54 protein-coding genes and 1 pseudogene (1 of these 55 only partly in view) are annotated in these 56,143 nt (G+C 71.8%); 16 read left to right on the top strand and 39 right to left on the bottom strand.

Annotation, left to right across the window (positions count from 1 at the left end; translation table 11 throughout):
* On the bottom strand, positions 1–145 hold the beginning of the coding sequence (locus ACFZCY_RS20070; RefSeq protein WP_391174623.1) for a bile acid:sodium symporter. The gene continues 908 nt to the left of window position 1, outside the view; only the first 145 of its 1,053 coding nucleotides appear in the window; its start codon is at positions 143–145; the stop codon falls past the left edge of the window.
* Between the two features lie 145 nt (positions 146–290).
* Between ACFZCY_RS20070 and ACFZCY_RS20065 the strand changes: the two genes are divergently transcribed.
* The 5 genes from ACFZCY_RS20065 (at position 291) to ACFZCY_RS20045 (ending at position 6,191) form a co-directional block, all read left to right on the top strand.
* Entirely contained in the window at positions 291–1,148 is an 858-nt protein-coding gene (locus ACFZCY_RS20065) for a LysR substrate-binding domain-containing protein (protein ID WP_391174619.1), read from the top strand.
* Positions 1,149–1,417: 269 nt separating this feature from the next.
* Positions 1,418–3,244: an AMP-binding protein gene (locus ACFZCY_RS20060; RefSeq protein WP_391174616.1), complete on the top strand. Its 1,827-nt coding sequence runs from the start codon at positions 1,418–1,420 to the stop codon at positions 3,242–3,244.
* Positions 3,245–3,302: 58 nt separating this feature from the next.
* Positions 3,303–3,986, top strand: coding sequence for a hypothetical protein (locus ACFZCY_RS20055; RefSeq protein WP_391174613.1), 684 nt, complete (start codon positions 3,303–3,305; stop codon positions 3,984–3,986).
* A 44-nt stretch (positions 3,987–4,030) separates the two neighbouring features.
* Positions 4,031–4,870, top strand: coding sequence for an aldo/keto reductase (locus tag ACFZCY_RS20050; RefSeq protein WP_391174610.1), 840 nt, complete (start codon positions 4,031–4,033; stop codon positions 4,868–4,870).
* Between the two features lie 145 nt (positions 4,871–5,015).
* Complete coding sequence (locus ACFZCY_RS20045) at positions 5,016–6,191, top strand: alpha-lytic protease prodomain-containing protein (RefSeq protein WP_391174608.1); 1,176 nt, start codon at positions 5,016–5,018, stop codon at positions 6,189–6,191.
* Between the two features lie 9 nt (positions 6,192–6,200).
* Here the strand turns inward: ACFZCY_RS20045 and ACFZCY_RS20040 are convergent, their stop codons facing one another.
* Positions 6,201–7,103: a methyltransferase gene (locus ACFZCY_RS20040; RefSeq protein WP_391174606.1), complete on the bottom strand. Its 903-nt coding sequence runs from the start codon at positions 7,101–7,103 to the stop codon at positions 6,201–6,203.
* Positions 7,104–7,265: 162 nt separating this feature from the next.
* On the opposite strand from ACFZCY_RS20040, the gene ACFZCY_RS20035 reads away from it, so the two are divergent.
* Genes ACFZCY_RS20035 through ACFZCY_RS20025 form a run of 3 tightly spaced genes read left to right on the top strand, consistent with a single transcriptional unit; the run spans position 7,266 to position 10,054 of the window.
* Positions 7,266–7,850 carry an ECF RNA polymerase sigma factor SigK gene (locus tag ACFZCY_RS20035; protein ID WP_391174604.1) on the top strand — a complete coding sequence of 195 codons (585 nt, stop codon included), beginning with the start codon at positions 7,266–7,268 and terminating at the stop codon, positions 7,848–7,850.
* Positions 7,847–8,647 carry an anti-sigma factor domain-containing protein gene (locus ACFZCY_RS20030; RefSeq protein WP_391174602.1) on the top strand — a complete coding sequence of 267 codons (801 nt, stop codon included), beginning with the start codon at positions 7,847–7,849 and terminating at the stop codon, positions 8,645–8,647. The genes ACFZCY_RS20035 and ACFZCY_RS20030 overlap by 4 nt, the downstream gene beginning before the upstream one ends.
* A gap of 24 nt (positions 8,648–8,671) precedes the next feature.
* A complete protein-coding gene (locus ACFZCY_RS20025) occupies positions 8,672–10,054 on the top strand; it encodes an FAD-binding domain-containing protein (protein ID WP_391174600.1) in 1,383 nt (460 codons plus the stop codon).
* Between the two features lie 17 nt (positions 10,055–10,071).
* Here the strand turns inward: ACFZCY_RS20025 and ACFZCY_RS20020 are convergent, their stop codons facing one another.
* The 4 genes from ACFZCY_RS20020 to ACFZCY_RS20005 form a co-directional block, all read right to left on the bottom strand.
* Positions 10,072–11,316 carry a class I SAM-dependent methyltransferase gene (locus tag ACFZCY_RS20020; protein WP_391174599.1) on the bottom strand — a complete coding sequence of 415 codons (1,245 nt, stop codon included), beginning with the start codon at positions 11,314–11,316 and terminating at the stop codon, positions 10,072–10,074.
* The gene (locus ACFZCY_RS20015; RefSeq protein WP_391174597.1) at positions 11,313–12,575 is read right to left on the bottom strand and encodes a class I SAM-dependent methyltransferase; all 1,263 of its coding nucleotides are present in this window, start codon (positions 12,573–12,575) and stop codon (positions 11,313–11,315) included. The genes ACFZCY_RS20020 and ACFZCY_RS20015 overlap by 4 nt, the downstream gene beginning before the upstream one ends.
* Positions 12,572–13,336: a DUF1365 family protein gene (locus tag ACFZCY_RS20010; RefSeq protein WP_391174594.1), complete on the bottom strand. Its 765-nt coding sequence runs from the start codon at positions 13,334–13,336 to the stop codon at positions 12,572–12,574. Before ACFZCY_RS20010 ends, ACFZCY_RS20015 begins: the two co-directional genes overlap by 4 nt.
* Positions 13,337–13,536: 200 nt before the next feature.
* Positions 13,537–13,845, bottom strand: a complete 309-nt coding sequence (locus ACFZCY_RS20005) for a 4a-hydroxytetrahydrobiopterin dehydratase (protein ID WP_391174591.1) — start codon at positions 13,843–13,845, stop codon at positions 13,537–13,539.
* A 78-nt stretch (positions 13,846–13,923) separates the two neighbouring features.
* Between ACFZCY_RS20005 and ACFZCY_RS20000 the strand changes: the two genes are divergently transcribed.
* Complete coding sequence (locus ACFZCY_RS20000; RefSeq protein WP_391174588.1) at positions 13,924–14,721, top strand: helix-turn-helix domain-containing protein; 798 nt, start codon at positions 13,924–13,926, stop codon at positions 14,719–14,721.
* A 6-nt stretch (positions 14,722–14,727) separates the two neighbouring features.
* Here ACFZCY_RS20000 and ACFZCY_RS19995 read toward each other — a convergent pair whose 3' ends face one another.
* Together ACFZCY_RS19995 and proP are read right to left on the bottom strand one after the other, a co-directional pair.
* A complete protein-coding gene (locus tag ACFZCY_RS19995; protein WP_391174584.1) occupies positions 14,728–15,096 on the bottom strand; it encodes a nuclear transport factor 2 family protein in 369 nt (122 codons plus the stop codon).
* Positions 15,097–15,258: 162 nt separating this feature from the next.
* Positions 15,259–16,683: a glycine betaine/L-proline transporter ProP gene (proP, locus tag ACFZCY_RS19990; protein WP_391175904.1), complete on the bottom strand. Its 1,425-nt coding sequence runs from the start codon at positions 16,681–16,683 to the stop codon at positions 15,259–15,261.
* 203 nt (positions 16,684–16,886) lie between these two features.
* Here proP and ACFZCY_RS19985 point away from each other — a divergent pair, with 203 nt between their 5' ends.
* Together ACFZCY_RS19985 and ACFZCY_RS19980 are read left to right on the top strand one after the other, a co-directional pair.
* Positions 16,887–18,212, top strand: a complete 1,326-nt coding sequence (locus tag ACFZCY_RS19985) for an FAD-dependent oxidoreductase (protein WP_391174581.1) — start codon at positions 16,887–16,889, stop codon at positions 18,210–18,212.
* Between the two features lie 5 nt (positions 18,213–18,217).
* The gene (locus tag ACFZCY_RS19980; protein ID WP_391174579.1) at positions 18,218–20,413 is read left to right on the top strand and encodes an MMPL family transporter; all 2,196 of its coding nucleotides are present in this window, start codon (positions 18,218–18,220) and stop codon (positions 20,411–20,413) included.
* A gap of 65 nt (positions 20,414–20,478) precedes the next feature.
* Here ACFZCY_RS19980 and ACFZCY_RS19975 read toward each other — a convergent pair whose 3' ends face one another.
* From ACFZCY_RS19975 to ACFZCY_RS19845, 27 genes are all read right to left on the bottom strand, one after another.
* On the bottom strand, positions 20,479–21,021 hold the full coding sequence (locus ACFZCY_RS19975; protein ID WP_391174576.1) for a PPOX class F420-dependent oxidoreductase: 543 nt from the start codon (positions 21,019–21,021) through the stop codon (positions 20,479–20,481).
* A gap of 23 nt (positions 21,022–21,044) precedes the next feature.
* Positions 21,045–22,031 carry a zinc-binding dehydrogenase gene (locus ACFZCY_RS19970; protein WP_391174573.1) on the bottom strand — a complete coding sequence of 329 codons (987 nt, stop codon included), beginning with the start codon at positions 22,029–22,031 and terminating at the stop codon, positions 21,045–21,047.
* A 37-nt stretch (positions 22,032–22,068) separates the two neighbouring features.
* The gene (locus ACFZCY_RS19965; protein ID WP_391174570.1) at positions 22,069–23,019 is read right to left on the bottom strand and encodes a UbiA family prenyltransferase; all 951 of its coding nucleotides are present in this window, start codon (positions 23,017–23,019) and stop codon (positions 22,069–22,071) included.
* 12 nt (positions 23,020–23,031) lie between these two features.
* On the bottom strand, positions 23,032–24,576 hold the full coding sequence (locus ACFZCY_RS19960) for an AMP-binding protein (RefSeq protein WP_391174567.1): 1,545 nt from the start codon (positions 24,574–24,576) through the stop codon (positions 23,032–23,034).
* Positions 24,577–24,621: 45 nt separating this feature from the next.
* Positions 24,622–25,299 (bottom strand): methyltransferase, encoded by a 678-nt coding sequence (locus tag ACFZCY_RS19955; RefSeq protein WP_391174564.1) that lies wholly within the window; start codon positions 25,297–25,299, stop codon positions 24,622–24,624.
* The gene (locus tag ACFZCY_RS19950; protein WP_391174562.1) at positions 25,300–26,802 is read right to left on the bottom strand and encodes an NAD(P)-binding domain-containing protein; all 1,503 of its coding nucleotides are present in this window, start codon (positions 26,800–26,802) and stop codon (positions 25,300–25,302) included.
* 30 nt (positions 26,803–26,832) lie between these two features.
* The gene (locus ACFZCY_RS19945) at positions 26,833–27,303 is read right to left on the bottom strand and encodes an SRPBCC family protein (protein ID WP_391174559.1); all 471 of its coding nucleotides are present in this window, start codon (positions 27,301–27,303) and stop codon (positions 26,833–26,835) included.
* A gap of 28 nt (positions 27,304–27,331) precedes the next feature.
* Positions 27,332–28,087: a maleylpyruvate isomerase family mycothiol-dependent enzyme gene (locus ACFZCY_RS19940; RefSeq protein WP_391174556.1), complete on the bottom strand. Its 756-nt coding sequence runs from the start codon at positions 28,085–28,087 to the stop codon at positions 27,332–27,334.
* On the bottom strand, positions 28,084–29,169 hold the full coding sequence (locus tag ACFZCY_RS19935) for a PEP-utilizing enzyme (protein WP_391174553.1): 1,086 nt from the start codon (positions 29,167–29,169) through the stop codon (positions 28,084–28,086). The genes ACFZCY_RS19940 and ACFZCY_RS19935 overlap by 4 nt, the downstream gene beginning before the upstream one ends.
* Positions 29,166–29,810, bottom strand: a complete 645-nt coding sequence (locus tag ACFZCY_RS19930) for a transcriptional regulator (protein WP_391174550.1) — start codon at positions 29,808–29,810, stop codon at positions 29,166–29,168. Before ACFZCY_RS19930 ends, ACFZCY_RS19935 begins: the two co-directional genes overlap by 4 nt.
* On the bottom strand, positions 29,807–30,100 hold the full coding sequence (locus tag ACFZCY_RS19925) for a phosphopantetheine-binding protein (RefSeq protein ID WP_391174547.1): 294 nt from the start codon (positions 30,098–30,100) through the stop codon (positions 29,807–29,809). Before ACFZCY_RS19925 ends, ACFZCY_RS19930 begins: the two co-directional genes overlap by 4 nt.
* Entirely contained in the window at positions 30,087–31,619 is a 1,533-nt protein-coding gene (locus tag ACFZCY_RS19920) for a PEP-utilizing enzyme (RefSeq protein WP_391174545.1), read from the bottom strand. The genes ACFZCY_RS19925 and ACFZCY_RS19920 overlap by 14 nt, the downstream gene beginning before the upstream one ends.
* On the bottom strand, positions 31,616–32,602 hold the full coding sequence (locus ACFZCY_RS19915; RefSeq protein ID WP_391174542.1) for an SDR family oxidoreductase: 987 nt from the start codon (positions 32,600–32,602) through the stop codon (positions 31,616–31,618). Before ACFZCY_RS19915 ends, ACFZCY_RS19920 begins: the two co-directional genes overlap by 4 nt.
* 11 nt (positions 32,603–32,613) lie before the next feature.
* A complete protein-coding gene (locus tag ACFZCY_RS19910) occupies positions 32,614–33,732 on the bottom strand; it encodes an SDR family oxidoreductase (RefSeq protein ID WP_391174539.1) in 1,119 nt (372 codons plus the stop codon).
* Positions 33,729–34,976 carry an acyl-CoA dehydrogenase family protein gene (locus ACFZCY_RS19905; RefSeq protein ID WP_391174536.1) on the bottom strand — a complete coding sequence of 416 codons (1,248 nt, stop codon included), beginning with the start codon at positions 34,974–34,976 and terminating at the stop codon, positions 33,729–33,731. Before ACFZCY_RS19905 ends, ACFZCY_RS19910 begins: the two co-directional genes overlap by 4 nt.
* On the bottom strand, positions 34,973–36,664 hold the full coding sequence (locus ACFZCY_RS19900; protein WP_391174533.1) for an AMP-binding protein: 1,692 nt from the start codon (positions 36,662–36,664) through the stop codon (positions 34,973–34,975). Before ACFZCY_RS19900 ends, ACFZCY_RS19905 begins: the two co-directional genes overlap by 4 nt.
* 13 nt (positions 36,665–36,677) lie before the next feature.
* Entirely contained in the window at positions 36,678–38,276 is a 1,599-nt protein-coding gene (locus ACFZCY_RS19895) for an AMP-binding protein (RefSeq protein ID WP_391174530.1), read from the bottom strand.
* 21 nt (positions 38,277–38,297) lie between these two features.
* A complete protein-coding gene (locus tag ACFZCY_RS19890; protein ID WP_391174528.1) occupies positions 38,298–38,828 on the bottom strand; it encodes an SRPBCC family protein in 531 nt (176 codons plus the stop codon).
* Positions 38,829–38,867: 39 nt separating this feature from the next.
* Positions 38,868–39,509 carry an isochorismatase family protein gene (locus tag ACFZCY_RS19885; RefSeq protein ID WP_391174525.1) on the bottom strand — a complete coding sequence of 214 codons (642 nt, stop codon included), beginning with the start codon at positions 39,507–39,509 and terminating at the stop codon, positions 38,868–38,870.
* Positions 39,510–39,512: 3 nt separating this feature from the next.
* Positions 39,513–40,310: a 2,3-dihydro-2,3-dihydroxybenzoate dehydrogenase gene (locus tag ACFZCY_RS19880; protein WP_391174522.1), complete on the bottom strand. Its 798-nt coding sequence runs from the start codon at positions 40,308–40,310 to the stop codon at positions 39,513–39,515.
* 39 nt (positions 40,311–40,349) lie between these two features.
* On the bottom strand, positions 40,350–41,558 hold the full coding sequence (locus ACFZCY_RS19875; protein ID WP_391174519.1) for a 3-deoxy-7-phosphoheptulonate synthase: 1,209 nt from the start codon (positions 41,556–41,558) through the stop codon (positions 40,350–40,352).
* A complete protein-coding gene (locus ACFZCY_RS19870; protein ID WP_391174516.1) occupies positions 41,540–43,531 on the bottom strand; it encodes a chorismate-binding protein in 1,992 nt (663 codons plus the stop codon). Before ACFZCY_RS19870 ends, ACFZCY_RS19875 begins: the two co-directional genes overlap by 19 nt.
* A gap of 103 nt (positions 43,532–43,634) precedes the next feature.
* Entirely contained in the window at positions 43,635–44,633 is a 999-nt protein-coding gene (locus tag ACFZCY_RS19865) for a ParB N-terminal domain-containing protein (RefSeq protein WP_391174513.1), read from the bottom strand.
* Between the two features lie 457 nt (positions 44,634–45,090).
* Positions 45,091–46,350 carry a cytochrome P450 gene (locus ACFZCY_RS19860; protein WP_391174510.1) on the bottom strand — a complete coding sequence of 420 codons (1,260 nt, stop codon included), beginning with the start codon at positions 46,348–46,350 and terminating at the stop codon, positions 45,091–45,093.
* A gap of 187 nt (positions 46,351–46,537) precedes the next feature.
* Complete coding sequence (locus ACFZCY_RS19855; RefSeq protein WP_391174507.1) at positions 46,538–47,908, bottom strand: amino acid permease; 1,371 nt, start codon at positions 47,906–47,908, stop codon at positions 46,538–46,540.
* A 36-nt stretch (positions 47,909–47,944) separates the two neighbouring features.
* The gene (locus tag ACFZCY_RS19850; protein WP_391174505.1) at positions 47,945–50,104 is read right to left on the bottom strand and encodes an alkaline phosphatase family protein; all 2,160 of its coding nucleotides are present in this window, start codon (positions 50,102–50,104) and stop codon (positions 47,945–47,947) included.
* A 154-nt stretch (positions 50,105–50,258) separates the two neighbouring features.
* Positions 50,259–50,609, bottom strand: coding sequence for a MarR family transcriptional regulator (locus ACFZCY_RS19845; protein ID WP_391174500.1), 351 nt, complete (start codon positions 50,607–50,609; stop codon positions 50,259–50,261).
* Between the two features lie 135 nt (positions 50,610–50,744).
* Here ACFZCY_RS19845 and ACFZCY_RS19840 point away from each other — a divergent pair, with 135 nt between their 5' ends.
* Genes ACFZCY_RS19840 through ACFZCY_RS19830 form a run of 3 tightly spaced genes read left to right on the top strand, consistent with a single transcriptional unit; the run spans position 50,745 to position 52,486 of the window.
* Positions 50,745–51,626 carry an ANTAR domain-containing protein gene (locus ACFZCY_RS19840; RefSeq protein WP_391174497.1) on the top strand — a complete coding sequence of 294 codons (882 nt, stop codon included), beginning with the start codon at positions 50,745–50,747 and terminating at the stop codon, positions 51,624–51,626.
* Positions 51,551–52,147: a hypothetical protein gene (locus ACFZCY_RS19835; protein WP_391174494.1), complete on the top strand. Its 597-nt coding sequence runs from the start codon at positions 51,551–51,553 to the stop codon at positions 52,145–52,147. The genes ACFZCY_RS19840 and ACFZCY_RS19835 overlap by 76 nt, the downstream gene beginning before the upstream one ends.
* 12 nt (positions 52,148–52,159) lie before the next feature.
* The gene (locus ACFZCY_RS19830; protein WP_391174491.1) at positions 52,160–52,486 is read left to right on the top strand and encodes a hypothetical protein; all 327 of its coding nucleotides are present in this window, start codon (positions 52,160–52,162) and stop codon (positions 52,484–52,486) included.
* Between the two features lie 8 nt (positions 52,487–52,494).
* On the opposite strand, the gene ACFZCY_RS19825 is transcribed toward ACFZCY_RS19830, so the two are convergent.
* The gene (locus ACFZCY_RS19825) at positions 52,495–53,658 is read right to left on the bottom strand and encodes a methyltransferase domain-containing protein (protein WP_391174488.1); all 1,164 of its coding nucleotides are present in this window, start codon (positions 53,656–53,658) and stop codon (positions 52,495–52,497) included.
* Positions 53,655–53,789: a hypothetical protein gene (locus ACFZCY_RS19820; RefSeq protein ID WP_391174485.1), complete on the bottom strand. Its 135-nt coding sequence runs from the start codon at positions 53,787–53,789 to the stop codon at positions 53,655–53,657. The genes ACFZCY_RS19825 and ACFZCY_RS19820 overlap by 4 nt, the downstream gene beginning before the upstream one ends.
* A gap of 176 nt (positions 53,790–53,965) precedes the next feature.
* Between ACFZCY_RS19820 and ACFZCY_RS19815 the strand changes: the two genes are divergently transcribed.
* Positions 53,966–54,457, top strand: coding sequence for a cupin domain-containing protein (locus tag ACFZCY_RS19815; RefSeq protein WP_391174482.1), 492 nt, complete (start codon positions 53,966–53,968; stop codon positions 54,455–54,457).
* A gap of 43 nt (positions 54,458–54,500) precedes the next feature.
* On the opposite strand, the gene ACFZCY_RS19810 is transcribed toward ACFZCY_RS19815, so the two are convergent.
* Positions 54,501–54,779 (bottom strand): hypothetical protein, encoded by a 279-nt coding sequence (locus ACFZCY_RS19810; protein WP_391174479.1) that lies wholly within the window; start codon positions 54,777–54,779, stop codon positions 54,501–54,503.
* Positions 54,780–55,043: 264 nt separating this feature from the next.
* On the opposite strand from ACFZCY_RS19810, the pseudogene ACFZCY_RS19805 reads away from it, so the two are divergent.
* Positions 55,044–55,635: pseudogene (locus ACFZCY_RS19805) on the top strand (recombinase family protein).
* Positions 55,636–55,697: 62 nt separating this feature from the next.
* On the opposite strand, the gene ACFZCY_RS19800 reads toward ACFZCY_RS19805, so the two are convergent.
* Positions 55,698–56,143 (bottom strand): tetratricopeptide repeat protein (locus tag ACFZCY_RS19800; protein ID WP_391174476.1); only part of this gene is annotated, 446 nt, incomplete at its 5' end.

The following is a 56,143-nucleotide window of genomic DNA, read 5'->3' as shown; positions in this document are numbered from 1 at the left end:
CGTCCGTCACGGTGGCGGCCCGGCCGCTGACCGGGAGCAGCGCGGCGAGGGCGACGGTGCCGACCAGGCCGAGGATGAAGCCGTCCAGGGGCAGCCAGGAGGGGAGCGTGATCTTGCGGCGGAGCAGGTGGCGCGGGCGGAGCATGAACTCTCTCTCTGGGTCTTGCTTGACGTACGAACGGGCCCGGACGGGGCCCTCTCCAGCTTGCCCGTGATCGCGCCCATCGGGAATCCCGCATACCGCACTGACTGCTATCGCGTTCCGTGATGGACCCGCCTACAGTGGGGGCGTGTTCGACCCCGCCCAGCTCCGTACGTTCCTCGCGGTCGCCCAGACCCTGAGCTTCACCCAGGCCGCCCACCGCCTCGGGGTGCGCCAATCCACCGTGAGCCAGCATGTCCGCAGGCTGGAGGAGGCGGCCGGGCGGCAGCTGTTCAGCCGGGACACCCACGGGGTGGAGCTGACCGAGGACGGCGAGGCGATGCTCGGGTTCGCGCGGTCGATCCTGGAGGCGAACGAGCGGGCGGCGAGCTGGTTCCGGGGCACCCGGCTGCGCGGGCGGCTGCGGTTCGGGGCGTCGGAGGACTTCGTGGTGACCCGGCTGCCGGAGATCCTGAAGGGGTTCCGCCGCGATCACCCCGAGGTGGATCTCGAGCTGACGGTCGAGCTGTCGGGCACCCTGCACCAGCGGCTGGAGGCGGGGAAGCTGGATCTGGTGCTGGCCAAGCGGTCGGAGGAGCGGCCGCGGGGGCAGCTGGTGTGGCGGGACCGGCTGGTGTGGATCGGCGCGGAGGGGCTGCGACTGGAGCCCGGCCGCCCGCTGCCCCTGATCGCCTTCCCGCCGCCCGGGCTCACCCGGGCCCGGGCGCTGGACGTACTGGAGCGGCACGGCCGGGCGTGGCGGATCGCGTGCACGAGCGGCAGCCTCAACGGGCTGGTGGCGGCGGCGCGTGCGGGGCTCGGGGTGATGGCGCACACCGATGGCCTGATTCCGCCTGGCCTGGTGCCGGTTCCGGAGCGGGCCGGGCTGCCGGAGCTGGGGCCGGTGGACTTCGTCCTGCTGTACGGGGAGCGGCAGCGGGACACCGCGACCCGCGCGGCGGCGGAGCGGCTGGCGGAAGCGATCCTCGCCGGGCCTGTGCCGTGACCCGTGCCGTGACCCGTGCCGTGACCTGCGCCGTGGCCTGTGCCGTGATCGGAGAGATTCCGTGCAGAAAGTCGTCACATGTCAGCCACGCATGCGGCGCATAGGGGCAGACTGCGTACAAACCGGCCACCGAAGTGACCGTTTGACACCCTTTCACCTCACTGGCGAGCGCACATTCCGACCATTCCCCGACGAAACACCTCTCCCGCCCGGAGGTCGGGATCGGGTACGGTCGCGGCGCTGTGCGGAGCGGCTTCAAGGAGCAGGTATTGCGCGAGTTCACCGTCCCCCCGATGGCGTCGGCGCCCCAGGCCGGAGGACTGGCGGATGTCGTCTTCGAGCATGCGGAATCCGATCCTCATCGGGTGGCGCTGGCCCGCAAGACGCCTGACGGCCGCTGGGTGGACGTGACCTCGGCCCAGTTCCGGGACGAGGTGGTGGCACTCGCCAAGGGGCTGCTGGCCCAGGGCGTCCGGTTCGGCGACCGGGTCGGCATCATGTGCCCCACCCGCTACGAGTGGACGCTGTTCGACTTCGCGCTGTGGACCGTGGGCGCGCAGAGCGTGCCGCTGTACCCGACCTCCTCCGCCGAGCAGGTCTTCTGGATGCTGCACGACGCTTCGGTCATGGCCTGCGTGGTCGAGCACGAGGACCACGCCATGACGGTCGGCTCGGTGATCGGCCGGCTGCCGTATCTCAAGCGGCTGTGGCAGCTGGACGCCGGGGCGCTGGACCAGCTGATCGGCGACGGCGAGTCCATCGACGACGACCTGGTCACCCGGCACCGGCTGGCGATGACCCCGGAGCAGACCGCGACCATCATCTACACCTCGGGCACCACCGGCCGGCCCAAGGGCTGTGTGATCAGCCATGCCAATCTGATGGCCGAGTGCGACAACATCGTCCAGCGGTACGAGGACGCCTTCCACTCCAAGCGCGGCGACGAGGCCGCCACCCTGCTCTTCCTCCCCCTCGCGCATGTCTTCGGCCGGATGGTGGAGGTCGCCGCGATCCGCGGCCGGGTCAAGCTGGGCCACCAGCCGAAGCTGTCGGCGTCCGCGCTCCTGCCCGACCTGCAGTCCTTCAAGCCGACCTTCATCCTCGCCGTGCCGTACATCTTCGAGAAGGTGTTCTCCGCGGCGCGCCGCCGGGCGGAGGCGGAGGGCAAGTCGGGGCCGTTCGAGAAGGCGGTCGACATCGCGGTGCGGTACGCGGAGGCGGTGGAGGAGAAGGCGTTCGGACTCGGCACGGGCCCCAGCGCCTCGCTGCGCATGCAGCACCAGTTCTTCGACAAGCTCGTGTACAGCAAGGTGCGCGCCGCGTTGGGGGGCCGCGTCCGGCACGGGATGTCGGGCGGCTCGGCCATGGAGCGTCGGCTCGGGCTGTTCTTCCGGGGCGCGGGCGTCACCATCTACGAGGGGTACGGACTCACCGAGTCCACCGCGGCCGCCGCCGCCAACCCGCCCGAGCGGACCCGGTACGGCACGGTCGGCCGGCCGATCCCCGGCACCACCGTGTACATCGCCGACGACGGCGAGATCTGGCTGCGCGGCGGCCAGATCTTCAACGGCTACCTCGGCGATCCGAAGGCGACCGACGCCGTGCTGCGCGACGGCTGGCTGGCCACCGGCGACCTGGGCACACTGGACGACGACGGCTATCTGACGGTGACCGGGCGGAAGAAGGAGATCCTGGTGACCTCCAGCGGCAAGACCGTCTCCCCGGTCGGGCTGGAGGAGCGGGTGCGGGCGCATCCGCTGGTGGCCCAGTGCATCGTGGTCGGCAACGACCGCCCGTACGTCGCGGCGCTGGTCACCCTGGACCCGGAGGCCGTCTCGCACTGGCTGACGATGCGCGGCAAACCGTCGATGGCGGCGAACGAGCTGGTCCGGGACCCGGATCTGGAGACCGAGATCCGGCGCGCGGTGGTCGCGGCGAACACCACCGTCTCGCAGGCCGAGTCGATTCGTACGTTCCGCATACTTGCCGCTCAGTTCTCGGAGGAGCATGGTCTCCTGACACCGTCCCTGAAGCTGAAGCGCAAGGCGATCGAACAGGCGTACGCCGTCGAGGTCGAGGCGCTGTACAACGCCTAGGCGTCGTACGGGACGGGCGCACTCCCTGGGAACCACCGAGCCGTGAAGGGGGCACGAAATGATCGACGTCATTCTCCCCGCACTTCCCGAGCGCGAACTGACCCTGGTCTCCGAGGAAACTCCCCAGTCCCCGGCGCTGACCGGACACCTCACCCTGGGCGGACCGGTGTCCGTCCCGGTCACGTCCGAGCTGGTCGCCGGGGACCCGGAACTGCCGGCCTTCCTGGAGGCCGAGTCGCACACCGCCGTCTACCACCTGTTGCACTGTGCGGTCACCTGCGCCCAGGACGCGCCGGAACCCGCTCTGCACACGGTCAACCTCGATCTGACCCTGTCGGCGGACATCGAGGGGCCCCCGGCCTCCGGGCCGATCGCCTGGTCCATGGCCCCGCATCAGCTCACCGGGACCGCCGACGCGGCGGCGCCGGTCCGCCTCGGGCCCCGGCTGGGGCTCCGGGACGACCACCACGCGCCGCCGGCCGGCGAGCGGGTCTGCGTGGAGGCGCGGCGGGAGCTGCGCTCCGACCCCGGCTGGGAGATCCGCCGCACCGGCACGGTCCCCATCGGCGGCACATACCGGCTGGTCATGGTGGTGCGGGCGCCGCGCGGTACGGTGACCACGGCGGCGGTCGCGGTGGGCGCGACGGTACGCGAGGGACACACCCCGCACCGCTATCGCGCGGAGATCGCGCATCCGGTGCGGCTCGCGGACCGGGAATGCGTGCCTCCGGTTGACCGTTGAACCGAAGAACACGTATCCGATAGCGACGTAAGGATCGACTGCTCGTGAGCAAGGTCCCCTTCATCACCCTCAACAACGGCGTTCGGATCCCGCAGCTCGGCTTCGGCGTCTGGCAGATTCCCGACGACGAGGCACAGGTCGCGGTGCGCAACGCGCTGGACGCCGGGTACCGGCACATCGACACCGCGGCCATATACGGCAACGAGGAGGGCACGGGGAAGGCGCTCGCCGCGTCGGGCATCGCGCGCGACGAGCTGTTCGTCACCACCAAGCTCTGGAACTCCGAGCAGGGCTACGACTCGACGCTCCGCGCCTTCGACACCTCGCTGACCAAGCTCGGCCTGGAGTACGTGGATCTCTACCTGATCCACTGGCCGCTGCCCGAGGTCGACAAGTACCTGGACACCTGGAAGGCGTTCGAGAAGATCTACGCCGACGGCCGCGCCAAGGCCATCGGGCTGTCCAACTTCCACCCCGCCCACACCCAGCGGCTGCTCTCCGAGGCCTCGGTCACCCCGGTGATCGACCAGGTCGAGCTGCACCCGCAGCTCCAGCAGTCCGAGCTGCGCTCCTTCAACGCCCGCCATGACATAGCCACCGAGGCCTGGTCCCCGCTGGGCCAGGGCAAGGGGCTGCTGGAGGAGCCGAAGCTCGTCGAGATCGCCGCGAAGCACGGGAAGAGCCCGGCGCAGGTCGTGCTGCGCTGGCACCTCGACCTGGGGAACGTGGTGATCCCGAAGTCCGTGACACCGTCCCGGATCAAGGAGAACATCGACGTCTTCGACTTCGAGCTGGACTCCGACGACCTGTCCGCGATCGGCGCCCTGGACTCGGGCAACCGCCTGGGCCCGAACCCGGACACCTTCAACCTGACCGACGTCTGATCCGACGCGGGTCCCGCACCGCCCCGTCGCGCACCGCGCGGCGGGGCGGTGTCATGCCCGCGCCCGCCGAGCGGTCCCCTGTCACCGCAATTACGCTTGGCGCTCAGTAAGACACGCAGCGTGATTCGCGACAGGAGAACGCACTATGCGCCGCAGACGTCGTCATGGTCTTGAGCTCGCCACGGGCTGCACCGTCGCCATAGCCGCCTTGTTCCTCGCCGGTGCGGGCATACCCGCCGCCGCGAACCCGTCCCCGCCGCCCGGTTCCCACCGGGACGTCCCGCCCGAGGTGCTCGCCGCCATGCAGCGCGACCTGGGCCTGACGGCCGACGAGGCGCGCACCCGCCTATCGAACGAATACAAGGCCGGACAGGCCGAACCCGGCCTGCGCAAGAACCTCGGCAGCGCTTACGCGGGCAGCTGGGTCAGCGGGAAGACCGCCGAGCTCACCGTGGGCACCACCGACCAGGCCCAGAGCGGCGCCATCAGCGCCGCCGGAGCCAAGGCCGCCGTCGTCGGCCACAGCCTCGAACAACTCAACGCAGCGAAGGACGCGCTGGACCGGACGGCCGAGGAACACCCCCCGGCCGCCACCACCGCCTCCCTCTGGTACGTGGACGTGAAGAGCAACAGCGTGGTCGTCCAGTCGGCCCAGCCCGCCGCGGCCCAGCGGTTCATCGACGCCGGTGGCGTCGACCGCGGCCTGGTGCGGATCGTGGAGTCGGCCGAGCGCCCGGCTCCCCTCTATGACCTGCGGGGCGGCGAGGCGTACTACATCAATGCCACCGCCCGCTGCTCCATCGGCTTCTCCGTCACCCAGGACACCCGGGCCGGGTTCGTCACCGCCGGGCACTGCGGCGACCAGGGCGACACCACCACCGGCTTCAACCGCGTCGCGCAGGGCACCTTCCAGGGTTCGGTCTTCCCCCGCAGCGACTACGCGTGGGTGGCCACCAACGCCGACTGGACGCCCACGCCCCTGGTGATCGGCCCCGGCTCCACCACCGTCACGGTCACCGGCTCCCAGGAGGCGCCGGTCGGCTCGTCCGTCTGCCGCTCGGGGTCGACCACCGGCTGGCACTGCGGCACGATCCAGCAGCACAACACCAGCGTCGTCTACCCCGAGGGCACCATTCGCGGCGTGACCCGCACCAATGTGTGCGCCGAGCCCGGCGACTCGGGCGGCTCGTTCGTCTCCGGCACCGAGGCGCAGGGCGTCCTCTCCGGCGGCTCCGGCAACTGCACCGTCGGCGGTACGACGTACTACCAGCCGGTGAACCCGATCCTCAGCGCGTACGGGCTCACCCTCACCACCGGCTGACGCTTCCCCTCACTCCGCCCGGGCCGCCACGTGGATCGTGTGCGCGGTCAGCAGGAAGACATCCGGCCGCCGCGCGATCCCGGCCTCGTCGTCCGGGTCGAGCAGCCGGTCCAGCGCGGCGAGGTCGCCGTCGTCGAGACGGTCGGCGGCGGCCTCGCGCCGGTGGGCCAGCTCGGTCCGCAGGGTCTCGCGGGTCGCCGCGTCGAGCGGGGCGGGCAGGTCGAGCAGGAAGCTGCGGCTGGTGGCGCCGGTGAGACCGGCCGCCGTGAGCAGCCCGGGCCAGTCCTCGACGGTCTCGGTCGCGCCCGGCAGCTCGGCCCGCATCTCGGCGAACCCCTCCGCCTGGACGGCGTCGAGCCGGGCCAGCAGATCGGGTCGGCCGAGCCCCGCGTCCCGGGGCAGGAAGCGGGGCGGCAGCCCGCCCTCGCCGATCGCCAGCAGCCCGCCGGGGCGCAGGGCGGCCGCGAGCCGCCGCAGCGCGTCCAGCTGATCACCCAGATGGTGCACGGTCCGGCTCGACCAGATCAGATCCGCGGTGCCGATCGTGGCCGGGTCGAGGCCGTCCGGCATCTCGACCGGCAGCGTGGTGACGCGGTCGGCGAGCCCGAGCCGGGCGGCGCGCTCCCGGGCCCGCTCCAGCAGGGCGGGCGTACCGTCCACGGCGACGACCTCGGCGTCCGGGAAGGCCCGGGCGAGCAGACACGTCACCACGCCGGGGCCACTGCCCACGTCGAGGACGCGGCGTACGGAGCCGCCGCCCGCCGCGAACCTCTCACGCAGCCAGGCGGCGGCCTGTTCGTGGATGGGGGCGTGCGTCTCGGCGCCCCGCTCGAGGAGCGGGGCGAAGGCCTCCCAGTCGGGCTGATGGCCATGATCGTGTGCGTGCTTGTGCGCGTGGTCGTGTGTGTTCATGGCCGTGAGCCTGCCCGCATCGCGGCCGTACCGCCAAACTCCCTTGCCGGATCGGCAAATTCGCCGGTCCCTGCGCTTTGTTGACCAATCCGCACCCGCCCGGGCGACGAATGAGATACGACACCTGCGTGGTGTCGTAAAGCTCATCCGGAAGGACGGCTAGTGAGAGAGCCCGTGTTCATCGGTGGACCGGCCCCCAGGGGCCCGGACCTCGAGGAGTTGCTCGGATTGGTGGCCCGGGGGGACCAGAACGCCTTCGCAGCGCTCTACGACGCCGTGAGCGGGTCCGTCCTCGGCCTGACGCGCAGTCTGCTGCGGGACCCCGCCCAGGCGGAGGAGGTCACCCAGGAGGTCCTGGTGGAGGTGTGGCGGACCGCGGCCCGGTTCGAGCCCGCCCGGGGCAGCGCCATGGCGTGGATCATGACGCTCGCCCACCGGCGCGCCGTCGACCGCGTACGGTCCGCGCAGTCCGCCTCGGACCGCGAGGAGCGCGCCGCGATGCTGAACCGCACCCCGGCCTTCGACGAGGTGACGGAGCAGGTGGAGGCCAGGCTGGAGCGTGAGCAGGTGCGCCGCTGCATGCAGACGCTCACCGAACTACAGCGTCAGTCCGTGACGCTCGCCTACTACCGTGGCCGGACCTACCGCGAGGTGGCGGAGCTGCTGCAGCTGCCGCTCGGCACGGTGAAGACCAGACTCCGGGACGGACTCATCCGGCTTCGCGACTGCATGGGGGTCGGGGCATGACCAGAGCGGACCGAGCGGATCTGCACACGCTGACCGGCGCCTACGCGGTGTACGCCCTCTCCGGGCGGGAACTGCTCGCCTTCGAACGGCATCTGGCCGACTGCGAGGCATGCGCCCAGGAGGTACGGGAGCTGCGGGCCACCGCCGCCAAGCTCGGCATGGCCACCTCGCTGACGCCGTCGCCGGTGCTCAAGGACGATGTGATGCGGCGGATCGCCACGGTCCGTCAGGATCCGCCGCGGGTGGCGAGGAGCGAGCCGGAGTTCTCCGGCGGCGGCGCGCCCCGGCGTCCCGCGCGCGGCCGGTGGCAGAACTTCGCGCTGGCGGCCTGTCTCGCCGGGGCGGTGGCGCTCGGCGGTGTCGCCGTCTGGCAGAACCAGCAGGCGTCCGACGCGCGCGATACGGCCCGCCGCTCCGAGGAGCAGGTGGCGCGGGTGGAGGCGGTGGCCGAGGTGCTGGCCGCCCCGGACGCCCACAGCCGCAACGCCAAGCTGACCAACGGCGCCACCGGCACGGTCGTGGTCTCGCACGCCCTGGACAAGGCCGCGTTCCTCGCCTCCGGCCTGCCCAAACCGCCCGATGGGCGGGTGTACCAGCTGTGGTTCAGCGACGGCGGCACGATGCGGTCGGCCGGGCTCATGGACACCGCGGACACCGGCTCCGGCGGCGGCACGGCCGCCCTGCTGAGCGGTGCGGTGGGCAAGGCGTCCGGCGTGGGGCTGACGGTCGAGCCCGCCGGGGGCTCCAGGGCGCCGACCACCGACCCGATCGGGCTGATGTCGCTCCCGGCGGGGTGAGGGCGCCCGGTGTAAGGGAGAGGAGTGACCACCCCCAGCACCTCGATCGCCGTCTTCACCTCCGACCTGCGGCTGCGCGACAACCCCGTGCTCCACGCCGCGCTCCGCTCCGCCGACCAGGTCGTTCCGCTGTTCGTCGTGGACCGCCGGGTGGCCGCGGCGGGGTTCGCCGTGCCCAACCGGGTGGCGTTCCTGCGGGACTGCCTGGCCGACCTCGACGCGGGCCTGCGGGAGCGCGGCGGCCGGCTGGTCGTCCGTACGGGTGACGCGGTGGAGGAGATCCGCCGGGTGGCCGAGCAGGCCGGCGCCGGGGAGGTGCACATCGCGGGCGGGGTGAGCGCGTTCGCCGGACGGCGGGAGGCGCGGCTGCGAAAGGCGCTGGGCGAGCGGGCACTGCGCGTCCACGGAACCGTGGTGACGGCGGCCGAGCCGGGCGCCCTGACCCCCTCCGGCAAGACCCACTTCGCCGTCTTCACCCCGTACTTCCGCGCCTGGCAGGCCGTCGAGCCGCGCAGGCCGCTCGCCGCGCCGCGCGGTGTGCGGGTGCCGTCCGACGTGCGGTCCGAGCCGGTCGCCGCCGTGTCCTCGCTCGCCTCCGGCAGCACCTCCCCCGCGCTGCCCGAGGGCGGCGAACGGGCCGGGCGCCGCCGCCTCCAGGCGTGGCTGCGGTCGGGCTTGGGCCCGTACGCCGACCGCCAGGACGACCTGGCGGGCGACGCCACCTCACGGCTCTCCCCGTACCTCCACTTCGGCTGTCTGTCCCCGGTGGAGCTGGTGCACCGGGCGCGCGCGTCCGGCGGGCCCGGCGCCGACGCCTTCGTACGGCAGCTCGCCTGGCGCGACTTCCACTACCAGGTCCTCGCCGCCCGCCCGGACGCCTCCCACACCGACTACCGCCCGCGCGGCGACCAGTGGCGGTCGGACGACGCCGCCGTCGCCGCCGTCGCCGCCTGGAAGGCGGGCCGCACCGGCTACCCGCTGGTCGACGCGGGAATGCGGCAGCTGGCGGGCGAGGGGTGGATGCACAACCGGGCCCGGCTGCTGGTGGCGAGCTTCCTGACGAAGACGCTGTACGTGGACTGGCGGGTGGGGGCCCGGCACTTCCTGGACCTGCTGGTCGACGGGGACGTGCCGAACAACCAGCTGAACTGGCAGTGGGTGGCCGGAACCGGCACCGACACCCGCCCCAACCGGGTCCTGAACCCCCTGGCCCAGGCCCGCCGGTTCGACCCCGACGGGGCGTACGTACGCCGCTGGGTCCCCGAACTCGCCGAGATCCCCGGACGGCGCGTCCACACCCCCTGGACGCTCCCCGACGCGGAACGCTCCGCCCTGTCCTACCCGCCTCCCATCGTCGACCTCGCCGAAGCCGCCACCCGCTTCCGCCAGGCCCGCCACGCCACCTGAGCGCCCCCGGGGGCCGGTCAGGCCGCTTCCAGGGCGGGGGCCGGGTACCAGTCCGTGGGGGTGTCGGGCATGCCGCTGACGCCGCGCGCGGTGGGGCGTACGGCGAGGATCTGGTCGATGCCCATGCGCCGTTCCTCGAAGGCGAGTGCGCCACCGGCCAGGCAGAGCCGCCACATGCGGGCGGTGTGGTCGCCCGTCAGCAGCCGGAAGGCGTCCCACTGGGACTCCAGCGCCTCCCGCCAGGCGCCGACCGTGCGGACGTAGTGTTCGCGCAGGGATTCGGAGGAGCGCACTTCCAGTCCGGCGGCCTCCAGCAGGCCGATGGTCTCGCCGAGGGGCCGCATGTGGAGGTCGGGGGCGACGTAGGTTTCGATGAAGGCGCCGCCGCCGGGGGTTCCGGGGGCGCGTGACATCTGCTGGACGAGGGCGCGGCCGCCGGGCCGCAGCATGCCGTGGAGGGTGCGGGTGAGGCGCGGGTACTGGTCGTGGCCGACGCGTTCGCCCGTCTCCACGCACGCCACGGCCTCGTACATGCCGCCGTCCAGGTCGCGGTAGTCGCTCAGGACGACCTCGACGAACTGGCCCAGGCCCAGTTCGTCGACCCGCTCGCGCACGAAGTCGCGTTCCTCGGGCACCGAGGTGACGGCGGTGACCTGCGCCTTGTGGCGGTCGGCCGCGTACAGGGCGAGGGCGCCCCAGCCGCAGCCGATGTCGAGGAGCCGGGCGCCGGGGACGAGCGCGAGCTTGCGGCAGATGACCTCCAGCTTGTCGCGCTGGGCGTCGGCGAGGCCGTAGGAGGGGTCGTGGCTGGTCCAGTAGGCGCAGGAGTACGCCATGGACGGGTCGAGCAGCCGCTCGTAGAACTCGCTGAGGAGCACGTGGTGGTGGCCGCCGGGGGCGGACGGCGGGGGGCCGATGACGCCGAGCCGGGCGGCGCGGGCGGCGGCCCGGGCGCGGGTGGCGAGGGTGACCCGGGGCGGGGCGGCGGTGGCGGAGCGCTCGCGGAGGGCGTGCCAGACGACGCGCAGCGCGTCGGTGAGCTCGCCCTCGACGTCGAGGTCGCCGCTGATGTACGCCTCGGCCAGGCCGAGTTCGCCGGGCTGCCACAGCAGTCGCCGCACCGCGCGCGGGGAGTTGAGGAGGACGCGGGGCGCGTCCAACGGTCCTGCCTCGCTGCCGTCCCAGGCGCACAGCCGCACCGGGAGGGGCCCGCCGAGCAGGCGTTCGGCGATCGGGGCGATGGTGGGGGCCGCGTCGCTCATCGGTCTGCCTCCTGGAGCAGGATCTGCTGGACGTCGAGGTAGCGGGCGCGGAAGCCCGCTTCGGAGTAGGCGAGGTAGAAGGTCCACATGCGGCGGAAGGTGGTGTCGAAGCCGAGGGCGGCCACCTCCGCGTCACGGGCGGTGAAGCGTTCGCGCCACAGCCGCAGGGTCTGCGCGTAGTGGTCGCCGTAGGTGTCGCGGCGGGCCACGCGCAGCCGGGTGTGGCGGGCGGCGCACTGTTCGAGGGCGGTGACGGAGGGCAGGAAGCCGCCGGGGAAGATGTACTTCTGCATCCAGGTGTAGGTGTGGCGGGTGGCGAGCATCCGGTCGTGCGGCATGGTGATGGCCTGGAGGGCTATCCGGCCGCCGGGGGCGAGCAGTTCCTGCAGGGTGCCGAAGTAGCGGGGCCAGTACGCCGCCCCGATGGCCTCGATCATCTCGACGCTGATGATGGCGTCGTACCGGCCCTCCAGTTCCCGGTAGTCGCGCAGCAGCAGGGTGATGCGGTCGGTGAGCCCGTCGCGCAGGGCACGCCGCGCCGCGAGCCGGCGCTGTTCCTCGGAGAGGGTGACGGCGACCACGCGGGCCCCGCGCAGGGCGGCGCGCAGGGCGAGCGCTCCCCAGCCGGTGCCGATCTCCAGCAGCCGGGTGCCGGGGCCGACCCCGGCCAGGTCGAGCAGCCGGTCGATCTTGCGGGCTTGCGCGGCGGCGAGGTCGTCCCAGGTGGCGGGGAGGCGGCTGAAGAGGGCGGCCGAGTAGCTGAGGGTCGGATCGAGGAAGAGCCCGAACAGCTCGTTGGACAGGTCGTAGTGGTGGTGGACGTGTTTGGGCGCCGCCTCCAGTGTGTGGTGCTGTCCGGCGGGGCGCCGCGGGGCCCAGGCGCCGCGCAGCCGCTGCGCCCAGCGGGGCACGATGCGGTCGGCGTGTTCGGCGAACACGGTGAGCACGCCCACCAGGTCCACCGCGTCCCATTCGTGGGCGAGGTACGACTCGCCGAAGCCGACGAGCCCGTCCCGGCGGACGCGCCGGACGAACGCCTCGGGGTCGGCGATCTCCAGCAGCGGCCCGGTGGCGCCGCGCACGGGCCCGGCGCCGTACCGCACCCGCAGCGGCAGCCGGTCCAGGGCCCGGTGGACCAGTGACCGGGCCAGGGCGTCGCGGGGCCGGGAGGGGCCGGGCCGGTGGGCCACGGCGGGCCAGCGGGCGGCGTCGACGGCCGGGCGGTGGGCGGCGCCCGTGGCGTGGTGCAGTTCGGTCACCTGGCCTCCTTCACGGGGTGGCGGGGGCGCGGCTGGAGGGGCAGCCCGCGCGGGTACGGCCGGATGCCCTGGAGCCGGAGGCGCCAGGTGACGGCGGCGGTGGCCCAGAGGTGGCGGAGGGCGGCGCGCAGCAGGGCGCGCGGGGTGGCGGGGCGCGCCCTGCCCCGTACGGTCGCGGTGAACGGCCGGGTGCCGTGGCGCTCCAGACGGACGGTGAGGGCGAGGCTTTCGGCGGGGCGCGGGAGCCGCATCCGGTGGCCGCCGTCCACGGGGAAGAACGGCGAGACGTAGAAGTCCTTGGCGGTGTGCGCCCGGCCCTCCTCGTCGGGGCGCAGCAGATAGCAGTGGCGTTCGCCGTCCGTGTGGTGCACCTCGGCGACGACGAGGACGACGGTCCCGGCGCGGTCGTGGCACCAGTAGAGGGTGAGCGGGTTGAAGGCGTGGCCGAGGACGCGGGCGTGGCCGAGCATCAGCACCCGCCCGCCGGGCGGGGTGACGCCCTGGGCGGTGAGCCGGCGGTCGAGGGCGGCGCGGAGGGTGGGGCCGGTGCCCGCGAAGTGGTCGCGCGGGTCGAAGCGGGCGAGCGGGCGCAGCGGCCGGGGCGGGCGCGGCAGGTGGTCGAGGTCGACCAGCCACAGGTAGGTGCGGTGGGTGGAGGTGTGGCGCGGCGGGCGGGTCCGGACGTGGGTGATGACGCTGTCGTAGAGGGCGGGGGTGCGGGTGACGGGGGTGCCGATGGTGACGGCGTACGGGAGGCTCATCAGCGCACCCCCAGGGCGGCGGCCCGTACGCGCCACACCCGGCCTCCGGGGGCCGCCGCTCCACTGCCGACGACGGCGATCCGCTGCCGCTGCCGCTGCCCGTCCATGCCCGCTCCTCCGCTCGACGCGCCCTCTCATGGGGGTATTCGGAGCCGATCGGGGAGCGGTTTGGTCACGATTCCCGCGCGGGCGCGGCGGGTTCAGTCATGCGCGCCGTGGCCGGGGGCGGCGTCCTCGATGCGGCGGGCGAGGTTGAGGTCGAGTTCGGTGACCTTGCCGCCGACGCTGTGGGTGTTCACCGTGACGGTGACCTTGTTGTAGCCGAGGGTCAGGTCGGAGTGGTGGCCCAGCTCGTCCTGGATGCGGGCGATCTCCGCGACGAGGCCCGCGGCCTGCGGATGCCCGTCGAAGACGTAACTGCGGGAGAGCCGGTCGTCCGCGAACGACCAGCCGGGCAGCTGCTCCAGGCGCTCCTCGATCTCCGTGCGGGCCAGCGGCTCGACTGCCATGGCGCGTCCCTTCCTCAGGTGGTGGCTCGGTCTTCCACCCTGCCACGGCCACCGCCGCGGTTCCGTTACCTTCGGGGCATGACAACTGTCGCGCCGTCCGGAGTGGGCGCGCTGCTGCGCGCATGGCGGGACCGGCGGCGGATCAGCCAGCTGGAGCTGGCGCTGCGCGCCGACTCCTCGGCCCGCCACATCAGCTTCATCGAGACCGGCCGGTCCCGCCCGAGCCAGGAGATGGTACTGCGGCTCGCCGACCACCTCGACGTGCCGGTGCGGGAGCGCAACGCGCTGCTGATCGCCGCCGGTTACGCCCCGCACTATCCGGAGCGGGCGGTGGACGATCCGTCGATGGGCGCGCTGCGCGAGGGGATGGAGCGGCTGCTGACGGGCTACGAGCCGTATCCGGCGCTGGTGCTGGACGGGACGTACCAGGTGCTGGCGGCCAACGGGGGCATCCGGATGCTGCTGGAGGGCGTGGCGGACCATCTGCTGACCCCGCCGGTGAACGCGATGCGGATCACCCTCCATCCGGACGGGCTCGCCCCGCGCATCCGCAATCTGCGGGAGTGGCGCGGCCATCTGCTGGACCAGATGGACCGCCAGCTCGCGCTGATGCGTTCTGCGCCGCTGCGCGAGCTGTACGACGAGGTGGCCGGCTATCCGCTGCCCGAGGCGGGCGGCCGGGAGCCGGCCACCGGCGGCGCCCACGCGCCCATCGCGCTGCCGATGGTGATCGAGCACGGCGGGCGGGTGCTGTCGCTCATCTCGACGATCGCGACGTTCAACACCCCCATGGACGTGACCGTCTCCGAGCTGGCCATCGAGACGTTCCTCCCGGCCGACCCGGAGACCGCCGCCGCGTTGCGGGGCGTCCCGTAACCGGGATCACGCGGCCGTGGGCACCCGGTCCAGGAAGCCGAGGACGGAGCGGATGCGGCCGTCCTCGGCGAGGGTGATCACGTCGAATCCGGCGACCGGCGCGGACCCGTCGGGCGCCACCAGCTCCCAGCCGAAGCGGGCGATGTCATGGTGCCCGTCGGCGCTGCCCAGCCGGCGGAACTCGAAGCCGGGGAACTGCTCGTGGGCCCCGGCGATGACGGCGGCCAGCTGCTCGTACCCGCGTACGTCGGCCAGCGGGTCGGTGTAGCCGCCGTCCTCCGTCCAGGCGGCGGCGACGGCCATGGCGATGGCCTGCGGCCCGGTGGCGTTCCACGCCTCGAAGTAGCGGGCCACGGCGGTGTCGTAGTCGGTCATGTCGTCCCCTCCTGGGCGGCCGCGAGCGGCCTGTGCGAGGTCTCGGATCCGGATCCCGGACCGGAGTGCGCCGGCCCGGAACCCGATGCCTTCACTGTGCCGCCGGAGGTGCGAGGGGGTCGATTACCGCAGGGGTAATGACGTCGGGGCGGGGCGCCCGGATCAGGGGCGCTGGTTCACCTGCTGGGACTGGGACTCGACCAGGGCGATGGCTTCCTCCTTGGTCGCGACCGAAGGCGGCGAGCCCTCCAGCGGCTTGCGGGCGGTCTCCTTCATCACGGCCGAGGCGATGATGCCGACGATCGCCGCGAGCATCGTGTAGTACGCGGGCATCAGATCGTCGCCGGTGCCGCTGACCAGGGCCTCGACGACCAGCGGGGTGGTGCCGCCGAAGAGGGACACGGAGATGTTGAAGGCGATGGACAGCGAGCCGTAGCGCACGTCGGTCGGGAAGAGCGCGGGCAGGGAGGCCGACATCACGGCGACGTAGGGCAGCAGACACATGCCCAGCAGCAGCAGACCGGCGAAGACGGGGACGATGCCGCCCTGCTTGATGAGCAGGAAGGAGGGCACCGCGAGGACGAAGAAGCCGATGGACCCGGCCATCAGCGCGGGCTTGCGGCCGATGCGGTCGGAGAGCCGGCCGACGAAGGTGATGGCTGCCATGAGCACCAGCATCACGATGATGATCGAGACGAGGGCGCTGGTGCTGCTGTAGTGGAGGGTTTCCGAGAGGTACGTCGGCATGTACGACAGCAGCATGTAGTCGGTGATGTTGTACGCGGCGACCAGCGCCATGCACAGCACCATCGCGCGCCACTGGGTCCGGAACACCTGCCAGAACGGCAGCGTCGTGCGCTCCTGCGCCGCGGACGCCTCCTCCTCCAGCTTCTGGAAGGCGGGGGTCTCGTCCAGCTTCAGCCGCAGATACAGGCCGACGAGTCCGATGGGGGCGGCGACCAGGAACGGGATGCGCCAGCCCCAGGAGTTCATCGTGTCGTCGGAGAGCGTCACGGTCAGGATGGTCACCAGTCCGGCCGCGGAGGTGTAGCCGATGAGGGTGCCGAATTCGAGGAAGCTGCCGAAGTAGCCGCGCCGCTTGTCGGGGGCGTATTCGGCGATGAACGTGGACGCGCCGCCGTATTCACCGCCGGTGGAGAATCCCTGCAACATGCGGAACAGGATGAGGAGCGCGGGCGAGGCGTAGCCGATGGAGTGATAGCCCGGGATGAGGCCGATGGCGAGCGTACTCGTCGCCATCATGATCATGGTGAAGGACAGCACCTTCTTCCGCCCGATGCGGTCACCGAGCGGCCCGAAAAACATACCTCCCACCGGCCGTACGAGAAAGGCCACCGCGAACGTCGCGAAGGAGGACAGGACCTGGATCGTGGCGTTGCCGCCGGGAAAGAAGACCTTGCCGATGGTGACCGCGAGATAGCTGTAGATCCCGAAGTCGAACCACTCCATGGCGTTGCCCAGAGCAGCGGCTTTGACCGCGCGGTGAACGTCCTTCTCCTTGGTGACCGTAATGTCACTGCGCCGCAGCGGAGGGTTCTTGCGCCGCTTGATGGCGCGGTGGAGCATGGGGTGCCGGGCTGCGGCGGGGGCATCGGAATCGGTCAGGGCAGGCACAGCTTTTCTCTCTCTTCCTCGGACGGATTCGTGCGCCTACCCAGCAGTGCCTGGTTGATGCATGTAACCAGTCTGGAGGTTTCGTGATGGAGTCTGCCGCTCGTGTGTTCGCCCGGCTCAGTACTGACAAACCGATCACGAATACCGACGTCCTGATGGGCAAGGCCGTGGTGCTCGGCGGGAGTCTGGCCGGAATGCTGGCGGCGCGGGTGCTGTCCGATCACGCCGAGAGCGTGGTGATCGTCGAGCGGGACGCGTTACCCGATACCGCCGCCCCGCGGCCGGGCACCCCGCACGACGGGCAGTTGCACACCCTGATGCACGGCGGCCGGATGCAGTTGCGGCGGCTGTTCCCGGGGTTCGAGGACGAGGCACGGGCGGGCGGCGCGATCATTTCGTCCCCGTACACCATCCGCGCCTACGCCGACGGCGTCCCGAAGGTGAGCGACGGCACGATGGGGCTGATCTCCAGCAGCCGCCCGTTCCTGGAGTCGCTGGTCCGGCGGCGCACCCTGGCCCTGCCCAATGTGAAGGTGCTCACCTGCCGCGCCCGGGGCCTGGAATTCCGCGTGGGCGCCGTCACCGGGGTGCGGTGCGGGGCGGACGGGGACGAATGGGTCGAGGAGGCGGACTTCGTCGTCGACGCCATGGGGCGGGCCAGCAAGCTCGGCGACTGGCTGGAGCGGAACGGCTGGCAGCGGCCCGCGATGCGGCGCATGGCCATCGACATCGACTACGCCACCGGCTACTTCCGGCGCGCCGACGCCGCCCCGGAGCTGGCCGCGGCCATCGCTTACCGGACCCCGACCGCGACCCCGCCACGGGTGGCGAGCGGGGCGATCACCGCCATCGAGGGCGACCGCTGGCTGATCACCCTGGCCAACTACGGAAAACAGCCGCCGATCCGGGACGTGGCGGAGTTCCGGAAGCTGTGCGGCGAACTGCCGCCGGTCTACCGCGAGGCGGTCGCGGGCGATCAGCTGGGCGAGATCCTCCCCTACCACCAGGCCGACAGCCGCCGCCGGGACTTCCATCTCCTCACCCGGTTCCCCGCCCGGCTGATCAGCGTCGGGGACGCGGTCGCCTCGTTCAACCCGATCTACGGACAGGGCATGTCCTCGGCGACCCTGCACGCCTCCGCCCTGTCGGAGTATCTGCGCTCCCGGCCGGACCTCGGCGCCCCCGCCCACGGCTTCTTCGCCCGGCAGCGCGTGGTGGTGGACGCGGCCTGGCAGATATCCACCTCGGCCGATCTGGCCCGCCCGGATGTGACGGGCCCGTACCCGCGCGGCTACCGCCTCTCGAAGTGGTTCGCCGAGCAGATCGCCGCCGCCTCGATCACCGACCGGTCCGTCGCCGTGCGGTTCAACTCGGTGACGTACATGCGCACCCATCCCCGTTCCCTGGCCGCACCGTCCACGCTGCTGCGCGCCCTGCGCGTCAACCGCTCGCAAGGGAAGCCGCAGCGCGAGAAGGGTTAGCCCCATTGTTCGCCTCACTGGCCCGGTTCACCTGCCGCCGCAGCAAACTGGTGCTGTATCTGTCCGGAGCGCTGCTGGTCATAGCGGGCGCGCTGGGCGGCGGAGTGATCCAGGAGCTGTCCGCCGGCGGGTTCGTCGACGACTCGACGGAATCGGCGAAGACCGCGAAGGTCATGGACGACCGATTCCGGGCGGGCGCCCCGGACTTCGTCCTGCTCATATCCGACAAGCGGGGCGTGGACTCCCCCGCCGTGGCCGCCGCCGGCGCCCGGCTCACCGAACGCGTCGCCCATGAGCCCGGGGTCGAGCAGGCCGCGTCGTACTGGTCGCTGGGCAAGGCCGAGCCGCTGCGCGCGAAGGACGGCCGGCAGGCGCTGCTGATGGCCCGGATCTCCGGCGACGAGGACCGGGTCCAGAACACCTTCAAGCGGCTGGAGAGCCGGTACGAGGACCGCGCCGAAGGGCTCGACGTCCGGGTGGGCGGCAACGCGCTGGCCGACAAGGAGATGTCCGAGACCACGGAAAAGGACCTCATCAAGATCGAGGCGGTGACCTTCCCGGTCCTGCTGATCGTGATGCTGTTCGTGTTCCGCAGCGTGGTCGCCGCCCTGGTGCCGCTGATGGTCAGCGGACTGACCATCCTGTCCGTCCTGCTGGTCATCCGGATCCTGACCCTGTTCACCGAGGTCTCCGCGCTCGCCAGCAACGTCACCACCGGCCTCGGGCTCGGCCTCGCGATCGACTACAGCCTGATCCTCATCAAGCGCTACCGGGAGGAGCGCGGCCAGGGGGCGCGGACCGACCAGGCCATCGCCACGACGCTGCGCACCGCGGGCCGCACCGTGCTGTTCTCCGCGGTGACGGTGACCCTGGCGCTCGGGGCGCTGCTGGTGTTCCCGTTCTACTTCCTGCGCTCGTTCGCGTACGCCGGGATCCCGACCGCCCTGCTCGCCGCGTTCGTCTCGCTCACCTTCCTGCCCGCGCTGCTGAAGGTGCTGGACCACCGCATCGAGAAGGGGCGCGTCCTGCGCCGCCGCACACCGAAGGCGGTGGACGGCGGCTCCGGGGAGTCCGGGGAGGGCTTCTGGCACCGGCTGGCCACCGGTGTGATGCGGTTCCCGCTGCCGGTCGCGGGCGCCGTCACCGCGCTCCTGCTGCTGCTCGGCGCGCCCTTCCTCGATCTGCGGCTGAGCCTGCCGGACGAGCGGGTGCTGCCCGCCGAGAGCCAGGCCCGGCAGGTGGGCGGCGACATCCGGGACACCTTCCCGGCCCAGGAGACCCAGGCGCTCAACGTGGTCCTCGACGGGACGTCCGGGCCCGGTGACCGGAAGGTGGCCCCGTACGCCGAGCGGCTGTCGAAGCTCGGCGATGTGTCGCGGGTGGACGGCGAGGCCGGGACGTTCGCCCACGGGCGGCTGGTACAGCGGCCGTCGGCCCTCTCGGCGCGCTTCGGCTCCGGCCACAGCACCTATCTGTCCGTGGTGCCGAGCCACCAGTCGCTGTCGGAGGAGGGCCGCGCGCTGGTCGCGGACATCAGGGCCCTCCCGGCGCCCTACCCCGTCCAGGTGGGCGGGCCCGCGGCCGAGCTGACCGACTCCATCGACTCGATGAACGCCCGGCTGCCGGTGGCGCTCGCGGTGATCGCCGCCAGCTCCTTCACCGTGCTGTTCCTCTTCACCGGCTCCCTGCTGCTGCCCCTCAAGGCGCTGGTCCTCAACTGCCTGAGCCTGAGCGCCACGCTGGGCGTGCTGGTGTGGGGGTTCCAGGATGGGCATCTGGAGGGGATCGTGGGCGACTTCGTGGTCACGGACTCGATCACCTGGACCGTGCCGGTGCTGCTGTTCTGCATCGCGTTCGGGCTGTCGATGGACTACGAGGTGTTCCTGCTGTCCCGGATCAAGGAGGAGTACGACAGAACCGGGGACAACGTGGCGTCGGTCGCCCGTGGCCTGGAGCGCACCGGTTCGATGATCACGGCCGCGGCGGTGCTGATCGCCATCGTGTTCCTGGGCTTCCTGATCTCCGGCATCGTCTATCTCAAGGCGATCGGGATCGGGCTGGCGCTCGCGGTGCTGATGGACGCCACGCTGGTCCGGGGCACCCTGGTCCCGGCCTTCATGCGGCTGGTCGGCAAGGGCAACTGGTGGGCGCCGAAGCCGCTGCGGGCGCTGCACGCCAAGGTGGGCCTGCGGGAGAAGTAGGCGGCGTACGAAAGCGCCGGGCGCGTCCGGGGAGGTCCCGGACGCGCCCGGCGCTTGGTGGACGCCTAGTCGCGGGCGCGCTGAGCCTTCCGTTCGGCTTCGGCCTTCAGCAGGGCGTTCGGGGTGATCTCGATGTACGCGGCCTCCTCGTACACCGTGGCCACCGTGCGGTCGTAGAGCTTCCGGCCCTTGCCGTACGAGTCCACGATGATCTGTGCGGCGCCCGGCTTCTCCTCGTCCGGCAGGATGCGCGCGGTGCACGGGATGACCGCGCCCTTGGGTTTGCCGCGGATGTTGGACGGCGCGAACAGCACCTGGTCGTTGTTGCGCATCCGCCGCACCTTCCAGGAGTCGCAGCCGGTGCGCAGATAGGCGCGTCCGTCCTTGAGGCCGAACCACATCGCCGACGGGACGGGGTCGCCGCTGCGCTTGTAGGTGACCAGCAGGGCGAACCGGCGGCGCCTGAACTGCCGCAGATCACCGGGGCCGTTCGGGGTCGCGGTGACATGCCAGGTCACCGGGTCCCGCCAGGAGTCGTACATCCGCAGAAATCGCTGTTCCCACCATTCCTTGCCGAGCAGACGCGGCTTGTTGTTCGGAGGGGACACGTACGGCCTTCCTTCCTTCTCGGTCAGGGGATCAGCACGATGCGGCCCGGGCCGCCGGGGCCGCCCGCACGGCCCTCCAGCAGGCGGTGGGCCCGCGCCGCCTCCGTCAGCGGAAGCCGGACGCGGATCCTGCCGCGCAGCCGGCCGCTCGCCAGCTCGCGGTTGATGGTCCCGGCGGCGTCCGCGAGGTCCGCCACCGAGGCGTTGCTGATGACGAAGCCGTGCAGGCTGATGTCGCGGGTGTAGACGGCGCCGACGGGCAGTACGGCGCGCGCCCGCAGCCCGGCCATCAGGACGACGCGGCCGCCCCGGGCGAGCAGCGGAATCGTCGTCTCGAGGTCATGCCACCCGGAGCAGTCCCACAGCACGTCGACCCCGTCCGGGGCGAGGCGGCGGACCGCGGCGTGCACCTCCGGATCGGCGCGGTCCAGGACCTGGTCCGCACCGCAGCCACGGCACCACTCGGCGTTCTCGGCGCGGTCGACGGCGATGACGCGCGCCCCGGCCGCGGTGGCGAGCTGGACCACGGCGCTGCCCACGCCGCCGCCCGCGCCCTCGACGAGGACCGTCTCCCCCGCCCGCAGGCGGGCCTCCCGGAACAGGCCCAGGTGTGCGGTCCCTGCGGTGTGCAGCACGGACACCGCCGCTACCGGGTCGACCCCGGCGGGCAGCGGATAAAGCCGGTCCACGGGGACGGCGGCGTACTGGGCGAACGAGCCCTGCCGGCCGTCGTGGCCCAGGCTGTTGCACCACACCCGGTCGCCGGGGGCGAAGGTCCCGGCGGGGGCCTCGGCGGGGCTCTCCACGGTGCCGACCAGGTCGCGTCCGATGACGAAGGGGAAGGGCACCTCGGTGGCGTACGCGCCGGAGCGGACGAAGGTGTCCACGTGGTTGGCCGCCACCGCCTCGACCCGCACGAGCGCTTCGCCCGGCCCTGGCACGGGGCGGGGCAGCGGCCCGGTCCGGATGTCGTCGGCACCGCCGAAGCCGGTGATGCAGGCCGCCGTCATATCGCCGTTCACTGCACTGCTCTCCCACTCCACGCGGTCATGCGAGAACGAAAGCGAGCGCCAGGCCCAGACATCCCAGATCGACCGAGCTGAGTCCGATGAAACGCGCCTTTCGCCACTCTTCCTTTCCGGCACCGTAATAGAGCTGTACGGCGTGGAGCACGACGACGGGCACGACGGTCAGCCCGAGCAGCGGGTCGAATCGGGTGGTGGTGAACAGCAGGGTCAGCAGGGTGACGCTGGCGGCGAAGAGCAGGGTGAGGAATACCTTGAACCCCTTGGGCGGGAGAAGGACCGCCATGGTGTAGCGGGAGACCTCGGAGTCGCCTTCTTTGTCGGACGCGTTTCCGTAGGACACGATCAGCAGGAACCACAGTCCGACCAGTGCGCTGGTGATGAGGGATTCGGTGGTGACGTGGCCCGCGATCAGCCAGTACGGCACCAGGCCGATACAGCCGATGACATAGAAGATGGTGGCTTCCAGGCCGCCGGGCAGATAGCTGAGTTTCAGTCCGATCGAATACTGGACCGAGGCGATCTGCCCCACGAGCATCACCAGGACGGCGGCCGGCGGCGCCGTGCCGTCCAGGCTGGCCACGGCGCCGAGCCCGGCGGCGATCGCGATCAGCCACATCACGACGCCGAACCGGACCGCGTCCCCTTCCGTCAGCACCCCGGTGAGCAGCGGCTTCTTGGCGACGGTGGAGGCGGGGCGGCCCGCGTAGTTGCGGGCGTCGCTGCCGTCCCGGAAGCCGCCGAGGTCGTCGGCTGCGCCTCCGCTCCACTGGGTGGCGCACACCATGAGCAGGGTCAGGGCGAGGGCGGCCGCCGTGTCGCCCCCGACCCGGCCGTCCAGGCGCAGCAGGAGCAGGGCGAGTATCCAGCCGTAGGCGTGGTGGTAGATCCGGACCTTGCCGAGTTGGACGTAGCCGATGAGTTTGGTGGCGATCGGTATCTTGGTGGTGTCCGGCGCGCTGGTGGCCGTCATGTGAACCCTCCCTCAGACGCCGACGGAAAGGCGCCGTGCGGTCAGCGTTTTCTTCAGCTGCTCCCGTTTGATCTTTCCGGTGACCGTGCGGGGGAATTCGCTGTCGGGGATGACCACGGGCTCGGCCATCGGGGCGAGCCGGTGGGACGCCGATTCCCAGGCCCTGCGGCGGAATTCGGCGCCGGGGCGCAGGGAGAGGACGGGCTGGAGGGTGCCGTCCATCTCCAGGACGACGAGTTCGAGGAATTCGGGGAACTTCTCCAGCAGGATGTCCTCGATGCCGATGCCGCTGACGGATCCGGAGACCTTGTCGACCTGGCGGTCGATCAGGGTGATGCGTCCGGTGCGGGATTTGGTGCCCCAGTCGCCGGTGTCCCACCAGCGCTTGTCGGGGTAGTTCTTGGACGTCAGATCGGGCCGGTTGATGTATCCGGAGAAGACGCCGGGGGTGTGCACCACCATGCGCCCGGGGGTGCCGGCCGGTACGGGCCGCCCCGAGTCGTCGACGATGCGGACCCGGCAGAACGGGAAGTGGGGCCCGGCCGGATGGCCGCGCAGCAGCTTGGCGCGGCGCAGCCGGCGCAGGGCGCGCAGCGGCTTCTGGGTGCCCTTGAGGTGGCTGCGGATGGAGATGGGCCCGGTCTCGTTCTGCCCGTAGACCTCGACGCAGACGGCGAAGCGGTGGTCCGAGCCCTTCAGCAGGGCGCTGACCGTGTCCGGGTGGATGACGTCGAATCCGGCGCCGAAGAAGCGGATCGAGCGGAACGCGCCGCCGGGCGCGAGGTGCTGCCAGGCGCGGAAGGTGTTGGGGTGGGTCTCCAGATAGCTGGGGCGGTGCCGTTTGAGCATCCGGTCCACGTTGTCCGGGGAGTCGTCCTCCAGGAGCAGCAGCGGCGCCTTGCGCATGAGGGCGGCGAGGATGCCGACCACGGTCCGGCCGTGCACGGGTGAGATGGCGAGGGCGAGATGGCCGTCCAGCCGGGACAGCCAGTGGATGACGGCCTGGACGCGGGCGTTGAACCGGATGCTGGCGCTGGAGCATTCGGCCAGCTTGGGGGTGCCGGTGGTGCCGGAGGTGTGGACGACGACGTACGGGGCGTCGGAGGCGACCTCGCGGGGCCGGGATATCCGCTTGTGGGCGGGGAGTTCGGCGGCGATGTCGCGCCAGTCGATGAACGTGCCGATCTCCGGGAAGGTCTTCTCGCTCGTCGCGAGCCGGTCGTCGGTGGAGACGACGGCGGTGATGCCGGAGACGTTCTCCACCATGGAGGCGACGTCCGGGCCGGAGAGGGTCGGGCTCATGAGGATGGGCACGGCGTCGAGAGCGGTGATGGCCGCGTAGGCGACGATGATGTCGGTCGGGGACTCCAGCCAGACGACGCACCGCCGTCCCGGCTCGACGCCGTGGGACCGCAGCGCGGTCGCGCCACGGGCGGCGGCGTCGGCGACATCGCCCGGCCGTACCTTCTCGTCCTCGGCGGTGACGGCGATCGGCTGATGGTCGACGATCCAGGGTTCGGCGTCACTGGGCAGACTCAGCAGCTTGTCGAAGATCAAGGGTGGGCCTCTTCTCGGAATGGGCCGGGTTTCCGGATGTCCGGGTCACCGCGTGACGAGTTCCAGCAGTTCGTAGACCACGGGGCCTTCCGGCTCGTCCACGGTGGTGGAGTCGAGGGTGATCAGCCGCTGTTCCTCGGCCGCCGCCAGCTCGTCCAATTCGGCGCGGCCGGCCCGGCTGCTCAGCGCGATCAGCACCCGGCCCCCGGGTGCGAGGTGATTCCGTGCCTCGCGGAAATACCGCTGGTGTGCCTCGTATCCGGGGTCGACATAGGCCAGCTCGTGCGCGGTGAGATCGAGTTCCGGCGGCGCCCACACATTGTTGGAGTGCCAGTAGACCACGTCGAACGCGGGCACGTCGTGGAGCGCGTCGAACAGATCGCTGTGGACGCAGGTGACCCGGTCCGCGACGCCGAAACGCTCGGCGTTGAGTTCGGTGTTCTTGACCGCCGCCGGATTGAGATCGGTGGCGTATACGGAGCGGCAGCCCGCGAGAGCGGCTTGCACGGCGATCAGCCCGATGCCGGAGCCGATCTCGAGGAACGTGCCGCCGACCGGGAATTGCAGCAGGGACAGATGGGCCAGGCTGGACTTGGAGTCCGCCGGGGAGAACACATCCGGCAGCAGGGCCCATTGTGTGCCGCCCACGTCGATATCGGTCTGCTGCCGCACTTTGGCCCGGCTCGCCTCGCTCCGGCTCAAGGGCTGGGTGTAGTCGTACATTCAGCGCTCCGCAGGGGTCGTCGCGTAGTTCTCGATGTCGAATCGGGCCAGGTCGTTGCGCAGCCTTTTGGTGGACCATGGCCAGGTGACAAAGTTCTTGCCCTTTTCGTCGAGATAGACGCTGCTGCATCCGCCGGTGTTGTAGACGGTCGAGGCGAGGCCGCGCTGCACCTCGTCGTTGAACGAGCGGAACGGCTCGGGCCGGATCTCCAGGGCGTCGATGCCCCGGGCGCGTGCGGTGCGTATCGCGTCCACGATGTAGTCGAGCTGGGCCTCGGCGAGGGCGAGCAGCGAGTTGTACATCACGATGTTCGGGCCGAGCAGCAGATAGGCGTTGGGCAGGGCGGGCAGGGTGGTGGCCCGGTAGGCCTCGGGGCTCTTGGTCTTCCAGATCTCGGACAACAGCCGGCCGTCGCGCCCCCGGATGCGTGACGCGATCGGCGGATGGCGCATCTCGAAGCCCGAGGCGAACACGATCACGTCCGCCTCCACCCGGTCGCCGTTCGCCGCGATCAGCTCGCTGCCGCTGGCCCCGGCGAGGGCGTGCGGCACGAGCCGGACGTTGGGCCGGGACATGGCCGGGAGGTAGGTGTTCGACAGCAGCAGCCGCTTGCAGCCGATGGTGAAGTCCGGTGTCAGCCGGGCGCGCAGCTCGGGATCGGGCACCTGGCGCTTGAGGGCGCCCTTGCCGACCGGGGTGAGCAGCCGGGCGAAGCTCGCGCGGCGCATGACCAGGGCGAGCGTCTTCAGGAAGCTGTCGCAGGCGCCGCGGAACAGCCGCTGGGTGACGGGTACGTACCGGAAGAGCCGCCGTACGGGCTTCGGGACGCGGAAGTCGAGCCGGGGCATCACCCAGGCGGCGGTGCGCTGGAAGACGTACAGCTGCCGCACGTGCGGCTGGATCTCCGGCACGATCTGGATGCCCGAGCAGCCGGTGCCGATGACGGCGACCCGCTTGCCGGTGAGGTCCACGTCGTGGTTCCAGCGGGCCGAGTGGAAGGTTTCGCCGGGGAATCCGTCCAGACCGGGCAGGGAGGGCGTGGTCGGCTCATGGAGCAGACCGGAGGCGAAGATGACGTGCTGGGCGACGAAGCGCCCCTGGCTGGTGTCGAGGATCCAGCGGCGGCGGTCCCCGGACCAGGCGGCCTCCAGCAGTTCGGTGCCGAAGCGCAGCGCCGGGGCGAGCCGGAATTTCTCCACCGTGTCCTCGATGTAGGACAGCAGCTCGGGCTGGCCGACGAAATTCCTGCTCCAGCCCGGGTTGGGGTGGAAGGAGAAGGAGTAGATCGGCGAGGGGATGTCGACGGCGCATCCCGGATACGTGTTCTCCCGCCACGTCCCGCCGACCCGGTCGGCCTTCTCCAGGACCAGGAAGTCGGTGATGCCGCCGCGTCGCAGTTTGACCGCGGCGGCGATTCCCGATAAACCCGCGCCGATCACGATGACATGCGCGTGCTGTTCCCCGGCCGGGGCCGGAGTGTCGTCGTCCGCCGATATCGCCATGGGTTTCCCCCTGTCGTCGTTCCCCGGAGGCTAGCCGCTCGCGGCCCTTTCCAGAATCTGCTTGCTCAGCCGCAGTTCCCGCTCGACCGACCCGGGGAGAGTACGCCGCAGAACCGGATCGAGCATCCAGCGGGTGACCGGGTTGAACGAGAAAGAAATCATGCGGGTGGCCCGGATGCCGCCGTCCACCGGCACACAGGAGAACCGGGCGCTGAACTCGGCCATCCGGTGATTGAACTTGTTCAGCGGCAGCGGCGCCAGCCGGATGTCGATGCACGAGCCCGGCGTGAGCCGCATCTGGGCCACGGCTTTCGGCTCCGGAAGGGGAAGTCCGGGCAGCTTGGGCTGGAATTTGAACTCGGTGAGATTTCCGTTCCTGCGCACCCAGGAGATCGGTCCGACCTTGTCATCGACTTCGACGTAGCGTTCGATGTCCATCACGAAGTCGAGGAAGGCTTCCGGTGTACAGGCGATTGACTGTTCTTTCTCCACCTTGACCATCAGGTCACACTACCCTCCTGACTCGTTTTCACAGATAGGCCCGCGCGTGCAGCAGCGCGAGTTCGGCGAGGTCCCCGTCGGCCGTCAGCTGCCCCGCCGGGGCGCCTCTGGTGCGCCGGGTCGCGGCCCGGCACCATGCCAGCAGCGGGCCGCGCAGCACATCGGTCGCGTCCTCGGGCCCGTATGCGTAGCCGGTGCCGTCACCGGCCGTCAGCTCCAGCCGCAGGGTGCGGCCCGCGGGCGGGCGCACCCGGGCGCGGGCCAGGGCGTAGCGCAGGGTGGCGTGGCCGAGCGCGGCGATGTGGCGCAGCCGGGGCGTCTCGGGCACGGCAAGCCCCAGCGCGTCGCGGATGTCCAGGCCGTGCGCCCAGTGCTCCATGAGCCGGGCGGTGGCGAACACCTCGGTGGTCATGCCGAAGCCCCAGGCCACGCGGTCGCCGGGGGCGCGTTCCGCCAGCAGCCGGCGGGTCGTGGTACCGGCGCGGTCCCACCAGGCGGCGAGATCCCCGGGCGACAGCCCGTCACCCCGGCGGCATCCGGCGGCGGTGAAGTCCTCGGCGGTCGGATACTCGGGGACGGCGGCGGCGAAGGCGCGCGGGCCGCCCGCCAGGGTGTCGCGGGCGACCTCCTCGGTGTCGGCCAGATGGGACACCTGGTCGGCCACGGTCCAGCCGTCCGCCGCCGAGTCACGGCCGAAGTCGGTGTCGTCGAGGGACCGTACCAGCGCGCCGAACTCCCGCTGCTCATCGGCGAGATCGGCCAGCTCCTCACGTACCGGGGTCACAGGATCGCCACCGTCCCCGCCGAGCCGTCGACCGCCACCGGGCCGCCTGCGGACAGCCGCTCCAGCGCCGCCGCGCCGACCCCGGTCACACAGGGCACCCCGAGTTCGCGGGCCACGATGGCGGCGTGGCACAGCATGCCGCCCTCGGCGGTGACCAGGGCGGCGGCCTCCGCCATCAGCGGGACCCAGTCCGGGTCGGTCTGCTCGGCGAGCAGCACCGCGCCCGGCTCCCAGCGGGGGTCGTCGATGCCCCGCAGCCGCAGCGCCGGGGCGGTGGCCGCCCCGGCGGAGGCCGCGATGCCGTGGACGACCTTCTCGTCCCTCCCGGCGGCGGGCCCCGGCGACTCCCCCAGCGCGGTGGTCATCGGCCGGAACTGAAGCCACACCAGGCCGTCTTCGAGCAGGGCGAATTCCAGGTCGGCGGACATGCCGAGGGCGTCCTGCACGGCGACGCACGCCGCGCCGACCGGCCGGCCGTCGTCGGTCAGCGGCTCCGGCTCCGATCCCCCGGCGGGTCCCTCGGGCGTCCACTCCTCCCAGGCGGGGGTGACGGCGCCGGAGACCAGGGCGTCGCCGCTGCCGTGCACCCACTCCAGCCGCCCCCGGCCGGGGCCGCGGCCCAGCCACAGCCCGCTGCGCACCGGGGTACGGAACGGCTGCAGCAGCACCGCCATCCCGACCTCCAGCACCGGGCCGGAGGCGGTGCGCTCCCGGTACGCGGCGACGCGGCCGCTGCGCGCGGAGTCCCGTACGGCGGCGATGGCGGCGGCCAACTCGTCGGCGGGGACGTCGAGTTCGCTGCGGAACATGCCCGCGTAGCTGAGCGCCGCCCCGTCCTCGACCGTGGCCGAGCTGCGCACCGCCCAGCGCGGGGCGGCCGCCGCCAGCCGGCCGAGGTCGTCGGCGGCTGGCTCGGCGCCGACCGGCACCACCCAGGTGTCGGGGACGGCCACCCCGGCGCGCAGCAGCGCGGCGAGCCCCACGGCCTTGCCGCCGACCGCGCCCCGGTCGCCGTCGCCGAGTTCACCGGTGAGCCGCAGCACGGTGTCCGCGCCGCTCACCCGGGCGTCCGCGCCGCTCACCGTGGCGTCCCCGCCCGCTCCTCGGCCTCCCGCTCGATCCCCAGCGAGAGCAGCAGATCGCGGTGCAGCTCCATCCAGACGTCGTGGTACGAGTCGCACATGACGCCGGTGAACGCCTTGGGGTCGCCGTCGCGCAGCCGGGTCAGGGCGCGGGTGAGCCCGTCGGCGTAGGCCCCGAAGCGGGGGCGTACGGCGGCGAGCCCACCGATCACCTCCACGGCCTCGTCGTGCACGGCGCCGAGTTCGGCCACCCGCGCCTGGTCGTACGCCGCGTCGGTGTGGTCGTTGGTGGCGCCGTCGCGGAGCTGCCAGCGGGTGCACAGCTCCTTGAACCGGTCGTTCACCGGCAGGAAGCGCTCGTATCCCGGTCGCAGCCGGTCCCGGGCATCGCCCGCCAGGTCGTCGGCGATCAGCGCGGCGTGCCGCTCGCGGCCCTCGGCCGTGATGCGCCACAGCCCGCGCCGCTCCATATGGGTGGCGAGCCCGTCGGCCCGCAGTTTCTCCAGTGCGGCGAGGACGTCCTCGCGGTCGTGCCCGGCGCCCGCCACCAGGGGGCCGGCCGGGGCCATGCCCTTGATGACCAGGGTGTGCAGGACGTCGAAGGCGGCGGTGTCGGGAAGCACGGTCTCTCCCGTCGTCATGTCGTGGTGGCGTCGGCGCGCAGTTCGTCGAGGAGTCCGACGAGGTCGCCGACCGTCGTGATGGTGGCGGCCTTGGGGTTGTCGACCAGCGCCACGCCGAAGCGTTCCTCCAGGGCCAGCAGGATCTCCAGGGTGGCCAGCGAGTCGATCTCCAGGTCCTGGACGATGCGGTCGGTCGGCCGCAGATCCCGCTGGACCCGCTTGACCTGGGCGTAGACCTCTTCCAGGGCGGTCAGGGTCTCGGAATTGACGGATGTCCGGGCGGTCTGCGCGGAGTCAGGAATGGTCAAGGATGTTCACCTCTCCGGTACTGCCGTTGATGGAGACGGCCGTGCCCGCAGGCAGCGAGGCCGCGCCGGGATAGCCCACGACGCACGGAATCCCGTACTCGCGGGAGAGGATCGCGATATGCGACAGATCGCTGCCGCGTTCGCTCAGCACGCCCTCGGCGAAGGGCAGCAGCGGGGCGATGTCCGCGTCGGCGGACGAGCAGACGATGATCACGGGTTCGTCGGGCAGATCGCCCTCGGGGGTCATCACCGTGCCGGTGCCGATGCCGGGCGCCACCCCGCGCAGCCCCTGGGGCGTCTGGCTCAGCCAGGGCCGGATCACACCGTCGTCGCCGGTGAGGTCGAGGTGTTCGGGCATCGGGGTGGCGAGCGCGGCCCGGCAGGCCTCGATCCGCGGCCGGGCCCGCTCGATCAGCCCCGGCCGGGTGGCCAGCTCGGTGAACTCCCGGATCGTCAGATACGGCCACAGGTCGGCGTCGCCGCCGAGTTGCCCCGCCAGCGCGGGCAGCAGCCGGCGGTAGACGTGCAGGGTGCGCATCGCCAGGGACTTGGAGTGCTCGCGTCCGGCCATCATCTCGCCGACGGCGACCGCCAGCGACCGTACGGTGCGGCTGCGCCAGGGCGAGACCATCCCGGCCAGCGCCTCGGCCGGGTCGATCGGCGCCACGGACGCCTCGCCGCTGCCGGCCGCCACCTGCTTGTGCCGCACCGCGTAGTCCTGCCAGGGCGCCTGCCCGTCGGCGACCTCGTAGAAGGAGGAGGCCAGGAAGTCGCCGGGGCCGAACGGGTCCAGGGTGGACGCCGCGGTGTGCAGCCGGTCCCAGACCAGTTCGCGCGGGCGGGTCAGCCAGTGCGCGATCTCCTTGCCGTGCCGCAGCAGCTTGCCGTAGACGCGCCGCTGGAGCGCGCGGACCGGCACCAGCCCGGAGGTGGTCAGGATGTGCACCGCCCAGGCCTCTTCGAGGACGGGCAGCGCGTCGCGCAGCACCCCGGCCAGCGCGATGGGGTTGTCCGTGGTGGTCGCGGCGCGCAGCCCCCACTCCAGCTCGGCGACCCGCTCCTCCAGGGCGCGCAGCCGAGGCCCGGTGTCGCGCAGCTCGCCCAGCAGCTTGGCGCTGCCCGCGACCTGGCGGACCCGGCCGGAGCGCAGCGCGGTCAGCTCCTCCGGGGAGTCGATGCCCTCGAAGTAGGCGTCGGTGACGTCGCTCGGCTGTAGTCCCGGGATGGAGGCGGACAGATGACAGTAGGCGGCCAGGTTGTGGTACGGGCGGCAGCCGAAGTAGCCGACGAACACGTAGTGCCCGCCCTCGGCCCAGGCCGGGCGGCCCCACAGCCGCCGGGCCAGGGCGCGGGTGCCGCGCTCCATCGGGTCGCCCACCAGCGACCAGGACATGGGCGAGAGCCGCTGCGGGGCCACTTCGCCGAAGTTGCCCGCCGAGTAGACGCGGAAGCAGGGATGCGGGTCGGTGTCGACGGACGCGGGTCGCTCGGTGGACTGTTCGGTGACCTGCTCGGTCATACGAGGGCCCTCCTCTCCGTACCGCCGCGCAGCGCCTCACCGGTGGCCCCGAGGTAGTCGGGGTCGGGGACGGGCCAGGGCTCGGGGATCTCCTTGAGGACATCGACGTCCAGGTCGAACCAGGGCTCGGTGTACTCGGTCAGCTCCCGTGGCGTACCGACCCGTTCGCCGATCAGGCGGGTGAGCCGGCCGAGCGGCCCGGCCTCGACGATCTTCGGCACCACGCCCCAGGGGCGGCACACCTCGGTGAAGACCTCGCCGAGGGTGGGCAGCGCGGGGTCGAACCAGGTCCAGGTGGACCGGCCGATGGGCGCGGTGAGCGCCTTCAGCACGATCTGCGCGGCGGAGGTGGCGTCGGTGATCCAGCAGGGGAACTCCCCGCGCCGGGCCAGGTGCACCGGATATCCGGCGAGCAGATGCGGGAAGACCATCGGCAGTCCGTGCCGGGTGTCGGGCCGTCCGCCGCGCGGGTCGGGGCCGAGCACCGGGCCGAAGCGGACGACGCCGACGGGCAGTTCGGGGGCGGTGTCCCGGACCAGTCGTTCGGCGCAGTACTTGCCGTACTCGTACCAGTTGCGGAAGCGCTGGCCGGTGTACAGCTCGCGGTTGGTGATCCGGCCCTTGGCGCGGCCGAGCGCCAGCAGCGAGGAGATGTGCACGGCCTGCCGCAGCCCGGGCAGTTCGCGCAGGAAGGCCAGCGCGGAGCGCATCCCGGAGCTGTGGGTCTCCAGCACCTCACCGGGGCCCGAGGTCCAGGACACCGAGCCGAAGCAGAACACCACATGGGTGGTCTCCTCCCGGACCCGGGCCAGGTCGGCGGCGGACAGGCCGAGGCGCGGCAGCCGTACGTCGCCGCGGACGCCCTCGCCGACGGCGGTGCGGCCGCTGCGGGAGAGCACCCGGACGGTGGCGCCGTTACGTTCGCACGCCTGCGCCACGGCCGTGCCCAGGAATCCGGAGCCACCCAGGATCAGCACGTTCATGCCGGGATCGTTCATGCCAGGAACCTCGACAATCCGCTGTCGGCGGGGGCCAGGGGACGCTTCGGCGCCGGGAGGTCGAACAGCAGCCGGGCGAGCAGTTCGGTGGAGGGCTCGGGCAGCGGCCCGTCCACCAGACCGGCCAGCCTGCCGCGTTCCATCACCCGGTCGAGCCCGATGTAGCGCAGGCCGATGAGGCTGTTGCGCCATGCCGGGGACAGCGGCAGGAAGCGTTCGGCGTTGGCGGAGAGCCACAGCACCTGTTCGGCGGAGGCCGGGACCAGCCGCAGCCACTTGCCGAAGTGCAGCGGCGCGAGGCCGCGCGCCACCTCCAGCAGGCCGCGGATCGACGGGGCCCGCTCCCCCGCGGACAGATGGGTGACGACGGGCTCGGGGCGCGGGCCGGAGCGGTGCAGCCCGGCCAGCGCGTCCAGCAGGGTGCCCGCCGCCAGGTCGCGCGGCAGGACGTCGACCCGGGCGCCGCGCATGGCGGGCAGGATCCGGCCGGGCAGCTCGTCCCACCGCTCGGCCAGCAGATACAGCGAGTTGCGCTTGCGGGTGGCGCCGGTCCGCGAGTCGCCGAGCAGGGCGGCGACCCGGCTGATGAGGACATCGGGCTCGCCGGGGCCGTGCCGCCGCGTCAGCTCCTGTTCGGCCAGCCATTTGCTGTGCTCGTACGCGGTGCGGTGGCGGTCGGGGGCGAGCGGGGTCTCGGCGATCCGGCCGAGGGTGCCGCCCGCGACGAAGATCGAGGACGCGTAGCCGTAGACCACCCGGCGGCCGGAGCGGCGCTGCAGCTCGCGGGCGACGTCGTAGCCGTTGCGGGCGCCCAGCACATTGACGGCGTACAGATCGCGGCCGCTGCCCGCCCAGTTGGTGTCCCCGGCGAGGTTGACGACGGCGTCGACGTCCTCGGCCAGTTCGTCCAGCTCCGCCTCCGACAGCCCCCACAGCGGTTCGCGCACATCGCCGCCGAGCCGGGCCGTGGCGAGCGAGGGGAACAGCCGCTCGAAGGGGACCTGGCCGGGGCGGGCGCGGCGCACCAGCGGCACGATCTCGACCCCGCGGCTCGGGGCGATCTCGGCGACCGCGGTGCCGAGTTGTCCGGTGATTCCGGTCAGCAGCAGCTTCATCCGAGATCGACACCCTCGTCGTAGGCGGCGATGTCGGGCACCAGTCCCCCGGCGACCAGCTCCCACATCATCTCGTCGGTGCCGCCGCCGAGCCTGGCCAGCCGGGAGTCACGCCACATGCGGGCGAGCGGCGTCTCGTCCTCCAGATAGCCGGGACCGCCGAACAGGTGCATGCACTCGCTCATCACCTCTTCGACGAACCGCGCCGCCGTGGTCTTGAGCGCCGCGATCTCGCGGGTGCCGCACGCGCCGGGCACGGGGACGCCCTGGGCGGCGGTGTAGACGGCGTAACGCAGGCCGATCAGCCGGGACGACAGCTCGGCCAGCCGCAGCCGCAGCGCCTGCTGTTCGATCAGCGGTTTGCCGAACTGCTTGCGGCGCTGGAGGTGCGCGGTGGCCAGCCCGATGGCGCGGGCCGCGCCGCCGACGGCCTGGGCGGCGATGGAGAGCCGTTCGTGGTTCAGCCCCCAGGTGGCGCCGAGGAGTCCGCCGCCGCGCCGCCCGACCAGGGCCTCGTCGGGCACCTCGGCGTCGATGACCATCCAGGTGGTGTCCAGCGCGGAGGTGCCCGCCTTGTCGAGCCGTTTGCGGGGGCTGAGTCCGGCGCGCGGTACGGCAAGCAGGCCGAGCCTGCCGTCGACGGGCCCGGCGCCCTCGTCCAGCCGGCACAGCAGCAGGGCGAAGTCGCAGACCAGGCCGAGCGACAGATACTTCTTCTCGCCCGTGACCCGCCAGCCGCCGGGCGTCTTGCGGGCGACCGTGCGCACCCCGTTGAGGTCGGAGCCGCCGGTCGGTTCGGAGGCGCCGAGGCAGCCCACCAGCCGCCCTTCCAGCGCCCCGGCCCGGTACTCGGCCAGCAGGGGTGAATCCCCGAAGCGGGTGAGGACGGACAGGACCGTCTCGCAGTGCAGGCTGAGCCCGACCGACAGGCTCGCCCGGCCGAGCCGGCCGCTCTCCTCGGCGATGATCACCCCGAGTCCGGGGTCGCCGTACGGGTCCGCGGCGGACGCGTCGCGCCAGCGCTCCTCGAACAGTCCGGCGAGGCCGAGTCCGGCCAGCGCGTCGCGCGGGAACAGCCCCTCGGCCTCGGCCTGTTCGGCGACCGGTTCGAAGGCCCGCCGCAGCAGCTCCGCGACGTAGCTGCGGGTGTCCTCCACCCGCTCGCCGAACGGCCCGGCCGTGAAGAGGCGGGAGGTCTGCCCCGCCGGTGCGGTCTGCTCCACGGTTGCGGCCACAACACTCACGAGTCGTTACGCTCCTTCAGTTCACCCGCCACGTAGGACAGCCACAGCGAACGGCGGCGGGGCTTGCGGCTGGAGGTCAGGGGGATGGTGCCGCGCTTGACGCAACGCACCTCGGCGCGGGCCGTGTCGCCGGTGAACGACGAGATGACGGACAGCGCGTCGTCCAGCCGGTCGCCCAGCGGGCGTTCGGTGACCACCAGCACCGTCGGTTCGCCCCCGGTGATCCCGGCGACGACGGTCGCGTACCGCCGGGAGATGGCCCCGGAGGCGACGAGTTCGAGTTCGATGTCCTCGACGAAGACGTTCTGGCCGTTGATCTTCACGCTGTCGCCGAGCCGGCCGATCACATACAGCTCGCCGTCCAGCAGGAAACCGGCGTCGCCGGTGTAGAGCTTGCCGTCGTGCAGCTTGGCCAGGTCCTCGGGGCGCGGGTCGGCGTAGCCGTCGGCGACCGAGGGGCCCTCGACGTAGATCTCGCCGAGCACCCCTTCGGGCTGCGGTGCGCCGTCCTCGTCCAGGATCTCCACGCGCGCGGTCTCCAGCGGCGGACCGCAGGAGACCTGCCACGTCCAGGGTTCGGCGACCGGCACGGTGGTCAGCTCGACGACCTCGCTCACGTCCAGCTTCTCCCCGAGCCGCCGCTCCAGGCCCCCGGCCCGCACCATCCGGGCGGCGTGGTGCTTGCTCACCCCGGTGACCGCGAGGGTGCCCTCGGCCAGCCCGTACGCGGGCATCAGCGCCCGTACGTCGAAGCCGTGCGGGCCGAGGAGCGCGGCGAAGCGGGCCAGCACCGCGGGGTCGATCCGCTCCGCGCCGCTGACCACGGCGGTCAGCGGGGAGAAATCCAGCCCTTCGAGGTCGTCGGGGCGGACGGCCGACAGCACCCGCTCGAAGCCGAAGTTGGGCATGCACATGTTGGAGTACGGGGTGCGTCCGTACTCGGCGATCCAGCCGCGGGTGTCCCGGATGAACTGTTCGGGCCGCATCAGCGCGTGCTCCACCTGGAGAGTCAGCGCGCCCAGCAGCCCGCCGACCAGCCCCATGTCGTGGTAGAGCGGCAGCCAGGTGACCGCGCCGTAGCCCACCGGGTTCATCCAGCCCTGGATCATGCGCAGGTTGGTGGCCAGGTTGGCCATCGAGATGCGCAGCCCGCGCGGTGAACCGCGGGACCCCGAGGTGAACTGGAGCACCGCCAGCTCGCCCCAGGCGCGCGGCGCCTCCTCCGGGCGGTCCGCGTAACTCGGCGCCAGCACCTCGGTGTTGCCGCCGAGCCGGGCCACGTTCTCGGCGACCACGTCGTGGTAGCGCGGGTCGGCGATGGCGTGGCGCGGATGGATGCGGGCGGTGATGGCCTTCAGCTGGTTCTGGTAGCCCTCGCCCCCGCGCAGGGCGAGCGGCAGGGGCAGCACGGACGGGGTGGCGCCGATGGCGAGCAGCCCGAAGAACTGCGTGACGAAGTCCTCCCCGCCCGGCAGCACCAGCGGCACCACGTCGCCGGGCCGCACGCCCGCGTCCGCGAGCGCGGCGCCCGCGCCCAGGGTCCGCTGCGCCAGCTCCCGGTAGGTGAGCCGCTGCCAGGAGCCGTCGTCCAGCCGGAACCGCATTCCGCGCTCGTCCGACGGATCGTCCAGCCAGCCGAACACGCGCTCGTGATCGGGTGTCTTCCGGTGCGCTGTTCGCTGCGACAAGGTGACCTTCCCCCTACTCTTCGGTCGGCCGGGCGTCCGGCCCGGGCTCGGTGGTCCGGTCCCGCAGCAGCCGCGCCAGCTCCAGCCGCCGCACCTTGGCGGTGGCGGTGCGCGGCAGTTCGTCCAGGCTCAGCTGCACCGGCGGGCGCATCGGGGCCAGTTGGGCGGCGGCCTTGCGCCACTGGACGAGGTCCAGCGGACCGCCGTCCCGGGTCACCACGACGGGGGTCGGCGCACCCTCGTCCCCGGGGACGACCACGACCTCCAGGAGGCTGTCGAGCCGCGACATCAGCAGGTCCTCGGCCTCCAGCGCGCTGCCGAAGCCGGGGATGACGTCGACCTCGCGGTCGGAGACGTGCAGACAGCCCCAGCGGGTGCGGTAGCCGACGTCGCCCATCCGCCACCAGCCGTCGTCCAGCTGCCGCTGGAAGCGGGCGTCCTCGCCGAAGTAGGTGAGCGCCCGGCCGTCGGAGCGGACCTCGATGAAACCGGGGTCGCCGGGGCCTGGAGCGCGGCCGTCGCGGTCGACCACCCGGACCGCCGTCATCCCGGGGAACGGGAAGCCGACGCAGCGCCCGTCGGCGGACATCGAGCGCCGCCGGGAGGTGGCCCGGCCGACGGTGGGCCCGACCTCGCTCTGGCCGTACAGCTGGAGGTGGAACGGGCGCCGGCGCCGGGAAGCGCCCAGGATCTTCTGCACGGTACGCGGGTGGATCGCGTCGAACGTGCTGCTCAGGGCCACCACGTTGGACAGCGGGCCGCGCGGGTCGTCCGCCAGCGGCTCCCACTCCACGAACGTGTTGGGGTGGGCCTCCAGCAGACCGGGCTTCGTCTCGGCGAAGATGTCGGCGATCCGCTCGGGCGTGGCGTCCTTGGTGATGACGATCGGGAAGCCGCGCCGGAGCGCGATGGCGAGCGCGGTCACCAGGCGCGAGTGGACGAACGACACCCGGACGGCGAGGGTTTCGCGGCCGCGTATCAGCAGCCGGGCGCCCAGTGCCTGCGGGCGGTAGCGGGCGCGCAGCGACCGGGCGGTGTGCACGACGAGCTTGGGGATGTCGGTCGTACCGGAGGTGTGGGTCAGCAGCGCCGGGCGCGTGGTCCTGGTGCGGGTGAACGGGCGCGGATGCGCCTCGGGGTCCCGCCGCAGCGGGGTGGTGCCCTCGGCCTCGCCGGTCACCAGGAGGACCCGCTCGCAGCGCTTGGTCACCTCCGGCGGCAGCTCGCCGAGGAGCTTCTTCTCGTCGGTGATCAGATGCGGCCAGTCGCAGCGGTTCAGCAGCTCCGCGACGACCTCGCCGCTGAGGCTGGGCGAGAGGGCCACGGGCACCGCGCCGACGCGGGCGACCGCGCAGGTGAGCAGGAAGATGTCGAAGCCGTCCTCCTTGTAGACGGCGACCTTGTCTCCCGGGCGCACCCGCAGATCACGCAGCGCGGACGCCATTTCGGCGACGAGATTCGCACAGGCGTAGACGGTGAGGTCGCTGCCCAGCTCCGGCGCGATGTCGAGTTCGTGGTCGAGGGTGATTTTCTGGTACGGGCTCTTCTTGGCTGCGCCGTCGAAGAAGGAGCCCAGGAACAGACCTCTGTTCCCGATGCGTTGCAGAATCACGGTGGGCGTCACCCCTCGCCGTCAGGAGGCGGTTTCGAGTGCGGCTTTGATACGGGCGAGCGACTTCCGCATATCGCCGTCGATCTTGTCCGACCAGTCGTCGAGGAACTTCTTCACCTCGGCGTCGCTCATGCCTTTCAGAATTCCCCGCATGCCTTCGGTCAGTTCGCCCATCCAGAAGGCGTGGGTCAGCGTGCTGCCGCCCGCCGTCGGCTCGACCGTGAACGACCATACGCTCTCCTGGGCGCGGCCGTCTTTGGCGCGCATGGCCCAGCTGAACACGCGGGGTGCGGTGGATTCCACGACCTCGCATTGCGTGGTCCAGTCCCCGCGCACGACCGGCGCCCAGGCGACCACATCCGGCTCTCGGTGGTTGCGCGCGGTGAACACCGAACCGACGGCTCCCGGTTCTCCTTCGGTCCACTCCCCGCCCAGGCACTCGGGGCTCCATTCACCGCCGCGGGTGAGGTCGCTGACATAGGCGAAGACGGTGGCGGGATCGGCACGGATTTCGGTGGTGGCGGCCACGCGAAACGTTTCCGTGGAACTCATGGGTCAGCACCCCTCTATCGGGCAGCTCTATCGGGCGGCTCATCGGGCGGCCAGGAAATCCAGCATCTGCTCGGTGGTGTGGATCGCCGCGCAGCAGCGCGCGGCGTAGTCCAGCGCGGACCGGTGGTGGTCGGCGGTGAAATCGGCGAGGGCGTCCGCCACCAGGAACGGCTGGATATCGGAGCTGAAGGCGTCGACCGCGGTCATCAGGCAGCCGACATGGGCGTAAACCCCGCACACGATCAATTGGTCGCGGCCGGACTTCTCGATCAGATCACGGAGATCGGAGCGGACGAAAGCGCTGTAGCGCCATTTCGTCAGAACGGTGTCCCCGTCGGCCGGGCGCAGCGGTTCGACGATTGCGGTGTCCCGCTCGTGCGCGGACATCCCGGGCCCCCAGAAGTCGTGCAGCAGGCCGCGCTCGCCGCGGTCCATGTCGCCGGGCTGGGCCGAGTACACCACCGGCATGCCGAGCGCGGCGGCCCGGGCACGCAGGGCGCGGGTGTTGGCCAGCAGCTCGCCGTACAGGGCACTTTCCGGGTCGTAGGGCGCCAGGAAGTACCGCTGCATGTCGTGCAGGAACAGGACGGCGCGCTCGGGGTCGGGCCTCCAGTCGACCTGGTTCTCCGGCAGATCGGCCGCGGTCGGCATCGGATAGGGCGCGATGGCGGGAATTCCCATGCCTCACACCCCCAGAATGGCGCCGCCGTCGACGCACAGGTCCTGCATGGTGATGTGCCGGGCCCGGTCGGAGGCGAGGAAGAGCACGGCGTCCGCGATGTCGCCGGGTTCGGCGATCCGGCGCAACGGGATTCCGGTCTTGTACGTGGCCATCGAACCGTCGAGGGTGGTCTGCCGGTCGGCATCCGTGGACCACAGCGAACGCAGCATGTCGGTGTCGGTCGAACCGGGCGACACCACATTGCAGCGGATTCCGTATTCCGCCAGTTCCAGTCCGAGGGACTTGGTGTAGAGGGACGCGGCGGCCTTCGAGGCGCCGTACGCCGCCATATGAACCCGCGGTATCCGGCCCGCGTTGGAGGCGACGGTCACGATGGCGCCCTCGCCGCGTTCCTTCATGCGCGAGGCGACGGCCCGGGAACAGTGGAAGACGCCGTCCAGATTGATCGAGAAGATGGCCCGCCAATCGATGTCCGACATTTCCAGGGCGGACCCGGCCCGCATCACTCCGGCCGCGTTCACCAAAAGGTCCACGGCGCCGAGTTCGGTTTCGATCCGGTCGACGATCTCATTGATGCGCTCGCTGTCGGTGACATCGGCGGGAAAGGCGACGGCGGTCAGTCCGTCCGCCGCCATCTTCTCCACCAGATCGGTCAGCCCGTCGGCGTCCTTGTCCACGGCGGCCACCAGAGTTCCCTGGCCCGCGAGCGCCCGTGCGACGGCGGTTCCGATTCCGCCGGCCGCACCGGTGACCAGTGCGACCCGGCAGGCGATGCCGGCGGTTTCCTTGTGCTCGGTCAAATCCTCACCTCCTGAGGGTATTTCCGAGTCTACGGATTCCTATGCGCGAATCCAGGTGCGCATCAATTCGGCGGCCTGGTCCGGATTGAGCCGCGGATCGCACAGCGTCGTATAGCGCTCGGCCAGTCGCTCGACGCCGTCGACCTTTCCGCCGAGACATTCGGTGACATCCGATGCGGCGACTTCGAGATGGAGTCCGCCGGGGTGCTCCCCCGCCTGTTCCAGGACCCGTCTGCAGCGGACCGCCTCGTCCACGATGGCGCTCAGATGGCGGGTCTTCACCCCGCCCGCCCGGACGGTGTTGCCGTGCATCGGGTCGGACAGCCAGACCGCCCGGTGGCCCCCGGCCCGTACGGCGGCCACCAGGGGCGGCAGCAGGTCGGTGACCCGCTCCGCGCCCATGCGCGCGATCAGGGTGAGTCTGCCGGGGGCCCGGTCGGGGTCCAGCAGGGCGCACACCTCGGCCAGTTCGGCGGGGTCGGCGGTGGGGCCGAGCTTGAGCGCGACCGGGTTGGCCACCTGGGACAGCAGCCGCACATGGGCCGAGCCGGGCGCTCTGGTGCGGTCGCCGAGCCAGGGCAGATGGGTGGAGCCGAGGATCCGCTGTCCGGCGTCGGCGCGGACCAGCGGGACCTCGTAGTCGATGACCAGCGCGTCGTGGCTGGCCCAGGGCCCGTCGCACAACGCATCGTCGGGGTGCCGGCGGTCCCGGTCGCGGGCCAGGACCCGTAATACCTCGGCGCTCGCCTCGTACGCCCGCACCATCCGCCGCGGATCGTGGGCCCGCGCCCGGGCGGACGGGGCTTCGCCGTTGACCATGTGGCCGCGGAAGGCGGGCAGCGGCACCCCGTCGACGTCCTCGAAGGGCCGGCTGCGCGGCTTGGCGAACTGGCCGCCGATCCGGCCGACCCGTAACACCGGCCCGCCGTCCGCGAGTTCGTCGGCGAGGGCGTGCAGTACGGCCGTCTTGGCGCGGACGTGATCGGCGCCGGTCTCCTCGAAGCTCTCCGCGCAGTCGCCGAGCTGCACCATCCGCGCGCCGCCACCGGCCACCACCGCCAGCGCCCGGCGCAGCCGGGTCAGCTCGGCGGCGGTCACCAGCGCGGGCGCGGCGGCCAGCGCGGCGCGGCTCGCCGCGTAGTCGGGGTGGGTCCGCCACTCCGGCTGCTGGGCGGCCACCGTCCCCTCGGGCCCGGTGAGTCCGGGCGCGGCCCGGGTGCCGTCGCCGATCACCGCTCGGCGTCGCATTCGACCAGCTCGGCGGGCCGCCGCCGCAGCGCCCAGCCGAGCAGGTCGGCGAGGAGGTCGGTGCCGTGTTCGGTGAGCACCGACTCCAGGTGGAACTGGGTGGCGGCGAAGCGCTCGCCGCGCACCGCGTGCACCTCGCCGGTGGCCGGGTCGCCGCACAGCTCGACGGTGCCGCGCGCGAGTGGGGAGTAGAGCCGGTCGGCGGGGTGGCGGGCGGAGTAGGAGTTGTAGAAGCCGACCGGTTCGGAGCGTCCGTAGAAGTCGATACGGCGCTGGGTGCCCTGGTTGGGCCGCTCCCGGGCGAAGAGTTCGAGCCCCAGCAGCGCGCACAGCACCTGGTGGCTGAGGCATTCGCCGACGAACGGGACACCTTGGGCGAAGAGCCGGCCGATCAGGTCGGCGATGCCGCGCACCTTGGGGTCGGTGGTGGCCCGGGGGTCGCCGGGGCCGGGGCCGAGCACGACGCAGTCGTAGCCGTCGATGTCGCCGGGGCGGACCGCGTCCCAGGAGCGGATGGTGGCGTCCAGGCCCAGCGAGCGGGTCTGGTGGCCGAGCATGCCGGTGAACATGTCCTCGGCGTCCACGATGAGCACCCGTCCGGCGTCCGGCCCGGCGGTCCGCGCGGGCGCGGCGTCCACGGCGTCCTCCTTGCCCAGCCAGAAGGCCGACAGCCCGGCGTTGCGCCGCTCCAGGGCGCTGATCACCTCGGGGTCGCGGGCGAGTGGCGCGCCGCCGCCCGCGGGCCGGACCGGCGCGGTGGGCCCCGCCCGCCGCTCCAGTCCGGTGGCGGCCAGCAGCGCGTCCACCTTGGCCCAGGTCTCGGCGACCTCGGCGGCGGGCCGGGAGTCCCGGACCAGGGTGGCGCCGACGTCGATGCGCAGGGCGCCCGCGCGGCTGATGTCGGCGGTGCGGATCAGGATCGCGGAGTCCAGGGTGGCCCGGCCGGTGGTGTCCCGGCCGAGGAGGGCCAGGGCGCCGCCGTAGTAGCCGCGGCCGCTCTCCTCGTGCCGGGCGATCACCCGGCAGGCGTTCTCCAGCGGGCTGCCGGTGATGGTGGGCGCGAACATCGTCTCGCGCAGCACCTCGCGCACGTCCCGCGACGTGGCGCCCTCCAGCAGGTATTCGGTGTGCGCGAGCTTGGCCATCTCGCGCAGATAGGGGCCGCGGGCCCGGGCGCCGCGGTCGCAGACCCGGGCGAGCATCTTCAGCTCCTCGTCCACGACCATGAAGAGTTCGTCGGTCTCCTTCTGGTCGCCCAGGAACTCCAGCACCCCGTCCAGATCCGCGCCGGAGGGCGGATAGCGGTAGGTGCCGCTGATCGGGTTCATCCGCGCGGTGCCCCCGTCGACCTGGACGTGCAGCTCCGGGGAGGCGCCGACGAAGGTGCGGTCGCCGGTGTGCACCACGAAGGTCCAGTAGGCGCCGGACTCCATGGTCAGCAGCCGCCGGAAGACGGTCATGGCGACCTCGGGCCGGTAGTCGGACAGGGTGGCCCGGAAGGAGCGCCTGATGACGAAGTTGGAGCCCTCACCGGCCCGGATCTCCTGGTCGAGGATCTTCTCCACGACCTTCTCGTAGTCCTCGTCCCCGATGTCGAACCCGCTGCCGCACAGGTCGACTTCGGCGTCGGGCAGCAGATCCAGCGCCTCCTTGACGGGGAGCGCGGCGCGGTGCCGGGTGGTGAGCGCCAGGATCGGTTCGCCGTCGTCGTTGCACGCGTAGCCGCGCTCGGTGACCTGGCGGAAGGGAATGACCGCCAGCACCTCGGCCGGTCCGCCTCCCCCGGGGCCGGGGGACGGCAGTTCGGCGAGCGCCCCCACCTCGGCCACCGTCCCGGTCAGCACCTCCACCTCGTGCCCGCCCGCGCCCGCTCTGCGCAGCAGGGCGAACGGGGGCGGATCGGGCGCCACCAGTGAGCGGAGGAGATCCCGGGCGTCCGTGTCGGGGAAGCCCCTGGGGTGATGGATCGTCATGCCTGCCTTCCCTAGGCGCCGAGAAGCTGACTCACGATGCGATGGGTATCGACCCGATGGGAGTGGGCCGACGAAGGAGAAGAAGGAGACGGGCCGGAAACCCTCAGCCGGATGCCTGCCGGCCGGAGCGCTGCTCCAGCTCCGTCGCGAAGTCCTGCCACGCCCGGCTGCATTCCCGTGCGGCCGTGGCGATCAGCTCCACGCGGTGCGGCGGCACGTTGTCGCTGATCCGGGTCCACTCTTGCGGGCCCACCGTGCAGGCGTCCAGCAGCCGCAGCAACGTGCGGCCGGACTCGGAGAGCCGCAGCGACGGGTCCTTGCGGAGATTGTGGATCAGCGCGCGGAGGTCCGGGGCGCGGTCGGAGCCGTCGATCCGGGCCACCGCCTTGGGGCGCAGCGGGGTCGCGGTGGCGGCCGCCCCGGGCTCGCGGCGTACGGGCCCCACGGGGGCCTCACCGCGCCGCAGCCGGTCGCGGACGTCCCGCACGGTGGCGGCGCAGACCCCGGCCTCCCGGGCGACCTCGCGCAGCGAGACGCCGGGGCGCTCGGCGAGTATCCGGCCGGCCTGGATACGGCCTTCGGCGGCGTCGACCGGGCGCTCCCGGCCGTCGCGCCCGAGCCGGGTGCTCGACTGGGGAATTTCCCCACTCGCACGGCGGCGGATCACGCCGACCGTCTTGTGGGAGAGCCCGGTGACCGAGGCAATGGCCCGATCGGACCATTCCGGGTGGGAGTTGATGATACGTTTGGCAGCGGCATTCCTGTCGGCCCGCGGCAAGGGAAGTCCGTGCGAGACGTTTGCCTTGACCGCCAGGACAAACGCTTCTTCGTCGTCACATTCGCAGAAAATCGCCTCGATTTTGGCCTGGCCGCGCAGTTCCGCGGCCCGTACCCGATGCATCCCGTCGATGACATGCATGGTCCTGCGATTGACCAGAATGGGCGGCAGTTCGGTGTCCGACTCGGCGAGGAGGCGCACATGTTCACTGTCCGCGCCCGACAGCCGGGGCGAATCAAAGTGCGTTAACTCGCTCAGGGACACCATTTCGGTGGACCGGTGCGTCATGATTTCGGCAGTGTCAGCCAGCAGCTGACCATTCATGTGCCTATCCCCCTGTGACAATCCGGTGCTTCATGGAAGACAGCGATGGACGAAGACATCAGGAGGCGTATGCCCATGGAGGGCTGGGCGCTGGCCGACAGGCCCAGCCGCATCGACGCGAAGGTGAAGTAATGACCAGCTCAAGGCCACCCCCGTGGACTTCCGCTTACCCCGTCCGTCTCATGGAACGCGAGCCTTCTGCCCCTACCCGGCGCGCCGACGCCCACACGTCGGCCGGTTCATCGGGAGTTCATCACGGCAGATGTCAATAAGGCTCGTCCCGGGTCCTGCCGGGATCGTTGACGAACCGCAGTATTCACAGTGCGAGTTAACATCAGTTCCAAGACGAAGCGACCGTAGCAGTCGCCGCGCGGCGTCGCAACCAAAACGTGACGGACCGTTTTATGGTCAACTCGCCCTATGCGAGGTATGCGAGGTGGGCAGCGGGGAAGAAGATCTAGTTCCGCAGCAGGACGGGAAGTTCTCGATGTCCATTGGAGATGAAGGACTCCAGTGGGCGGAGCTCGGCGGAGGGTACCGCGAGGGCCAGGTCGGGAAAGCGCGCGAAGAGGGCACTCAGCCCGATACGCCCCTCCAGCCGGGCCAGCTCCGCGCCCAGGCAGAAGTGCGGGCCGTAGCCGAACGACAGGTGCTCGCGGCGGGTCGCCCGGGTGAGGTCGAAGTGTCCGCTGCCCGCGCCATGGGTCCCCGGATCGCGTCCGGCGGCGGCGTAGTTGATGACGATGGGGTCGCCCTGACGGAAGGTCAGCCCGGTCGCCGCGTCGTGGACGTCCTCGATCGGGAACCGCATGACGATGGAGGCGATCGGCGCCTGGTGGCGCAGGGTCTCCTCCACCACGTCGTCCCATGACGCCTTCCCGGAGCGCAGCAGGGCGAGCTGACCGGGGTGGGTGAGGAGGTTGACGATGGCGTGGTCGAGCAGATTGACCGTGGTCTCGTGTCCCGCGCCGATCAGCAGCAGCACACTGTCCAGCAGCTCCTGCTCGCTGAGCCGGGAGTCGGTCTCGTCGTCGTGTGCGCCGATGAGCACGCTGGTCACATCGTCGCCGGGAACCTGCCGCTTGGTGGCCAGCAGCCCCGTCAACAGCCGGTACAACTCACGGGTGTTGGCCTCGGCCTCCGCCTCCGACTGGCCGGTCGCAAAGATCCCGGCGACCCCGGCGCGGAAGGCGTTGTGCAGCTCGTCGGGGACACCGAGGAGCGTGTTGACGACCATCAGCGGCAGCACCCAGGCGAACCGCGACCGCAGATCCACCACCGCGCCGGGGGCGGCGTCCTCGGTGGCGTCCAGCCCGTCGAGCAGGGACCGGGTGATCTCCTCGATCCTCGGGGCGAGGGCCCGGACCCGGCCGGGCGTGAACGCGGTGCCGATCAGCCGGCGGAGCCGGACGTGTTCCGGGCCGTACGCGGTGAGCGCGTTACGGACGTCCACCCACAGGCGCAGCGGCCACTTGGGCGGAATGCGCTCGTCGATGTAGGCGTCGGACCAGTGCCGGTGGGCGTCCTTGGAGATCCGGCTGTCCGTGAGCAGCCGCTTCACCAGAGCCGGGTCGGTCACCGCCCAGGCCACCACCCCGCCGGGCAGCTCCACCGGGGTCGCCGGGCCCCGGTCCCGCAACCGGTCCGCCTCGGCGTGGATGTCGCGGGCGGTGGGGTCGAGGCGGTAGGGGCACCCGGAGGTCAACTCGGCACTCATGAGGAGAAATTCTCGCTCAATTGCGCCGCACGGGAAAAGAGGAAAGGCGGAGGAAAAAGCAGAACATCCGCCCCCTCTCCCTCATCCGTCGCATAGGAAACCGACCGTCATCGCATATCCCGGCGGAATAGCGAGGGGGCAAGAAACTGCACCTGCGGCGCTTACGAAAATATATTCGCATTCGCCGTCACGGAGTACCCGCCTCCGCCACCGCGCCGTCCTCGGCCACCGCACCGCCCGCCTCCTGGCTCCGGCGGCGGGCCGCGATCACCACGTACACCAGCACCCCGGCGAACAGGAACAGCACGCCCTGGTACACCGCCGCGTATCCGGCCCCCGAGACCAGCCAGAAGGAGAAGCCGAAGCCCGCCAGCGCCAGCACCAGGTCCCAGACGAAGCGCCCGGTCCGTACCCTCTCGCGGCGCCCCGCCAGCAGGAAGTACAGCTGCGCCCCGGCCGCCAGCAGATACGGGACCGTCGCCGAGAAGGTGGTGATCAGCACGAGGGTCGCGAAGACCCCGTTCGACCCCGAGGTGTAGTTGACCACGGTGAGGACCGACGCCAGGATCACCCCGACGAACACCCCGACCGTCGGCACCCCGCGCCGCTTGACCGTGAACACGGCCGGGAAGAGCCCGTCCCGGGCGGCCGCGTACGGCGCCTGGGCGCTCATCAGGATCCAGCCGTTGAGCGCGCCGACGATGGACACCACGGCAGCGAGCGCGATCAGCGTGCCGCCCCACGTACCGCCGAACATCGCGTCGACCGCGTCCGAGAAGGGCGCGGTGGAGTTCACCAGGTCCTTGTGGGCGACGGTGCCGAACACCGACACCGTGCCGAGCAGATAGACCACGGCCGCGCCGACCGTGCCGAGCACGCTCGCCCGCCCCACGTTCCGCTCCGGGTTCTCCATCTCGCCCGCGCTCATCGACGCCGACTCCACGCCGAGGTAGCTGTAGAGCAGGATCGCGGCCGCCGCCGACATCCCGCCGACCACGCTGCCGCCGCTCGCGTTGAAGGGGCCGATGTTGTGCGGGTCGAAGTAGAAGAGCCCGACGACCGCCACGAAGAGCAGGGGGACGAACTTCAGCACGGTCGAGACGAACTGGACGGCACCGACCCAGCGCGTCCCCGCGAGGTTCGCCAGCGCGGGCAGCCACAGCGCGAGCAGCGCGATGGCCAGGTCCATGCCCTTGGACGCGTGGCCGGGCGCCAGCACATGCACATAGCCGACCGCCGCCACCGCGAGCGCCGCGTTGCTGACCCAGGTCATCGTCCAGTACGACCACGCCGACAGGAAGCCCGCGAAGTCGCCGAAGGCGGCGCGGGCGTGGACGTACGGCCCACCCGTGCTCGGGTCGCGCCGCGCGAGCCGCCCGAAGACGAGCGCGAGCGCGATGGCGCCGACCGTCAGGACGACGAAGGCCAGCAGGCTGAGCGTGCCGTACGGGGCGACGGAGGCGGGGAGCAGGAAGATGCCGCCGCCGATGATGTTCCCCATGACGAGGGTGGTCGCCGTGGGCAGGCCGAAGCGGCGCGTGTGGTGCTGGTCGAGCATGTGAATATCGTCATGGACGATGTACGGTGCACCAAATCACCGGGCATTGTCCGGCAGAACAGGGCGGGGGACCGGAAAAGGTACGGCGGCGGGGTCCGGAACCCGGGATTCCTGCGCGAGACCCTGCGACCCGTCAGACGAGACCAGCTCCTCCGGAACCTCCGGTCCGTCCGCCTCCCGCAGCCAGCGCCGCAGCACCGTGTGCACCCGCTCCGCGCCCACCAGCTCCTCCCCCGCCGCGACGGGCGCGGAGAGCTGGACCGGCCACAGCAGAAAGGGATGGCCCTGCTCGCCGCCGAGGCCGCCGTGCGAGCCGATCTGCTCCTCGAACGCGTACACCTCGCCGGTCGCCGCGTCGTAGGCCGAGTTGACCATGATGTCGGGGGTGTTCCGGAAGTGCGCGGTCCGCCGTACGGCGTCGGCGGCGCCCGGCCCGAAAACCGCGAGCGGGCTCTCCTTGATCACCCGGCCGGTGTCGAGATGGTGCTCGGCACCGTCGGCCCCCAGCACCACCGCGCCCTCCGTTTCGGAGCGCACGAGCAGAAAGCCGACCCCGGCGTGGTTGGCGAGGGTGTGCAGCAGCGCCGGATGGCGCCGCTCGATGGCCTCGCGGCTCATCCGGCCGGGGACGTCCGGGAACGAGATCAGCCCCAGGTTCCCCGAGGCCAGCACCACCGGCCGGGACTGCCCCTCCGCTCCCTCCGGTTCGTCCTTCTCGGGCCGGTGCAGCGCCGCCCGTGCCGCCACGCGCGCCTCCGCCCCGCTCGCCGTACGCCCGGCCGCCTTCGGCACCGGCAGCCCGCACCCGGCGCGCACCAGGTCCTTCAGCGTCAGCCCGTACGCCCCCGCGAACGTCGGCCCCGGGCTCTGGCCGTGGTCGGACAGCAGCACGATCCGGTAGTCCCGCGGCGCCCGCTCCGCGACCTTGGCGATCAGCGCGATCGACCGGTCCAGACGGGCCAGCACCTGCTGGGCGTCGCGGCTGCGCGGCCCGGAGTGGTGCGCCACCTCGTCGTACGCCACCAGGTCGGCGTAGATCACGGTACGGCCCGACAGGATGTCCCCGATGACCGCCGCCACCACCACGTCCCGCTCCACCACCGTGGCGAACGCCCGGATGAGGGGGTAGAGCCCACCGCGCCCCACCCGGGGTGCCTCCCGGCGCAGCTTGGCGCGGGTGGACTGGCAGACCTCCCGGCACACCTCGGCCACGAACGAGGCGGCGGTCCGGGTGGCGTTGGCCGGGTCGGAGAAGTACGTGAAGTAGCCGCTGCGGGAGCGGTTGTGCTTGCTGCGCCGCGCCGCGACCGACAGCACCAGCGCCAGTTCGTCGGCGCCCCCGGTGAACAGGTTGCCCCGGCTCGCCCCGTCCACCGTCAGCAGCCCCTCGTGCCCGGCGCGGGCGGCGGCCCGGCGCTGCAACACGGCCGCGCTCGACGGCCGGTTGCTCACCATCACCTCGCCGCTCTTCTTCTCGTACCAGCGGAAGGCGGGCACGTCCTCGTTCGAACCGTGCAGGATGCCGAGCTGGCTGGCGCCGGTCTGGCTGGACCAGTCGGTGCGCCACGGCGTGACGGTGTGGGTGCCGCCCACCCACGTCGACACGGTCTCCATCACGGGCGGCTTGTTGTCCCGTGGCCGCAGCGCGTCCCGCAGCACGGCATGCCCCACCCCGTCGAGCTGGAGGAACACCGTCCCCGGCGGCCGCGCCCGGCCCCCGTCCTCCCCGCTGCGCCGCTGTCTTCGGTCCGCGAGCCGCGCCAGCCTGTACCGGTACGCCCCGTCGTCCCGTACGGTCAGGAACGTGCTGGTCGCCGAGGACGCGGCCGACATCGCCGCCGCCACCACGACCGCCGTCTCCGGCTCCACCGTGCCCCGCCCGTCCGGGATCAGACCGATCGCGAGCAGCAGCAGCGAGCCGTTCAGCACGAACACCAGAAGTCCCAGCACCAACGCGGGCATCAGCAGCAACCCCCGCACCAGCAGCGGCCACACCAGCGCGCTCAGCACACCGAACGCGCCCGCGCCGCTGGCTGCGGTGACCGCGACCCTCGTCGCGCTGTCGCCGTCAGCGGCCTGCAAGCGGAAATCGGGCAGGATGCCCGCGAGCGCCAGCATGGTGAGCGTCGACACCGCCCACACGGCCGCCACCCGGAGCAGGGCTCCCCCCACGGTCTTCCATCGGGGCTTCTGCACGCCGTGGCCTCACTTCGGATTCCGGCCCGCGCTGGGCGCGCGGGCCGGTTCCCAGCGTTACACAGCGTGGGTGCGCCCCGGCGGGCAAGAGGTTACGGGGAGCGAACCGTTCCGCTTACGACATGGTGACGGCCGCGGCCGAACCTGGCCTCGGTCAGGCGGAGGTGTGAGACCGGGCGTGGCTGTCGGGGAGCGTCGCGCGTTCGGCCTCGTCCTGGACGAGCCAGGAGAGCAGCGATGCCACCGTCAGTCCGGCTTCGGCCGGGTGGCGCAGTACCTTGCCCGGGTCGATCTGGTAGGTGTTGGTGCGTCCCTCCCGGGTGTGGGAGAGGTAACCGTCCCGCTCCAGATCAGAAATGATCTTTTGAACAGCGCGTTCGGTGAGTCTGCAGTGCACCGCGATTTCACGGATGCGGGCGTTGTGGTTGTCCGCGATGGCCGCCAGCACCCGTGCATGGTTGGTCAGAAACGTCCATCCGGTGTGCGGCTCGGGCACTTCATCCATGGCCCAACTCTAGCGACTGGCCACGCACGCACCCAAAAACACGTAACTCATTTCATGTATCGGTTGACGTGTGTGGGGCAGGTAAGTGAATCTGAGAACCGAGGTTGGTGATCGGACAAGGGGAGGGCCACCGCCATGCCGGAACCAGCACAGCCCGTCGCCGAGAAGGGCGTCGGGCACGCGGAGAGTGACGGCGAGCCGACGGCCCTCATGCCCTGCCCGGCGGCAAGCGACATCGCACCGGACGGCGACCGGGTGCGCGTGAGCCTGCGGGGGGAACTCGACCTCAGCGGGCAGCTGCTCCGGGGCGACCTGCACGAAGCCCTGCGCCGGTCGGCAAGCGGCATCGATCTGGACCTGACCGCGGTGACATTCTGCGACTGCTCCGGCCTCAACATCCTGCTCAACCTGCGCCTGCGGGCCCTCGGCCAGGGCAAGACCGTCGTCGTCCGGGGCAGCAGCCCGGCCTTCGATCGGCTGCTGGACGTGACCGGCACCACGGATCTGTTCGTTCACCCGGGCCCGGACGACGAGGGCACGGCGCCCATCGCCCGCCACGACGCGAACCCACGAGAGGAAACCGGTCAGGAATTACGCACCGAAGTACGGCAACTGCGCCGGGCCATGCGGACCCGGCCGACCATCGACCTGGCCCGCGGCATGCTGATGGCCTGGTTCGGCCTGAGCGCCGAAGCGGCCTGGAACGTGCTGGGCAAGACCTCCCAGAACACCAACACCAAGGTGCACCGCTTGGCCCGGGACCTGATCAGCACGATCGAGGGAAGCAGGCTGCCCGAAGCGGTCCAGAAGCAACTGGCGATCGCGGTCGCCGAAGCGGACCCGCGCGCCCGCCCCGCCGACACGGTCGGGGACAGCGCTCCCGGCCACGGTTTCTCCCGCATGGCGCCCCCGTTCGGCTACCGAGCCGTAGAGTCATGCCCATGCAGACCTCATTACCGGGGCGGCGCAGACGCGTCGCCGCGACCGCCCTCCTCCTCGGCGCCGCCCTCTCCCTGACCGCCTGCGGTGAGCAGCGCGTCACGGCGGCCGACGCCCCGAGCGCTCCCCCGAGTTCCGGCCCCGGCTCCCCCGCTGCTTCCCCCTATGTGGAACCCGGAGCCCACGACGGCGCCCCGCACTACCGCGAGAACAACGCGTACCGCCTCCCCGGCGAGATGTCCCCCGCCGACGCCAAGGACGCGCGGAAGGAAGCCGCCCGCATCGAGCCCGTACTGAAGCGGCTGTGGGGCGAGAAGAAGTGGGACCCCAAGAGCGTGCGCGCGGCGATGCTCAAGCTCGGCTACGAGGAGGAGCGGACCGGGCCGAAGGGAGAGCGGATCGGCGGGACGCTCACCGTACAGGGGATGGAACCGCGCTTCGAGACCGACCACTACATCACGCCCGAGGGCGCCCGGGTCGGCCTGCGCGTCCACGCCGACGCATGCGTCACGGCGTTCGTACAGAAGACCAATTACCAGGTCAGTACGAACGGGCCCTACATGGAGACCGGCTGCTTCGAGCCGCCCTCCGGCCACTGAGACGGCCGGATCGTGAACACACGCCGATGGGCCGTCGCCGTGTGGGCGGGGCTGTGCCTGGCGGGCGTCGCCGCCACCTCCGCCCTCGATGCCGAGTCGTACCCGGGCCGGCCGGAGTCCCCCTACGAAGAACCGACGCCGACGGACACGCCTGCCGTCGACTGCCGGGAGATCGCCGACGAGATCGAGCAGGACCGCGCCGAGGCCCGACGCGAGCGGCACGAAGCGCTCAGTCCATCCGCCACCCCTGAGTACGGGTACGGGCCCCGTCAGACCGTCAGGACGGTGGCCGTGCCGGAGGAATGCCTGGACGAACTCGAAGCCCGCGGCCCTTTGTGACGCACCGCTTACGACACGATGGCCGCCGGCTCGTCCAGCCACACCCGATGCCCCTCGGGCGTCACGGTGAGCCCGAACCGACCGTGGCCCGGCGCGCCCTGCCCCGTCCACCACCGATACGCGCCCTCCACCTCGTCCCACAGCCGGCGCTCCCCCGCCTGCCAGACGCGCGCCGTGTCCGCGCCGTCGCGGAACACCACGCACGCCCAGGAGCGGTCGCCCAGCCCGTAGAACCACACCGGCCGCGCCCCGTCCTCCTTGCCCGCCACGACCTGGACGCACTGGGGTACGCGAAGCCCCAGCACGAAGGGGAGGGCGCTGTACTGCCCGGTGACGAACTCCGCCTCGGTCACATCGGTGGTGGAGGCGTCGGCGCCATCGGTCGGGGCGTACGCGCCGTGGTCGGGAAGCGTCAGCCGCTGGGCGCGCGCCTTCATGAACTCCACGGGCCGGGTGAAGCGGCCGGTCGCCGTCCCCTGGTGCACCGTGAGCCGGGCGACGGCGTCGGCGTGGGTGAAGTGCGTGCCCCAGGGCGCGACGATGAGCCCGCCCGGGCGGGTCTGCTCGAGCCACGCCCCGGGGATTTCCCGGACCCCGACGGTGGCCAGGACGCGGTCGTACGGTGCCTGGTCCGCGTACCCCTGGGCCCCGTCCCCCACGACGACGGTCGCGTCCCACCCGGCGGCGCGGAGCCGTGCGCCCGCCTGCCGCGATACGGCGGGGTCCACTTCGACGGTGGCGACCCCGCCGCCGTTGCCGCTGCCGCAGCGGTGCGCCAGGGCCGCGGCCGTCTCACCCGTACCGGTGCCGATGTCCAGCACCGTCATGCCGTCGTCCACGGCGAGGTCCTGGAGCAACGCGTAGACGACGGACGGCATGGAGGAACTGCTCGTGGATACCCGTCCGGGTTCGGTGCCGGTGTGCGCCCCGTCGTCCCACTGCGTGACGATCGGAGCGTCGCGGTCGGCGGCGGCGTACCAGGCGTCGGGGTCCTCGGCCCGGCGGACGGCGGTGGCCGTGTGGGTGCGGGTGTCGAACGGCCACATGAGGTCGGGCAGGAACGCGGCCCGGTCCACGGCGTCGAAGGTGGGCGCCCAGTCCGCCGCCATGGCCCGACCCTCCAGCAGGGCCCGCCCCAACGCCCGCCGCGCCGGGCGCGATTCCCCTGTCATGCGCTCTTCGGCGGATTCGGCACGCCGGGCCCGCCGTCGGGCGTCGGCGGCTGATGGGGTCCGGGATACGGCTGGCCGGGCAGCTTGTCGCCGTTTCCGCCCGGGTCATGGGCGGAGCTGTTCTGCGACATCGGCGCTCTCTCCTTCGTCAAGTCGCGTTCCTGGGCAGCAGCATAGGAATCACCGCTGGAGACCGGCACGAGCCACGAATAACGGGCGCATGGCCGATCAACGGACGATTGACCCACGATTTCGGTAGCCAATTGCCCCGGGAGAGAGGTCACCTCACGTCCATAGAGTCCTCATCATGACGAAGAGAACCCCAGCGACGCTGACCCGCCACGCGGACGCCGAGACGTGCGCCGACCCCAGCAGTGTGATGACCCTGCTGGGCGAAACGGATGGCGCGGGCGGCGGCTTCACGAGCTACCGATCCACCTTCGCCCAGGGGGCCGTGGGGGCACCCGCCCACTTCCACACCAAGGCGACCGAGCTGTTCTTCGTGATCAGCGGGGCGCTCCAGGTGCTGATCGGCGAGGAGGTCACCGTCCTGAGCGAGGGCGACTTCCTGGCGGTGCCTCCCCACACCCCGCACGCCTTCGCCGCGGCGCCCGACGCCGAGGCGGACGTGCTGTTCATCTTCACCCCCGGCATGGGCAGGTTCGACTATCTGCGCCTGCTCGGCCGGGTGATGCGCGGCGAGGCGGATCCGAAGGAGATCGCCGAGTCCGCCGAGCGCTTCGACAACCACTACGTCGACAGCCCGGTATGGCGTGCGGCCCTGGAACGCTCGGCCTGATCGACGCGGCCTGGCCGTCCCCCGGAGTGGCAGGCAGCGGTGCTCAACGTGTGGTGTCGGCCGTTGCCCCGCCCCGCGCCTCGCGGAACCGCTTCACCACGTGGCTCGCACCCGCCGCCAGGACCGCCACTTCCATCGCCGTGTAGAAGGAGTCCGGGGTCTGCCAGTCGCCGTTGGCGTCGGACAGGAAGGCCGGGTTGAAGAACTCCCGCCGATACAGGGCCCACGCCAGCGGCAGCGTGAAGGCGGCCTCGGCGGCGACGCTCCAGACCGCCAGCGAACGCGTCCACACCCGCGCCGCCCGGATCGCGTCGAGCGTCACGAGGCCGGCGAGTCCGGCCAGGATCGGCCAGGATCGGCCAGATCCAGCTCGACCACAAGCCCGGGTCGAGCACGTCGAGGTGTATGCCGTCGTCGGTACGGTACGGCCGCGCGGTGTGCTGCCAGACGATCAGGGCGATCAGCAGCGCGTGCCACGCCATCCTGGCGTAGGCCGCCGCGCCGCGTTCCTTCGGCGCGTGGCGCTCGGGCAGGTCGTCGGGCGTCCAGACTCCGCCGACCGCCCCGGGTGCGAACCGAGATCAAGATCGGGTACGCGCATGTGTCGACCGGCGGGCAGAAGCTCGAACGGCAGATCGACGCTCTCACCGCCGCCGGGTGCCGGAAGATCTTCTCCGACAAGAAGTCCGGCAAGACCGACCTGCGCCCGGAGCTGAAGGCGTGCCACGCCTTCCTCGACGCCGGCGACACCCTCGTGGTCCCCTCGCTCGACCGCTACGGCCGCAGCCTCCAGGACCTCATCAACATGGTCGCTGAACTCCGCGAGCGCGGCATCGGCTTCACCTCGCTGCACGAGAATCTCGACACCACCCCCCGGCGGTCGACTCGTCTTCCACGTCTTCGCCGCGCTCGCCGAGTTCATCCGCGAACTCATCGTCCAGGGCACCCGCGAGGGCCTGGCCGCCCGCGCCCGCGGCCGGGTCGGCGGACGCCCCACCGTCGCCACCGAGGAAGTCATCCGCGCCGCGCCCGACCTCCTGCCTGATACCGGCCGCTCCATCACCTCGATCGCCAAGCTGCTCGGCGTCTCCCCGGGCACCCTCTACAACCACATTCCCGACCTGCGCGAACTGCGCGCCGGAGCCGTCCCCCATCAGCTCGACGCAACGGGGCGGTGACGGCACCCTCCCGTTTTCCACCGACGGCAGGCGCTTCCTGTTCTGTCCGCCTAGTGAGTGGATCATTGCCATCGGGGCGTCGGCGTACCGTCCGGGTCCAGGCCGTACGGCCACAGCCTTCGGAAAACCCACTGCCTCTCGCCCACGCGGCCGCCGGTGTCACCGTGGTTGGCGGCCTGCCGGGCCACAGTTTCGGCGCCCTCCCGGTCCCCGGCCTCCTCCCGCCGCACAGCCAGGCGGACCAAGGTGTCGTTGCTGCCGTGGTTGGCGGCCTGCCGGGCCACGGTTTCGGCGCCCTCTCGGTCCCCGGACTCCTCTCGCCGCACAGCCAGGCGATACGGGGCCTCGGTGTCAGCCTGGTGGGCCAGGGTTTCGGCGCCCTTCCGGTCCCCGGCCTCCTCCCGGATCTCGGCCAGGCGGTACAGGGCGCGGGTGTTGCCGTGGTCGGCGGCCTGCCGGTAGAGGGTTTCGGCGCCCTCCCGGTCCCCGGCCTCCTCCCGGATCTCGG

This window comes from Streptomyces sp. NPDC007983, from assembly GCF_042958345.1.
Lineage (GTDB): Bacteria > Actinomycetota > Actinomycetes > Streptomycetales > Streptomycetaceae > Streptomyces.
The sequence above is the reverse complement of the archived record's forward strand: the minus strand, read 5'-3'. Positions and strand labels throughout refer to the sequence as shown.

Bases quoted from the DNA above. Each gene is read 5' to 3' on its own strand.
- ACFZCY_RS19885 (WP_391174525.1), bottom strand. From the start codon at position 39,509: ATGGGAATTCCCGCCATCGCGCCCTATCCGATGCCGACCGCGGCCGAT.
- ACFZCY_RS19840 (WP_391174497.1), top strand. From the start codon at position 50,745: ATGCCGGAACCAGCACAGCCCGTCGCCGAGAAGGGCGTCGGGCACGCG.
- ACFZCY_RS20005 (WP_391174591.1), bottom strand. From the start codon at position 13,845: ATGGCAGTCGAGCCGCTGGCCCGCACGGAGATCGAGGAGCGCCTGGAG.
- ACFZCY_RS19985 (WP_391174581.1), top strand. From the start codon at position 16,887: ATGGGCAAGGCCGTGGTGCTCGGCGGGAGTCTGGCCGGAATGCTGGCG.
- ACFZCY_RS19820 (WP_391174485.1), bottom strand. From the start codon at position 53,789: ATGTCGCAGAACAGCTCCGCCCATGACCCGGGCGGAAACGGCGACAAG.
- ACFZCY_RS19910 (WP_391174539.1), bottom strand. From the start codon at position 33,732: ATGAAGCTGCTGCTGACCGGAATCACCGGACAACTCGGCACCGCGGTC.
- ACFZCY_RS20040 (WP_391174606.1), bottom strand. From the start codon at position 7,103: ATGAACACACACGACCACGCGCACAAGCACGCACACGATCATGGCCAT.
- ACFZCY_RS19825 (WP_391174488.1), bottom strand. From the start codon at position 53,658: ATGACAGGGGAATCGCGCCCGGCGCGGCGGGCGTTGGGGCGGGCCCTG.
- ACFZCY_RS19890 (WP_391174528.1), bottom strand. From the start codon at position 38,828: ATGAGTTCCACGGAAACGTTTCGCGTGGCCGCCACCACCGAAATCCGT.
- ACFZCY_RS19955 (WP_391174564.1), bottom strand. From the start codon at position 25,299: ATGTACGACTACACCCAGCCCTTGAGCCGGAGCGAGGCGAGCCGGGCC.
- ACFZCY_RS19945 (WP_391174559.1), bottom strand. From the start codon at position 27,303: ATGGTCAAGGTGGAGAAAGAACAGTCAATCGCCTGTACACCGGAAGCC.
- ACFZCY_RS19915 (WP_391174542.1), bottom strand. From the start codon at position 32,602: ATGAACGTGCTGATCCTGGGTGGCTCCGGATTCCTGGGCACGGCCGTG.
- ACFZCY_RS19920 (WP_391174545.1), bottom strand. From the start codon at position 31,619: ATGACCGAGCAGGTCACCGAACAGTCCACCGAGCGACCCGCGTCCGTC.
- ACFZCY_RS20010 (WP_391174594.1), bottom strand. From the start codon at position 13,336: ATGAGCCTCCCGTACGCCGTCACCATCGGCACCCCCGTCACCCGCACC.
- ACFZCY_RS19855 (WP_391174507.1), bottom strand. From the start codon at position 47,908: ATGCTCGACCAGCACCACACGCGCCGCTTCGGCCTGCCCACGGCGACC.
- ACFZCY_RS19970 (WP_391174573.1), bottom strand. From the start codon at position 22,031: ATGACGGCGGCCTGCATCACCGGCTTCGGCGGTGCCGACGACATCCGG.
- ACFZCY_RS19860 (WP_391174510.1), bottom strand. From the start codon at position 46,350: ATGAGTGCCGAGTTGACCTCCGGGTGCCCCTACCGCCTCGACCCCACC.
- ACFZCY_RS19875 (WP_391174519.1), bottom strand. From the start codon at position 41,558: ATGCGACGCCGAGCGGTGATCGGCGACGGCACCCGGGCCGCGCCCGGA.
- ACFZCY_RS19950 (WP_391174562.1), bottom strand. From the start codon at position 26,802: ATGGCGATATCGGCGGACGACGACACTCCGGCCCCGGCCGGGGAACAG.
- ACFZCY_RS19845 (WP_391174500.1), bottom strand. From the start codon at position 50,609: ATGGATGAAGTGCCCGAGCCGCACACCGGATGGACGTTTCTGACCAAC.
- ACFZCY_RS19870 (WP_391174516.1), bottom strand. From the start codon at position 43,531: ATGACGATCCATCACCCCAGGGGCTTCCCCGACACGGACGCCCGGGAT.
- ACFZCY_RS19835 (WP_391174494.1), top strand. From the start codon at position 51,551: ATGCAGACCTCATTACCGGGGCGGCGCAGACGCGTCGCCGCGACCGCC.
- ACFZCY_RS20020 (WP_391174599.1), bottom strand. From the start codon at position 11,316: ATGAGCGACGCGGCCCCCACCATCGCCCCGATCGCCGAACGCCTGCTC.
- ACFZCY_RS20055 (WP_391174613.1), top strand. From the start codon at position 3,303: ATGATCGACGTCATTCTCCCCGCACTTCCCGAGCGCGAACTGACCCTG.
- ACFZCY_RS19995 (WP_391174584.1), bottom strand. From the start codon at position 15,096: ATGACCGACTACGACACCGCCGTGGCCCGCTACTTCGAGGCGTGGAAC.
- proP (WP_391175904.1), bottom strand. From the start codon at position 16,683: ATGCTCCACCGCGCCATCAAGCGGCGCAAGAACCCTCCGCTGCGGCGC.
- ACFZCY_RS19965 (WP_391174570.1), bottom strand. From the start codon at position 23,019: ATGACGGCCACCAGCGCGCCGGACACCACCAAGATACCGATCGCCACC.
- ACFZCY_RS19865 (WP_391174513.1), bottom strand. From the start codon at position 44,633: ATGAATGGTCAGCTGCTGGCTGACACTGCCGAAATCATGACGCACCGG.
- ACFZCY_RS20030 (WP_391174602.1), top strand. From the start codon at position 7,847: ATGACCAGAGCGGACCGAGCGGATCTGCACACGCTGACCGGCGCCTAC.
- ACFZCY_RS19930 (WP_391174550.1), bottom strand. From the start codon at position 29,810: ATGACGACGGGAGAGACCGTGCTTCCCGACACCGCCGCCTTCGACGTC.
- ACFZCY_RS20000 (WP_391174588.1), top strand. From the start codon at position 13,924: ATGACAACTGTCGCGCCGTCCGGAGTGGGCGCGCTGCTGCGCGCATGG.
- ACFZCY_RS19815 (WP_391174482.1), top strand. From the start codon at position 53,966: ATGACGAAGAGAACCCCAGCGACGCTGACCCGCCACGCGGACGCCGAG.
- ACFZCY_RS20045 (WP_391174608.1), top strand. From the start codon at position 5,016: ATGCGCCGCAGACGTCGTCATGGTCTTGAGCTCGCCACGGGCTGCACC.